Origin of the sequence: Paenibacillus nuruki (assembly GCF_001721045.1) — a bacterium.
Taxonomy (GTDB): domain Bacteria; phylum Bacillota; class Bacilli; order Paenibacillales; family Paenibacillaceae; genus Saccharibacillus; species Saccharibacillus nuruki.
In genome coordinates this window covers 115,344-157,925 of record NZ_MDER01000034.1, presented here as the reverse complement: position 1 = coordinate 157,925, position 42,582 = coordinate 115,344, and the positions used below count along the sequence as shown (strand labels likewise).

General features: G+C 40.2%; 37 protein-coding genes, 2 tRNA genes and 1 other annotated feature (1 of these 40 cut by a window edge). Of the genes, 5 read left to right on the top strand and 34 right to left on the bottom strand.

Going from position 1 to position 42,582, the window contains the following annotated elements; translation table 11 throughout:
* Positions 1-24: 24 nt before the first annotated feature.
* The 6 genes from PTI45_RS09320 to PTI45_RS09295 all read right to left on the bottom strand — a co-directional run bounded on the left by PTI45_RS09320 (position 25) and on the right by PTI45_RS09295 (position 4,497).
* Positions 25-936 carry an RluA family pseudouridine synthase gene (locus PTI45_RS09320; RefSeq protein ID WP_069327298.1) on the bottom strand — a complete coding sequence of 304 codons (912 nt, stop codon included), beginning with the start codon at positions 934-936 and terminating at the stop codon, positions 25-27.
* Positions 937-1,020: 84 nt separating this feature from the next.
* Positions 1,021-1,587: a cob(I)yrinic acid a,c-diamide adenosyltransferase gene (locus PTI45_RS09315; protein WP_069327280.1), complete on the bottom strand. Its 567-nt coding sequence runs from the start codon at positions 1,585-1,587 to the stop codon at positions 1,021-1,023.
* A gap of 31 nt (positions 1,588-1,618) precedes the next feature.
* Positions 1,619-2,164 (bottom strand): hypothetical protein, encoded by a 546-nt coding sequence (locus tag PTI45_RS09310; RefSeq protein WP_083243437.1) that lies wholly within the window; start codon positions 2,162-2,164, stop codon positions 1,619-1,621.
* Positions 2,165-2,334: 170 nt separating this feature from the next.
* Entirely contained in the window at positions 2,335-2,541 is a 207-nt protein-coding gene (locus PTI45_RS09305; protein ID WP_241669322.1) for an aspartyl-phosphate phosphatase Spo0E family protein, read from the bottom strand.
* Between the two features lie 162 nt (positions 2,542-2,703).
* Complete coding sequence (locus tag PTI45_RS09300) at positions 2,704-3,906, bottom strand: aminotransferase class I/II-fold pyridoxal phosphate-dependent enzyme (RefSeq protein WP_069327278.1); 1,203 nt, start codon at positions 3,904-3,906, stop codon at positions 2,704-2,706.
* A gap of 90 nt (positions 3,907-3,996) precedes the next feature.
* On the bottom strand, positions 3,997-4,497 hold the full coding sequence (locus PTI45_RS09295; RefSeq protein WP_069327277.1) for an Lrp/AsnC family transcriptional regulator: 501 nt from the start codon (positions 4,495-4,497) through the stop codon (positions 3,997-3,999).
* A gap of 229 nt (positions 4,498-4,726) precedes the next feature.
* Between PTI45_RS09295 and PTI45_RS09290 the strand changes: the two genes are divergently transcribed.
* Complete coding sequence (locus tag PTI45_RS09290; RefSeq protein WP_069327276.1) at positions 4,727-5,977, top strand: NAD(P)/FAD-dependent oxidoreductase; 1,251 nt, start codon at positions 4,727-4,729, stop codon at positions 5,975-5,977.
* Between the two features lie 75 nt (positions 5,978-6,052).
* Here PTI45_RS09290 and PTI45_RS09285 read toward each other — a convergent pair whose 3' ends face one another.
* The 3 genes from PTI45_RS09285 to PTI45_RS09275 all read right to left on the bottom strand — a co-directional run bounded on the left by PTI45_RS09285 (position 6,053) and on the right by PTI45_RS09275 (position 9,593).
* Complete coding sequence (locus PTI45_RS09285) at positions 6,053-6,673, bottom strand: hypothetical protein (RefSeq protein WP_069327275.1); 621 nt, start codon at positions 6,671-6,673, stop codon at positions 6,053-6,055.
* 41 nt (positions 6,674-6,714) lie between these two features.
* A complete protein-coding gene (locus PTI45_RS09280; protein ID WP_083243439.1) occupies positions 6,715-7,113 on the bottom strand; it encodes a DUF350 domain-containing protein in 399 nt (132 codons plus the stop codon).
* 107 nt (positions 7,114-7,220) lie between these two features.
* Positions 7,221-9,593: an endonuclease MutS2 gene (locus PTI45_RS09275; protein ID WP_069327273.1), complete on the bottom strand. Its 2,373-nt coding sequence runs from the start codon at positions 9,591-9,593 to the stop codon at positions 7,221-7,223.
* A 248-nt stretch (positions 9,594-9,841) separates the two neighbouring features.
* Between PTI45_RS09275 and PTI45_RS09270 the strand changes: the two genes are divergently transcribed.
* Positions 9,842-10,288, top strand: coding sequence for a cytochrome c oxidase subunit II (locus PTI45_RS09270; protein ID WP_245703465.1), 447 nt, complete (start codon positions 9,842-9,844; stop codon positions 10,286-10,288).
* 89 nt (positions 10,289-10,377) lie between these two features.
* Here PTI45_RS09270 and zapA read toward each other — a convergent pair whose 3' ends face one another.
* From zapA to PTI45_RS09235, 9 genes are all read right to left on the bottom strand, one after another.
* On the bottom strand, positions 10,378-14,016 hold the full coding sequence (gene zapA, locus PTI45_RS09265) for a cell division protein ZapA (RefSeq protein WP_069327272.1): 3,639 nt from the start codon (positions 14,014-14,016) through the stop codon (positions 10,378-10,380).
* A 181-nt stretch (positions 14,017-14,197) separates the two neighbouring features.
* Positions 14,198-16,639: a phenylalanine--tRNA ligase subunit beta gene (pheT, locus tag PTI45_RS09260; protein ID WP_069327271.1), complete on the bottom strand. Its 2,442-nt coding sequence runs from the start codon at positions 16,637-16,639 to the stop codon at positions 14,198-14,200.
* A gap of 19 nt (positions 16,640-16,658) precedes the next feature.
* A complete protein-coding gene (gene pheS, locus PTI45_RS09255; RefSeq protein WP_069327295.1) occupies positions 16,659-17,672 on the bottom strand; it encodes a phenylalanine--tRNA ligase subunit alpha in 1,014 nt (337 codons plus the stop codon).
* Between the two features lie 94 nt (positions 17,673-17,766).
* Positions 17,767-18,069, bottom strand: a binding site (T-box leader).
* An 84-nt stretch (positions 18,070-18,153) separates the two neighbouring features.
* A complete protein-coding gene (abc-f, locus tag PTI45_RS09250) occupies positions 18,154-20,157 on the bottom strand; it encodes a ribosomal protection-like ABC-F family protein (protein WP_069327270.1) in 2,004 nt (667 codons plus the stop codon).
* Between the two features lie 457 nt (positions 20,158-20,614).
* The gene (locus PTI45_RS24595; RefSeq protein WP_308640435.1) at positions 20,615-20,737 is read right to left on the bottom strand and encodes a hypothetical protein; all 123 of its coding nucleotides are present in this window, start codon (positions 20,735-20,737) and stop codon (positions 20,615-20,617) included.
* Positions 20,730-20,990 (bottom strand): zeta toxin family protein, encoded by a 261-nt coding sequence (locus tag PTI45_RS09245; protein WP_342672114.1) that lies wholly within the window; start codon positions 20,988-20,990, stop codon positions 20,730-20,732. Before PTI45_RS09245 ends, PTI45_RS24595 begins: the two co-directional genes overlap by 8 nt.
* Entirely contained in the window at positions 20,983-21,159 is a 177-nt protein-coding gene (locus PTI45_RS24110) for a hypothetical protein (protein WP_175425155.1), read from the bottom strand. The genes PTI45_RS09245 and PTI45_RS24110 overlap by 8 nt, the downstream gene beginning before the upstream one ends.
* A 115-nt stretch (positions 21,160-21,274) precedes the next feature.
* Positions 21,275-21,345 (bottom strand) — tRNA-Gly (locus tag PTI45_RS09240).
* Between the two features lie 9 nt (positions 21,346-21,354).
* Positions 21,355-21,431: transfer RNA gene (locus PTI45_RS09235), tRNA-Pro, on the bottom strand.
* Between the two features lie 161 nt (positions 21,432-21,592).
* Between PTI45_RS09235 and PTI45_RS09230 the strand changes: the two genes are divergently transcribed.
* Together PTI45_RS09230 and PTI45_RS09225 are read left to right on the top strand one after the other, a co-directional pair.
* Positions 21,593-21,916, top strand: coding sequence for a YbjQ family protein (locus tag PTI45_RS09230; protein ID WP_069327269.1), 324 nt, complete (start codon positions 21,593-21,595; stop codon positions 21,914-21,916).
* Positions 21,913-22,173: a hypothetical protein gene (locus tag PTI45_RS09225; RefSeq protein ID WP_069327268.1), complete on the top strand. Its 261-nt coding sequence runs from the start codon at positions 21,913-21,915 to the stop codon at positions 22,171-22,173. Before PTI45_RS09230 ends, PTI45_RS09225 begins: the two co-directional genes overlap by 4 nt.
* Positions 22,174-22,282: 109 nt before the next feature.
* Here the strand turns inward: PTI45_RS09225 and PTI45_RS09220 are convergent, their stop codons facing one another.
* From PTI45_RS09220 to leuB, 7 genes are all read right to left on the bottom strand, one after another.
* Complete coding sequence (locus PTI45_RS09220; protein ID WP_069327267.1) at positions 22,283-23,254, bottom strand: aldolase catalytic domain-containing protein; 972 nt, start codon at positions 23,252-23,254, stop codon at positions 22,283-22,285.
* 113 nt (positions 23,255-23,367) lie between these two features.
* Complete coding sequence (locus PTI45_RS09215; protein WP_069327266.1) at positions 23,368-24,702, bottom strand: DUF4129 domain-containing protein; 1,335 nt, start codon at positions 24,700-24,702, stop codon at positions 23,368-23,370.
* Positions 24,699-25,862: a DUF58 domain-containing protein gene (locus PTI45_RS09210; RefSeq protein ID WP_069327265.1), complete on the bottom strand. Its 1,164-nt coding sequence runs from the start codon at positions 25,860-25,862 to the stop codon at positions 24,699-24,701. The genes PTI45_RS09215 and PTI45_RS09210 overlap by 4 nt, the downstream gene beginning before the upstream one ends.
* On the bottom strand, positions 25,863-26,861 hold the full coding sequence (locus tag PTI45_RS09205; RefSeq protein ID WP_069327264.1) for an AAA family ATPase: 999 nt from the start codon (positions 26,859-26,861) through the stop codon (positions 25,863-25,865).
* A gap of 126 nt (positions 26,862-26,987) precedes the next feature.
* Entirely contained in the window at positions 26,988-27,392 is a 405-nt protein-coding gene (locus PTI45_RS09200; RefSeq protein WP_069327263.1) for a hypothetical protein, read from the bottom strand.
* Positions 27,393-27,574: 182 nt separating this feature from the next.
* On the bottom strand, positions 27,575-28,123 hold the full coding sequence (locus PTI45_RS09195; protein WP_069327262.1) for a peroxiredoxin: 549 nt from the start codon (positions 28,121-28,123) through the stop codon (positions 27,575-27,577).
* Between the two features lie 265 nt (positions 28,124-28,388).
* A complete protein-coding gene (leuB, locus tag PTI45_RS09190) occupies positions 28,389-29,483 on the bottom strand; it encodes a 3-isopropylmalate dehydrogenase (protein ID WP_069327261.1) in 1,095 nt (364 codons plus the stop codon).
* A gap of 376 nt (positions 29,484-29,859) precedes the next feature.
* On the opposite strand from leuB, the gene PTI45_RS09185 reads away from it, so the two are divergent.
* Complete coding sequence (locus PTI45_RS09185; protein WP_069327260.1) at positions 29,860-30,840, top strand: aldo/keto reductase; 981 nt, start codon at positions 29,860-29,862, stop codon at positions 30,838-30,840.
* A 297-nt stretch (positions 30,841-31,137) separates the two neighbouring features.
* Here PTI45_RS09185 and PTI45_RS09180 read toward each other — a convergent pair whose 3' ends face one another.
* The 9 genes from PTI45_RS09180 to PTI45_RS09140 all read right to left on the bottom strand — a co-directional run.
* A complete protein-coding gene (locus PTI45_RS09180; protein ID WP_069327259.1) occupies positions 31,138-32,217 on the bottom strand; it encodes a hypothetical protein in 1,080 nt (359 codons plus the stop codon).
* Positions 32,218-32,408: 191 nt separating this feature from the next.
* Complete coding sequence (locus PTI45_RS09175) at positions 32,409-33,953, bottom strand: 2-isopropylmalate synthase (protein WP_069327258.1); 1,545 nt, start codon at positions 33,951-33,953, stop codon at positions 32,409-32,411.
* A 146-nt stretch (positions 33,954-34,099) separates the two neighbouring features.
* Complete coding sequence (gene ilvC, locus PTI45_RS09170; RefSeq protein WP_069327257.1) at positions 34,100-35,092, bottom strand: ketol-acid reductoisomerase; 993 nt, start codon at positions 35,090-35,092, stop codon at positions 34,100-34,102.
* Positions 35,093-35,264: 172 nt separating this feature from the next.
* Positions 35,265-35,753, bottom strand: coding sequence for an acetolactate synthase small subunit (gene ilvN / locus PTI45_RS09165; protein ID WP_069327256.1), 489 nt, complete (start codon positions 35,751-35,753; stop codon positions 35,265-35,267).
* A complete protein-coding gene (gene ilvB, locus PTI45_RS09160) occupies positions 35,750-37,498 on the bottom strand; it encodes a biosynthetic-type acetolactate synthase large subunit (protein ID WP_069327255.1) in 1,749 nt (582 codons plus the stop codon). The genes ilvN and ilvB overlap by 4 nt, the downstream gene beginning before the upstream one ends.
* A gap of 970 nt (positions 37,499-38,468) precedes the next feature.
* Complete coding sequence (locus PTI45_RS09155; protein WP_069327254.1) at positions 38,469-39,431, bottom strand: ABC transporter permease; 963 nt, start codon at positions 39,429-39,431, stop codon at positions 38,469-38,471.
* On the bottom strand, positions 39,431-40,510 hold the full coding sequence (locus PTI45_RS09150) for an ABC transporter permease (protein WP_069327253.1): 1,080 nt from the start codon (positions 40,508-40,510) through the stop codon (positions 39,431-39,433). Before PTI45_RS09150 ends, PTI45_RS09155 begins: the two co-directional genes overlap by 1 nt.
* On the bottom strand, positions 40,503-42,041 hold the full coding sequence (locus tag PTI45_RS09145) for an ABC transporter ATP-binding protein (RefSeq protein WP_069327252.1): 1,539 nt from the start codon (positions 42,039-42,041) through the stop codon (positions 40,503-40,505). Before PTI45_RS09145 ends, PTI45_RS09150 begins: the two co-directional genes overlap by 8 nt.
* Before the next feature lie 203 nt (positions 42,042-42,244).
* Positions 42,245-42,582 carry the 3' portion of a BMP family lipoprotein gene (locus tag PTI45_RS09140; protein ID WP_069327251.1) on the bottom strand. 700 nt of this gene lie beyond the right edge of the window, so only the last 338 of its 1,038 coding nucleotides appear in the window; its start codon lies off the right edge, out of view — the gene reads right to left on this strand; its stop codon occupies positions 42,245-42,247.

Below are 42,582 nucleotides of genomic sequence, written 5' to 3'. Positions count from 1 at the left end.
AATTAAATTTATATATATATTATACTAAATTTCCAGTCCTCGTAATTCTGCATCCAGGTTAGCCAAATCTTCTGGTAAAGGAGCTTGAAAAAGCATCTCTTCGCCTGTAACAGGATGAACAAAACCTAATTCAACCGCATGTAATGCCTGTCTCCCTGCCAGTTGATCAAGTTGCGATATCGATGTAGATACATCTAAGTTCTTGTCTGGTCGTGCATAACCATACAACCGATCTCCTACAAGTGGACAACCAATATGCTTCATATGTACTCGAATCTGATGAGTACGTCCCGTTTCTAATTCCAATTCAACCAAGGCTATATCTCGATCTGCAAAAGATTCTAGCACTTGATACCGAGTGGCTGCGGCATATCCATCTGGAGTGACTACACGCATATAAGGTTCGATCAGATCACGATCTATTGCCCCTTCTATTCTGCCTTGCGATACAGTCGGAATATGATGCACATATGCATGATACCTTTTCTGCACCGAATGATTGATCATTTGCTCGGAAATGTGTTGATGTGCATATGGATTTTTAGCGATAGCCAGCACACCCGATGTATCCTGATCTAAACGATGCACAGGACGAAAACGGAATTTCTCTCCACGTTCTTGCCAGTAATGCACAACACCATTTGCCAGCGTATCGGTATAATGTCCACTGGTAGGATGCACAATTACGCCTGCTTTTTTGTTCACAATCAATAGATGCTGATCTTCATAGATCACATCAATCTGCTGAACTTGTGGCAGAATATCATCGGATTGTTCACGTTCCATCCGAATCTCTAACTTATCGCCAGCCTGCACTTTGGTACTAACATAGACATGCTGACCATTGAGCATCACACCTTGATCCGTCATTTTGAGACGGGATAATAATTTACGTGAAATTCCCATCCGCTTTTGCATAATATTTTTAAGAATCATACCTTCATCTTGCGGTTGTATAATATACAGTATTGGATCGTAATAATCATTCGTTTCGTGTTTAGCATTAATCACAATAATCCCTCAATCACGGCGAAATACTTTTTGACTGCGAATATATTCAATATCTGTTAGGCCTGAACGTACATTGGCGGTACGAGCAATCACAAAAAAATAATCCGACAGTCGATTTAAGTATTTACGCACATTTATATTAATATTTGTTATTGCACCTAAGGTAACCACTCGTCGCTCTGCACGCCGACATACCGTACGGCACACATGTAGTGAAGCGGCTAATGGATGTCCGCCAGGCAAAATAAAGCGCTCTATTGGAGGATTTTCAGTCTCATATTGATCGATCCATTGTTCCAGTTGATCTACTAACTCCGCATGAACTTTATATTTACTTTCGTCTAATGCTACAAAAGCCAGATCAGCTCCACAATCGAACAACTCATGCTGAATCGCTAACAATTGTTCTCGTACATCGGCAAAAGATTCTCCTTCTGCCATTGCCAGTGCTTGACCTACAAAGCTATTGAGTTCATCAATCGTCCCATAAGCTTCGACACGAGCATCGTCTTTACTCACTCTACCACCGATTACTGAAGTCTGTCCTTCATCACCTGTGCGTGTATAAATATTCATTTGTAGCCCTCCCCTCGATGATAAAGCGATATTATTCTGTCATAGCTTTTAAGATTTTGAGAGATTTATTATAATCTGCAAAAACAGGAATCGCTGCATACAGATTATCCGGTGTATATTTGATTTTTTTGAACATACTCATTTGATCGACAGGAATCGAGAATAGATGCTTTTCTTGTTGATCTACATCTTCTTCAGATACGCTACCCATCGTTACACCACGCGAATACTTTTTGGAATCAAAATCTTTATCCAACATTACATGTCCACCATTAACCGAATAAGCTTTCATATCGTTCTCTGGCAAAATAATAATATCATCCTGACGATCCACATATTCTAGCGTTAATTTTTCAGCGGAGTAAATCGGTGTTGTATTCACAGTTACTTTCATCGTGCTACCTAGCTTGGTTTGCAACTCTTGTTTGACTTGTTCTGCTAGCTCTTGCGAGAATCCTTCACTGCCCATAATAAAGACAGTCACTTGATTAGGATCTTTCGGTTGATCTCCACCACAAGCGGTCAGCAGAAATACTATACTCATGCTTAACAGTAATCCTTTTATACACAATTTCACCGAACGTTCCTCCTTCAATTCACTATATCCCATCATACCACAGCTATTTGACGTAAAAAAAGAAGCTCCTCTGTAAGGACCCCCTGTTGATTTAGGCTATACCTAATTATAGTAAGCACTTCTCATATGATGGATTCATCAGTCACTTGCAAAAAGAACTCTAAACGTTATTAACGTTTTTGATGAGAGCGCATATATTCATTAATTTTCAAGTCTAATAACATACTAATCTCAATCACTAACTCCGATGTGAACGATTGTTCTTCCAGAAATAGTTGTTCCATTCGCGTACGAAGTACATAAATTTCATCCTCTAGGGAAAGTATCTGTGAGGACTCTCCTGAGGACGTTGACCATACTTCATTATTCTCAGCAATAATATGTCCGCGATATTCTGGCAAATTATATTCGGCACAATACAAACAATCCCCTCCCTTGAGACATGATTTCCTGCTTCCAAAGACCCATTATATCATAGGATCGAGCAAATGAAAGCAGGAAAATTGTTAATTCAAGGAAAAAAGAAGATTATGTGACAATTATTTTATTTTAGCTACAAAGGAACCTATTCTTTCCAATGCTTCACTTAATTGTGCGACAGATGTAGCATAAGAACAGCGAATAAATCCTTCTCCACCTAGTCCAAAAACAGTGCCCGGAACTGCTGCAACTTTGCCCTCAACCAGAAGCTGTTGCGCGAACTCTTCCGAAGTCAGCCCTGTATTCTGAATACTTGGAAAAGCATAAAAAGCACCTTGAGGTTCATGACATTCTAGACCGATACTCCGGAATCCATCGACAATCAGACGGCGACGACGATTATACGACTCGACCATCTTATCTTTTTCACCTAATCCATTTGTTAAAGCTTCAAGTGCTGCCACTTGTCCCATTACAGGAGCACACATTACTGTGTATTGGTGAATTTTGAGCATCGCTGAAATCAAATCACGATGTCCGCAAGCATAACCCATCCGCCAGCCGGTCATCGCAAAAGCTTTGGAAAATCCACTAACCAAAATCGTCCGTTCTTGCATACCCGGTACAGATGCAAAGCTAACATGCTTGGTGCCATACGTCAGTTCAGCATAAATTTCATCTGAAATTACTATCAGATCATGCTTTTCTACCACTTTAGCGATCGGCAACCAATCTTCATAGGTCATAATCGCACCTGTTGGATTACTTGGATAGCACAAAATCAAAATTTTGGAACGTGGCGTAATCTGTGCTTCAAGTGCTTCCGCTGTTAATTTGAAATTGTCTTTAGCAAAGGTCTCAATACCAACAGGGATACCTCCACCAATCGCTGTAATCGGTGAATAAGAGATATAACAAGGTTCAGGGATTAGAATCTCATCACCCGGTGTAATCAATGCACGAAGAGCTAAATCGATCGCTTCACTACCACCGACAGTAACCAGAATCTCGTCTTTGGGATCGTATGCGGTTTTAAATTCATTTTCCAGATAACCTGAAATAGCTTCACGAAGTTCAGGCATTCCGGCATTAGACGTATAACGTGTATATCCACGCTCTAACGAATAGACGCATGCTTCACGTACATGCCACGGTGTAATAAAATCAGGTTCCCCTACACCTAACGTAATAATATCTTTACTTGCACTCACCAGATCAAAAAACTTCCGAATACCGGAAGGCTTAATATCTTGAACCAATGGAGAAAGGTAAGAAGTCATAGACTTGGATGATCCGGTCTGTTGTTCATTATTCACAATCATGGCAATCCTCTTCCTTCAGCGCTTTATAATCTAAGCGCGATTTCTTCTACTCTTATCTAATATAGATGGGTATAACGATATTGGTTACGTTTATGGAGAAATGATCAGGCGTCGGTCATCTTCATGTTCTTCGAAGATAATGCCATCCTGCTTATATTTTTTAAGTATAAAGTGAGTTTTGGTAGACAATACCGATTCAATAGGAGATAAACGATCTGAAACGAAGCTTGCTACTTCTTTCAAATTGGTTCCTTCGACTTCAACTAGAAGATCATACGCGCCAGACATTAAATAGACCGATTTTACTTGTGGATACAAATAAATGCGTTCTGCTATTCCTTCAAATCCTCTACCACGTTCCGGTGTAATCTGTACTTCGATTAATGCTGTGACTTTCTCATCATCGACTTTACTCCAGTTCACCACAGATGTGTATTTCACAATCACATGCTCATCTTCTAATTCACGAATCGCTTGAGTCACTTCTGCTTCATCGACACCAAGTAAGGTAGAAAGAAGTTGTGGTGTGCGTCTTGCATCTTCTTTTAACAAATCTAATATTTGTAATTTAAGGTCGCTCAATTCTTTCATAACGTAATAGCCTCCAAGTGCGCAAGATTAATCATAAGTATGACATGAATCGCCCATTTCTGCCAACCCTTTGATTTGATCATTGACTGCTGCTGACCTGCTTCTATACTTCTGTCAAACGATTATCTGAGCGAACTGCTTCAAGGGGATAACAATCAGGTTACTTAATCTTATTACTTAGACAGTCAGCATAGGTAGTACATTATTATACCTTGAGGAGCGAAACATTATGGATCTGCACACTAACCGTACCGCATGGGACAAAACTTTACCTGAATCTGAAACTCCGAAATATCAAGCGTTACATGACAATATTTCCTGTGATGTACTTATTATTGGTGGCGGAATGGGTGGAGCTTTATCAGCACGTGAACTTGCACACCGAGGTATCAATGTAGTACTTGTTGAAAAATCAAAAATCGGTCAAGGTAGCTCTGTTGCCAATACCGGTTTACTTCAATATACGAATGATAAAATGATGACTTCCTGTATTAATACATTTGGTGAACAAAATGGTGTACTATTCTACCGCCTGTGCCAACAAGCGATGGAATATCTGATCGATATTGCTCCAACATTACCGATCGATGCCCAATTAATCCCACGCAGTAGTCTATATTATGCAAGTAATCCAGAAGATGTACCTGCGCTCAAAGAAGAGTATGAAAATCTAAAACGTTTTGGATTTGAAGCAGAATACTGGAATGAAGAAGAAATTGCGAAGCGTTTCTCTTTTCAAAAAGCTGGCGGATTGTACACTCATGGTGACGCTGAAGTAAATCCATATCGCTTTATCCATGCATTGATGGCAGATGCGATGAACCATGGAGCACAGTTATATGAAGGTGTTGAAATTACGAATCATGTGGCAGACGATACAGGAGTGACCTGTTATGCAGGCGATATTGCTATTCGTGCTCGTACTGTAATTTATGCAACAGGTTATGCGACCCAAGAAATGAAAAAAGAACGCGGTGCTTTTCTAGAAACCACTTATGCGATTATGACTAATCCTGTAGAAAGCTGGGAAGGTTGGCATGAACAAAGTATGGTCTGGGAAACGACTCGTCCTTACCTTTATATGAGAACCACTGCGGATAATCGGATTGTAGTCGGTGGATTGGATGAGCCTTTTACTGATCCTGAATGGCGTGACGTCCGAATGGTAAAACAATCGCAAAAATTACTGGAAGAAGTACAGACATTATTTCCAAATGTAGGCGAGTTGTCAATCGATTATGCTTGGGCAGCTGTATTTGGTTCCAGCCGTGATGGATTGCCTTATATCGGTGGACATCCAGATTATCCTCACTGTTACTTTGTAGAAGGATATGGTGGTAATGGAACAGTGTATAGCGCTATTGCAGCCCAATTACTAGCGGATACAATCACTGGAATCGAACGTCCTGAATTAGAACTGTTTGGCTTAACACGTACAACCAAGCCTTCTCCTGCAACAGTTGACGATATTGTTGTGTAATTGATAGCAAAAAGCTCTTATCCTCAACCATCATCGGGTCGAGAATAAGAGCTTTTTATATAACATTTGAATGGCTTATTGTTCGTTAAGATTGGTAATTTTATCAATAATCGCTACACGCTCATCTTCGCACAGACTTTGATGAACATGGAAGCAACTTGGACAGACATATACATTGACTTTAAATGTAGAAGGTAAGATCGCAACATTATTAGCTGTTGCAGGCAAAGGAGTAAATCCAGTTCCGCCCATCTCTTGCGTTCCTGCAAGCAACATATATTCCTGACAATGCGGACATTGTGGAATCTCTTCTTGTTGATCGAGCAATTGTTCTACATTTTCTTCATATTGCACCATATTAAAGTTCTCATCACCATACTGCTCAATCGTTTTGAGTGAAGATAGACTTGGTTGTGTAAATAGCTCCGCATCATTTAACAGACTGGTCGCACGTGATGCAAACGATTGTTGCTGTTCTTCTTGCGGAGCAACAGGGGCTACAGGAGCTCTACGAACTTCAGCAGGTGGCTTCTGTCCGCCTTCAACATATTCCTCATCTTCGTCTTCATCTAAAGCAATATTAAGCGTACGATAACCATTTAATTCATTATGACAGTGCGGGCACAATTCTTCCGGTCCAAATTCGGGGTCCCATACAATCTCACTATCGCACCAAGGACATATTGTTGTATCCATGTTGTAATTCCTCTCATCGCTTATATTTCTGTTCAAGCTTATTATAAAATAGTTGCCCCTATCACGTACGATAAGGATATAGAGATAATCATAGAGATTAAGCCAACAGCTTTGTTATCGGCTGCAATCTCTTCATCAATCTTAAATACAGGTGTCAAAAATTCAAATATAAAGTAAGCCGCTAGCAGTAAAAGAAAACCGATCACAGACCATCCAAGACTTTCATAGACTGTACTATGCGCTTCGATCGAAAAACGCATAATATTACAAATCCCAAAAATCTTACCGCCTGTTGCCATCGCGACAGCTAAATTACCGCGTCTTATTTCATCCCAGCACTTATATTTGGCGACCATTTCGAAACACCATAAAAATACGATAAGCTGTAGTACAGCTACCGAGAAAAAACCGATCATCATCCCGACCGGATGTGCAAGCATCGGATCAATATAATCTTTCACGCTACCTCATAGCCCCTTCCGGTACTGAAATCATCTACAGACATTTCTATTCATTACGCATGAATGCTGCAATGGTTTCAGCCGGATTATTTCAATACGGCTACAGTTACGCCGTTACCGCCTTCGTTATATTCACCAGTACGGAAACTTTTGACATGCTTATGACGACGTAAGAAATCTTGAATCCCTGTTCTCAGTACGCCTGTGCCTTTACCATGGATGATATAGATTTGCCCTAGATTAGCCAAAAAAGCTTCATCTAGAAAACGATCCACTTCCATTAATCCTTCTTCTACATTCGCACCCCGTAGGTCTAGCTCAGAACGCATATTATCTTCGCGTGACCGTTTGATCGTTGTTGCTTTCTTCTGAGGCTGTGCATTGATCGTAGCGGCTGACTGCACTAATTCTAGATCACTTAATGCTACTTTCATTTTCAAAATACCCATTTGTACGACAGCTTCTTTGGTACCTGATAATTCTACGATATGTCCACGTTGATTCAGACTATAGACCATAACATCATCGCCAGGACCCAGTGGTTTTACTTTTTTCGCTTCGGTTGAAGACGTTGATTTCTTCTTCGTACGTTGCCCTGGAGTCGCATCATCCAATTGCTTACGAGCTGCAATCAGCTTATGATCTTTCACAGCTGCTCCTTCTTCTTGAGCAAGCTGACGTAAAGAGCGAATCACTTCATCGGCTTCTTTGCGTGCTTTTTCGATAATTTCACGTGCTTCTTCATCGGCTTTTTCCAGACGTTTGTCCCGTTGTTCTTCTAATTTGGCAAGATCACGCTCATAACGACCACGTAATTTCTCCATATCCGATCGTAACGTTGCTGCTGTATTGCGATCTTCTTCTGCACTCAGACGATTGCTTTCGAGAGAAGCGATCATATTTTCAACACGTTGATCTTCTTCGCCCACTTCACCACGAGCCACATCGAGAATCTTTTCAGATAATCCTAAGCGTGAAGCGATAGCAAATGCATTACTACGTCCCGGTACACCAATCAATAAGCGATACGTAGGGCTAAGTGTATTGACATCGAATTCCATACTCGCATTAATCACGCCTTTGCGATCATAAGCATAAGCTTTCAATTCGCTAAAGTGAGTCGTAGCAATCATACGACAACCTTGAGAATGAATATGTTCCAAAATCGCAATCGCCAATGCTGAACCTTCTGCGGGATCGGTTCCTGCTCCCAATTCATCAAATAGCACCAGACTTTTCGGTGTCATATGTTCTAGAATTGAAATAATATTGGTCATGTGACTTGAAAATGTACTCAGATTTTGTTCGATACTTTGTTCATCACCGATATCTGCATAGATTGCGTCAAACACACATAATTGACTGCCTTCATCTGCTGGAATAAATAGACCTGACATCGCCATCAGACTGAGTAATCCGACTGTTTTTAAGGTTACTGTTTTACCACCGGTATTCGGCCCGGTTACAATAATACTGGTATGTTCGTTACCCAGTTCCAGATCCGTAGGCACCACATGAGCAAGCGGAATCAATGGATGACGTGCTTTTTTTAATTTCAAAAATCCACGGTCATTCATCTTCGGCATTGTAGCGTCCATCGAACGAGCTAATTTAGCTTTGGCAAAAATAAAATCAAGGTCTGCCAAAATATCAATATCATAATTCAGCAATTCGACTTGATCGGATACTTGCGCAGTGAGTTTCTGCAAAATCACTTCGATCTCACGTTCTTCACGCAACTTCGCTTCACGTAGCTTATTGTTCATCGCTACAATCGCTTCAGGCTCAATAAATAATGTTGCTCCTGAACCCGACTGATCATGAACGATACCGCCAAAGTGAGCACGATACTCCGCTTTGACCGGAATGACAAAGCGATCGCCACGAATGGTGACTAATTGATCTTGCAACATTTTGGCTACACTTTGAGAACGAATCATACTATCCAGCTTCTCCCGAATACGTACTTCGCCTGAGCGTAGTTCACGACGTACTGCGGCAAGTTCAGGGCTTGCAGAATCCATCACATGAGCAGAATCATCGATACAAGCACGAATCGCTTTTTCCAGTGGACGTTGATCGGAGATCAGTTCTACTAGATCAGCTAGCATCGGTACAGGATTTTCTTCATGTACCATCTCAACATGGCGACGTGCACGTCTACCACCCATGATTGTATTTGCAATGCCTAATAATTCACTTGGATTCAGTGTTCCACCTATACGTGCACGACTAACCGCCGCACTAATATCAACGATTCCACCAAAAGGCGGTGTTCCTTTGAGGCGATCTACTAATGTCGCTTCATCCGTCGTTTGAAGTAATTTTTTAACATGCTCCAAATCCGTATCCGGTTGCAACGCCAGCGCTGTACGTTTACCGATCGAAGTGGCTGCATGTGAAGACAATGTATTCAAAATTTGACCATACTGCATGGTATGGAATATTTTTTCGTTCAACGTAATGACACTCCTCTAACTAACAAATTACTTTATAATATAATGCACTACTTCTTATTATACATCTAGACCAAATATTCACAAAATACTTAAATACCAAATGATACATTAGACTTATCATTTCTTTATTTAGCCATATTTGATTTAAATTTTGACCATATCGGTTACTCTTTATGTAGATCAGAGTTATACTATTTATGAATATTACGAACAACTATCATCATATATCACTATAGGAGGAATAATACATGTATACACCATCTAACCCTAATCACAAAATGAGTCATTATAAAAGAACACTAATCATCGTTAGTATGATGATCGCTGTTATGGTTCTTTTATCTGCTTGTGGTCAAAAAAATGAGTCTGCTACTAATCCACCACAAAGCGGTGTCACCGAGACCGGCGTAGCGCCTGCGGATGGTACAGAACAATTGATGATCAAAGCGACTAATTATGCATTTGATCAAAAAGAATACCATGTTAAAAAAGGGCAACCTGTACAGATCGTTTTTGAAAGTGTACAAGGTAATCACGGCGTGATGATTCCTGCTCTCAATGTCGATCTTGATTCTCAAAATACAACAGCAACCGTCACTCCACAAGAAGCAGGTCAATTCGATATTGCTTGCTCGATTATGTGTGGTTCTGGTCATAGCACAATGGTTGCCAAATTGATCGTAGATGAAGCTTAATCGACTGAACTCATTTTAGTAGCCAAAAAATCCCTTTCTGTTTCACTACACCAGTATACGTAGTGATAAGCAGAAAGGGATTTTGCTATCTAATTCTGATCCTGCTCGATCAATTCCATCCATTCATTGTACTCAATTTCCAAACGATGATGCTGTTCACGAAGCTGTTCAAGTTCACGGATAATACGTTCTTTCTCTTCACGCTGATCTTCCAGTTCAATATGAACCAATCTCAATTGATGTGAAGACACTTCATATTGTTGCAAAATTTCTTGCATTTCTTCAGACTTCTGCGCTTCTACTGTAGACAGTTGTCCTTGCTGTTCAAGCCATTCACGTTCTTGTTGTTCCAACTGTAAAATCTGTTGGGCTTGCTGTTGTTGAACTTGTTCTGTCTCCTGAATACGTTGTTGCCATTCATTTAACTCTTGACGCAACTGATGACTTTGCTGTTCTAAACGCCCGATTTCTTCCAAATATCCTTCTTCATTACGACTCACTGTCCGATAATCTTCTTCCAGTTGAGTATATCGGTTGTTCCATTGATCGATATGGGTATTCGCTTCTTGCAAAATATGCTCTTGTTGCCCGAGCTTATCTTGTAAAGAAACCAATTCTTGATTCAATGTTGCTACTTGAGCTTGTGCATCTTGATGATGTTGCTGTTCTTGTGACCATTGTGCTTGTACTGTATTCAGCTCATCTTCTTGTTCACTAACACGCTCACGCCACATTTCCATCTCTTCTTGAATCGTCGATTTCTGTTGCTGTAATTCTTGCAACTGATGAATACGCTCCGATTGCAATTCTTCCAAGTCCTGATATTGATATTCCAACATCTGACGTTGCTCTTCATTCACACGTAGTTGTTCTTCCAAATTCTCACGCTCGGCTTGAGCCGCTGTTAATTGAGCCTGAAGACGATGAGCCTCCTCTTCTTGTTGAGTAGAAAGGTCACGCCATGTTGTCGCTTCTTCTTCGGCTGTTGTCAGCTGTTGTTGGATACCTTCTAATTGTTGATGCAGTGTCGATTGCTGTGTTTCCAGTTGAGCACGTTGTTCTTCCAGTGCATGCAACTGCTCTTCCAACTGCTCAACCTGCTCACGAACTTGAGACGATTGGGCTTGAGCCTGCTCTACTTCTTGCTCTTGCTGGTTAGACAGTTCACGCCACGTGTCTGCTTCTTCTTGTGCACTGATCAACTCTTGCTGTGTCTGCTGAAGTTGTTGATTCAGAGCGATATGTTGCTCTTCTAACTGTACTCTCTGTTGTTCTACTGTACGCGCTTGTTCTTGAGTGTCTACTAATTCCGATTGAATCCGCTGGGCTTCTTGCTCTTGCTGTCCAGATAGCTCACGCCATGTATCTGCTTCTTCTTGAGCAACAGCTAATGTTTCTTTGATCTCTACTAATTGTTGACTGAGATCGGATTGCTGTTCTTCTAATGTGTGCACTTGCGCTTGCATAGCTTCATATTCTGCTTGTACAGCATCATACTGCTGTTGCAACAATACCCGTTGTTCTTGGCTATTTAATAATTCCATTTGCATTTGAGCTACTTCTTGTTCTTGTTGATCCGATAATTCACGCCAAGTAGTCGCTTCTTCTTGTGCAGTAGTTAATGTAGCTTGTAGTTCAGCTAGTTGTTGCTGTACATTCGATTGCTCTGTTTCCAGTACATGCACTTGATTTTCCAGATCATTACGTTCGGTCTGGATACGATTAGACTGTTGCTGTAATGCTGTATATTGTTCTTGCACCTGAGCTAGTTCGGCTTGAACTTGAGTCACTTCTTGTTCTTGTTGAGCAGATAACTCATGCCAAGTACTAACTTCTTCTTGCGTTACTGTTAATGTTTCTTGGAGTTCTACTAGTTGTTGCTGTAGATCGGACTGCTCTGTTTCCAGTACATGCACTTGATTTTCCAGATCATTACGCTCGGTCTGGATATGATCAGACTGTTGTTGTAATGTTGTATATTGTTCTTGCACTTGAGCTAATTCGGCTTGAACATCAGTCACTTCTTGTTCCTGTTGTCCCGATAATTCACGCCATGTACGCGCTTCTTCTTGTGTCCGTGTTAATGTTTCTTGAAGTGTAAATAATTGTTCATTCAGCTGAGTCTGTTGTTCTTGTAAAGTCTGTGCTTGATTCTGTAGTGATTCATGCTCCGTTCGTAATAATTCACTTGTTGCTTGTAAAGATTCATGTTCTGCATGCACAGTATCGTACTGCTGTTGCAGAGCTGTATATTGCTCTTGTACCTGTGCCAGTTCGGCTTGAACAGTCTGTAATTCTTGTTCTTGTTGTTCAGATAATTCGTGCCATGTAGATACTTCTTCTTGGATCGTTGTATTTTCTTGTCGTAGTTCTGTTAACTGCTGATCCAGTTCTGACTTCTGTTCTTCCAATTCACCCAGTTGTTCTTCGATTACCAAACGCTGCTCTTCGAGTACTACTTGCTGTTCTTGTGCTTCAGATAATTCGGCTTGAATACGTGCAACTTCCTGTTCTTGTTGACCGGACAGTTCACGCCACGTTTCCAATCTTTGCTTGGTTGCAGATACTTCGTTTTTGGCATCTGCTAATTGTTGATGCAAAATAGAGATTTGTTCTTTGGCAGCATTCGCTTGTTCTTCTAACGTATGACGTTGTTCTTGAACTTGAGTTAATTCGGCTTGTACTTTCTGTACTTCTTGCTCTTGTTGTTGCGCCAATTCATACCAGCGATTCGATTCCTCTTTGGATGATTCTATTTCTTGTTGCGCTGTATTCAATTGCTCTTGTACCTGTGTCAATTCTTGTTGAGACGTATTTAGTTGTTGTTCTAATCCTTGTTGTTGCTCTTGCAAAGTAGATAGATTTGTCTGAACAGTCTGCAACTCTTGTTCTTGTTGTACAGACAATTCACGCCATGTCTCTGATTCTTCTTGCGCTTCAGACAATTCTTTAGTGAGTAGCTGTTGCTGTTCTTCTAACGCTTTTAATTCAGTTAATGTGCGGTTATTATTTTCCTCCAGTTCGGCATGATCTTGTTGAATACGATCATGTTGTTGTTGTAAAAGCTGTACTTGCTCTTCTAACTCCATCACTCGCAAACTGGCAACTTCTTCATTTTCAGTCAAAAGGTTAATTTCACTGCGTAAATTTTCTGTTGTTTGTTGCAGATTCTGCTCTAGATCTACATTCGACTTCAATGCTTTTTGAAGTGCTTCTTCTGCTATTTTCCATTTATGCTGTATTTGTTCATTATTTAATTTGTGTTCTTGGTTTTGTTGTTGTAATTGTTTGTTTTGTCCTTCTGTCGACGTCAGCTTTTGCTGAGTCTGTGCCAATTGAGCCGATGTTTCTTTAATACTCTTTTGCAACTGTTCATTAGTACTGACTTGTTGTTTATTTTCCTGTTGCAATTTCTGTATTAATTCCTGTTGTTGCGTTTGTACAGTCTGTAGTTGCTCTAATTCTGTATTTAAACGCTGTTGCTCTGCAATCGCTTGATCAAATTCGGATTGGTTCACTTGAGCATTAATTGATTCTTCTGCCATGTGTACTGCTGCTAATACAGCCAATTTGGCTTTATCTAAATGGGAATGGGCTTGCGATATATCGTTCATATGCTCGTCTACATAACGAGCAATTTGTCTCATATAATCGGCACTCGTGCCAACTAATTTATAAGTTGTTCCATAAATATCCACGTTTACTCTAATGCGTTCGGGTGTCGTCACAATCGTGCCCTCCTTTACTTCTTCTGTTTATTCTAGTTGGATGTAGACAAAAAAGCCACATCGATTGTTATTCGATGCGACCCTTGTCAATTCCTGCTATAGTCCCTAACAAACATGATTCTTTAATAACAGAGTCATTTAAGTAGGGAATCTAAGCAGTATGATTATAGAGCAAAATGTATTATTTACGTAGTTCTGCACCAAATTGTTCAGATAATACAGTCAATACTTGATCATGCACAGCCGTTACTTCTTCATCTGTTAAGGTATGCTCAGCGTGACGATATACGATAGCAATCGCTACACTCTTCTTACCTTCGCCTACACGGTCGCCTGTGTACACATCAAAGACTTGTACCGTTTCTAACAATTCTTTCGCAGTCAAACGAATAGAAGCTAGTAATTCTCCTGCGGCTACTTCTTCCTTGATTACAACAGCAATATCACGTTGTACTGAAGGGTAACGTGGCAATTCGCTGTATACGATTTTCTCATCGGCTTCTTCATACAATGGAGCCAATTGAATCTCTGCGACATACGTATCTTCAAGATCGGATTCGCGCTGAATATCAGGATGAATCTGTCCAATCACACCAATCCATTGTTGCTGACTACCTACTTGTAAATATACAGAGGCAGAGCGTCCTGGATGGAATCCTTGTGGTTGATCTGCTTTGTACGTAATCAGTGATTGTAGTCCTAGATATTGAAGTAGACTTTCGAGTGCACCTTTAAGATCAAAGAAATCGACACGTTCGTTACCTGTATTCCATTGTGCTTGTTGGCGTCTACCTGTAAGTAGCAATCCAAGCAAAGGAACTTCTGTCGGTTGACGAGTCAATTCTTGCTCAGAACTGAAGAACGCACTTCCGATTTCAAATAAAGCTAGATTTTCCTGTTTACGATTGCGGTTAAATGAAGCTGTTTCTAACAACTGCGGAATCAACGTACTCCGTAGCACACTACGATCTTCACTCATCGGCATCGCAAGGGCAACTTGTTGTTGCTCTCCACGTAATTGCGGGAACAGATCATTTTTGGCTGGATGTGTGAACGAATACGTGATCGCTTCTTGATATCCACCATGAGTTAGCAAATGACGCACAGTACGACGCAAGCGTTGAGACTTGGTCAATGCTCCTGGTGTTGTTGTGCCTTCAATCGAAGTCGTTGGAATATTATCATATCCATATAAACGAGCTACTTCTTCGATTAAATCTACATCGCGTACAATATCACCACGACGTGTAGGAACACGTACTTCTAATAAGTCTTGTGCTACATCGCCATAAGGGAATTGAAGACGGGAGAAGATCGTTTTAATTTCAAGTAAAGACAATTCTGTACCTAAATAACGATTTAATTTGCTCAAAGATAACTGAAGTGTTTTCTCTTCTGCTACTTGTACCACTTCTTCTACAATACCTTCGTGAATCAATCCATGACCATAACGAACGATCAATTCAGCTGCACGATTAAGCGCTGGTACTATCGCAGACGGATCGACTTCTTTTTCAAAACGTTGACTCGCTTCTGAACGAAGCCCAAGACGACGTGATGTTTTGCGGATTGTTCCACCATCGAACTTAGCAGATTCTAGCAAAATATTAACAGTAGAGGCTGTCACTTCTGTATCAGCACCACCCATAACGCCAGCAAGGCCTACAGGCTGTCCACCACTTGTAATCAGTAACATACGATCATCTAATTTACGTTCTTGATCATCTAATGTGTTAAGAACTTCGCCTTCACGTGCCATCCGTACTTCAATTGCACCTTGATTTAATTTGTCTGCATCATAAGCATGTAGAGGTTGTCCGTATTCTAACATCACGAAGTTGGTAATATCGACAATATTACTAATCGGACGAATCCCTGCTGCAATCAGACGGTTTTGTAACCATAGTGGAGAAGCTCCAACTGTGATCCCGCTGATATAACGAGCTGAGAAGTGACTACATTGCTCTGTCGCTTCAATGTTTACCGAAATATGATCTGCCGCTGCATCACCAGCTTCTACAAAATTCAATTCTGGCAATTGTACATCACGACCTAGAATAGCGCCTACTTCATAAGCTGCACCTAGCATACTCAAGCAGTCAGAACGATTCGGTGTTAGATCGAAATCAAGTACAGCATCGTCCAAGCCAAGTAATTCTACAATCGGTGTACCGATTTCTGTATGTTCAGGTAGAACCAAAATACCTTCTTGTTGATCTTTAGGAAGCAATTTATCGTTAATACCTAGTTCTTTGGCAGAACAGATCATCCCTTGAGATAATACGCCACGCAACTTGGCTTTTTTGATATCCATACCGCCCGGTAATTTAGCACCTACAAGAGCGACTGGAACTTTTTGTCCAGCATCGATATTTTTAGCACCACATACGATCTGTAAGTCTTCACCTTGTCCGGCATCAATTACACAGACGTTTAATTTGTCTGCATCTGGATGCTTTTCTTTACTTTTCACATAACCAACAACAACGTTTGTAATCCCTTGATTACGGTATTCAACGCTATCGATTTCGATTCCAGAACGTGTAATGCGCTCTGCTAGTTCTTCTGGAGTGACTTGATCCAAAGAAACATATTGAGACAGCCATTGTGTAGATACTTTCACTGCTATTCACTCCTTTATATTAGATACGTGAGAATTGTTTAAGGAAACGCATATCGTTACTGTAGAAATGACGAATATCGTCAATACCGTATTTTAGAATAGCTATCCGTTCTACACCGATACCAAATGCAAATCCACTATATACTTCAGGGTCAAAACCGCCCATTTCTAACACTTTAGGATGAACCATACCGCAACCTAACACTTCGATCCAGATGCGTTCACCATTCTTTTTCACAAAGGTAACGTCAACTTCTACGCTAGGCTCTGTGAAAGGGAAAAAGCTAGGACGCAAACGAATTTCAGTAGACTCTCCGAACATTTCACGAGCAAATTGAAGTAATGTTCCTTTAAGATCACTCATACGAATCCCTTTATCAATCACCAATCCTTCGATTTGGAAAAATTGGAAAGAGTGAGTCGCATCGTCATCATCACGACGATATACAGCACCCGGGCAAATCACTTTCAAAGGTGCTTTTCCTTTAGCCGCTTCCATCGCACGAATCTGCACAGGAGAAGTATGGGTACGCATCAACAATTCATCGGTCAGATAGAAAGAATCTTGCATATCACGAGCAGGATGATTTTTTGGCAAATTCAATGCTTCAAAGTTATAATAATCACTTTCTGCTTGAGGACCTTCAGCTACGCTGTATCCCATGCCCAGGAAAATATCTTCCATTTGTTCGATTACTTTGTTGATCGGATGGATACCGCCTTGTGGCAATCCACGACCAGGCAATGTCACATCGATTTTTTCAGCAGCAAGACGTTCGTTGGTCTCTGCACGTACAAATTCTTCTTGTTTGCGATTGATCACTTCTTCGATCGCTTCACGCACTTCATTAGCCACTTGACCCACAACAGGACGTTCTTCAGCACTAAGCTTACCCATACCACGTAAAACTTCGGTTAAAGCTCCTTTTTTACCAGAGTATTTAACACGTAGATCTGCTAGTTCTTTCGGTGTGGCTACTTTTTCTAATACTTCCAGTGCTTCGGATTTCAAAGCAAGCAAATGTTCTTGCATTTGGACGATTTCGCTCATCGTTGTTAAGCCCCTTTCTTCCTATCACGCAGTGTGTAAACCTTATTAAAACAACAAAAAAAGGCCTTCTCTCCCCTTAAGGGACGAAAAGACCGTGGTACCACCCTTGTTAGAAATTTATAATCTGTATCTCAATATAGAGTCTCCTCTAAATCAATCACATGTAGATTATAAGCTTCTCGCTCGAAACGACGATAACGGATCGTTACACCGGCTATTCCTAATCTATAGATCAGCTTAATCATACAGCTCACTTATATTTCAGAACGCTGCTCCAGAGTGAACTTCAACAGTCTGCTTCTGTAAAAATGCTCTCAATCTAATGGCATTTTCTCCCTGTACGACAGTACTGTTTACTCTTCTCTTTCGTTGCAGATGTCATAGTGAAAATAGATACTCACTATTTTACAAATAACCAGCCTTCCCGTCAACGATTGTTATGCAAAAAGAACTTTCTATTTATTTAAGACTGAGACGAATAGGACGCTAACTCTTTGCGCAACGATTGAATTTCTTGCCAGACTGGATCATTGTTGTTCTGTTCCAAGTTGAGATTCTCAATCGATTGTGTAGCATTAGGCAAATGATCGCTTGATCGAAATATAGAAGGATTCGTCTTTTTCTGATCGGCAAGTCCAGATAATAACTGAGACAGACGCAACTCAAGCATCATACGCTGTTGATTCGCTTCTACCCCACCTGCTTGCACTTCTTGTTGCTGATGTGCCTGAGCAGCTTCATACTCCTCTACAGTGCCTTCAAACCATTGATATGGACGATCACGTTCCAGCTTCAACAGACGAGTCGCTAATCGCCGAACTAACATCCGGTCATGAGAAACCATAATAATCGTTCCTGTATACTGTTCTAACGCAGACTCGATCACTTCTTGGGCAGCGATATCGAGATAGTTGGTCGGCTCGTCTAGAATTAATACATTAGCACCGCCAAAATATAAACGTATTAATGCCACTCTGCACTGTTCTCCCATACTTAAATGACCAATCTGCTTGTACACATCTTCTCCACGGAATAAAAAGCAACCTAGAATCGTCTGTGCTTCTGTTCGTGTCATCGCTGGTAATACCAATAGACTATCCAGCAAAGTCATTTCTAAAGGTAACCCTTCCAGTTCCTGTGAAAAATACCCTATATTTAATGCTGGATGATGCCACAGCTCACCGCTAGAAGGTTGTAATTGTCCGAGGAGTAGCTTGATCAATGTTGTTTTGCCCGAGCCGTTCGGCCCTGTAATCGCTATCCGATTGCCACGTTGTACATTCATATCCAGATGTTGAATTAAATCGTGTTTGCTATAATCACTATGCTGATCTTCTTGATCTGAATGGTTTGAATAACCAAAGCTTACATCGTCCAACCGAATCAACGTATGCCCTTTAAACTCACTAGCTTCTAGTTCAAAATTCATTTTGTCCGTAGCACGCGGTTTTTGCACACTTTCGGTATCTAACCGTTCCAGTGCTTTTTCTTTGGCGTGATAACGTGAAATATTTTTATTCGCTTTGTCTCTATAATAGCTTTTAGCCATTTTTACTTCACTTTGCTTCCCTGCTGCATGATGAGCCTGTTCAAACCACTGTTGATAATTGCGAATCGATTCTTGTAATGCTTTGCGCTGTTGTTCTTGCTTTTTGTACAATGATTCTTGCGCTCGTAACTCACGCTGTTTGTGTTCACGGTAATCACGGTATCCACCTTTATATTTGGTCATTCCTGTAGAAGTTAATTCACAGACAGACGTTGCCATCCGATCTACAAATTCTCGATCATGGGATACAAATAACAGTGTACCTGTATACTGATGTAATCTCTTTTCTAACCATTCCATCGTTTCGGTATCCAGATGATTGGTCGGTTCATCCAAGATCAATAACTGGGTATCCCGTGTTAACACAGAGGCTAGACGTACTCTGGTCTTCTGACCGCCGCTTAACTGAGTATAAGGTACATTCCATAGCTCTGAAGCAATGCCGATCACTGTCAATTGCTTTTCAACTTCAATCTCCCATAGGAATCCGTTGTTTTTTTCATACGTTTCTAACGTACTCCCATATTGTTCTAGCACTTCATTGTAAAGATCAGCTTGTTGTTCAACCGAAAGGTTTTGAAGTTGCTGCTCTAATTCATCTAGTTGCTGACGCAAATCCCATAACTCGGGCTTCCCTTGACGAGCTATTTCTAAAGTAGTCCATCCTTGCCCAATATGCTCTGCATCATCTTGCTGTCTCATCCAATCCCACTGTGTTAACGGTAAAAATCGTTCGATTTTGCCTTCTGTGCATTCAGTATGATTCATCAGCAGTTGGATCAGTGTACTTTTGCCACTTCCATTTTCACCGATAAGAGCTAAACGCTCACCTGCTTCTATTTGTACATTCACTTGTTCAAAAATTCGTTTTCCATTCCAGTCTTTCGCTAAATTGCTTACTTTTACGATGGTTGTCATTGAACATCATCCTCTCTGAAATCATAAAAAACCGCCAGAGCAGATGCCCTCGCGGTTGATAATGCTAACGTCAGATCGTTCATCATCCATATGTAAAATAAGCAAAAGGATATAAGTGTATAGTGCTTCTACTTTACGATTATTCATGTCTCTTGCTAGCCTAAGACATCATTAATCCTCAAAGTAAAACCATCTTCATCCTGAACTGTTTATCATAACAGTTTCCTATTGCTATCCATGGACATACGTATCCCGTTTGCATCAGCCGCTTGAGCTGTCTGCCTGCTTCTATCCTGTGCAGTTCGTAGGGAAATTCGTATGTTTACTTCATTGGACAATAGGACCCTCTCATTTCTTCAGAATGGTCAGCTTAAAAAATATAAGGTGTATCATTACCGCTGACAACGACAGTATAACAAAATTTTGGAGAAAAACCAAATTTAGATATGATTAATATTTAATTTTTCAAGTGTGGTTCGATATCTTTCACCCATTTCGGCATTTCAGCAGAACGATAAACGATCTTATTCTCTATGATTTCTAATACAATCTCACCAGAAGATTCGCTATTATCAATCATAATTAAATGATGAAGTAGTTTCTACTGAAAAATCACGATTATATTCTATGCAATCTCTAGCAAGTTTAATGGCTTCTTTTCCTGCTGACATTCTATACTTTTCTGGATGTTCACTATCTATTTTTCTTGCTAAGGCATCTGGATCTATATTAATACTGATTCCAATTTGATCTACAATCAAATTACGAATTGTACTTTTACCACTACCATTGTTTCCAGCAAAAACGTACATTGTAGGTTTGGAATTATTCATAAGATGATTCTTCATTATGAATTAAGACAATATTTCCATCAATATATTCTTTAACAATATGACCATTTTTATTTTTATATACAATATAAGTATTATTCATTTTGGCATCTAATTTAGCACGATCTCCAGTCATTTTAATTAATTTCGCTAGTTTTGTTATATTGCTCATTTTTTATCATCCTTACTGTGTTTTTATAATGATATTAACACTTATTCATATTATGATACTAATACAACAAAAAAAGCCTTTGCTTATGCAAAGACTTCCTCTTGGTATTTCGGTAAGCGGGTGATGGGAATCGAACCCACGCTATCAGCTTGGAAGGCTGAAGTTCTACCATTGAACTACACCCGCATGAATGGATGGTCGGGATGACACGATTTGAACATGCGACCCCCTGGTCCCAAACCAGGTGCTCTACCAAGCTGAGCTACATCCCGAGGTCACGTTTGGAAAGTCATTAGGCTTTCTTAACGACAAGATATAATATATCATATTCAATTTTATCTTGCAACTTCTTTTATTTATGTATCGTTTCAGATCGCGTTACGTATATAAAAAGTATAGTATACGCTTTATCAATCAGATAGGAGTGATCGAAATGATTATCGTAACGACTGAAAATATTCCCGGTTACCGAGTAACTAACGTTCTTGGCTCGACTTTTGGTGTCGTTGTGCGTGCACGTGGAATAGGTGGCGATATTATGGCTTCTTTTAAAGGATTAGTCGGTGGTGAAATCAAGCAATATACTCAAATGATCGAAGATGGTCGCCGTCAGGCATTAGATCGAATGGTTGAGAGCGCTCATACCATGGGTGGTAATGCAGTGGTGATGATGCGATTCGATAGTGGCGATATCGGTAGTAGTATGAGTGAAATTGTTGCTTATGGTACGGTTGTGACCATTGAGCCGATCACATGAGTTTTTTTAATGTAGGAGCTATCTATTTTACTTTACAAATTGGTGGTTTCCTGGCTCTTCTTTTAATAAGCTGGTACTTTTTTGATAAACGATATAAAGGAAAGCAACGCTCTTCCCAACAACAAGATGATATTTTCAAGCATTCCCACCCTACTTCTGAAGTCTTTGTCGATCCTGCCGATGGTAAAACATATCAAGTCTATTATCATGAACAGACAGGTACACGTTCATATGTTGAAGAATATTCTCAATCTTAAAACATCCTAAATGGATCTTTACTTAGAAAAATATATACAAAAAGAGCAATCTTCCATACTAACTGGAAATTGCTCTTTTGCTATATTGAGTATGCTCTTTTAGCTAGTTTTACTTATTGCCTTTAGAAGAATCAAAGCTTACTTCTGGAGTCGTCAACTTATCGTAGAAATCAACAGAATTATCTTTGTCATCTGAAGCACGAAGTGCCATTGCAGAACGTGGATGCTCATCCAATGATCCTGTGATCATATAAGGAATGATATAACCCCACTCTTCTTTTTCACGCAAAGCAATCATATGCTTGTCGATCATTTCTAAGACTGGACGCAATGTATACTTGGTATTTTTTAAATGAGTCACTAACAACTCAGTCGGACAGTTACCTGCTGCACGTCCCATACCGTATACAGAAGCATCTAGCAATTCAACGCCATGTTCTGCTGCTACAAGAGTGTTAGAGAACGCCATTTGCATATTGTTATGGGTATGTACACCCAGACGTTTGTTAGGCAAGTTGGTTTTGAATTTATCTACCAAGTAAAGCATGTCTTTATAATCTAGACTACCGTAGCTATCTACAATATAAACAACATCAACTACACTTTCGTTGATCAATTCAAATGCTTCTAGCAATTCATTTTCCATTACATTAGACAAAGCCATAATATTGATTGTGGTCTCATATCCGCGATCATGGAACGTTTGTACCAATTGAAGAGCTTTGTCTACATCTTTGATATAACAAGCTACACGGATAAGGTCTAACATACTTTCTTCACGTGGCAAAATATCTTCTTCGGCTACACGACCGATATCTACAAGCGCAGATAATTTAGTTGTTCCTTTTTGAGGAATAACCGTACGCAAGAAATCGTCGTCTAGAAAGCGCCACGGACCTGCTGCTTCTGCACCTTTAAGTAGTTTGGGAGAGTTTTTGTAACCAATCTCCATATATTCTATACCTGCTTCGTTCAGACCTTTATACAAATCTTGTACAAACTCTACGCTGAAATCCCAGTTATTCACCAGACCTCCATCACGAATCGTACAGTCTACAATTTTGCTTGGATTAAGTTTCATTGTTAATCTCCTTTCAGCCTTTTCATTCTCTCCATGATACTGTAAGCATCCTTTAAAAGTAAAGAATTTTCTAACACGCTTTAAAGCTTCACATGAATAAATTCATTAAATATTCAATCTTTTTTCTCCCAGACTTTCAGTTCTTCGGCATCTATAGACTTAGCGCCATAACGAATCTGATTGTACCAACGAATCAATACAGATATACGCTGTTCAGAATCCATCGATGTCTCTTTTTTATTTAAATGAATCATTTTGCGTCCAAGTATAGTCGGTGTATCGCCTTGATGTTGATCTAGACCATGTTTGAGTCCACGACGAATCAATTTTTCATAATGATAACGAACTCGCTCAGCAGGATCGTCCGGTACTTTTCTTTTCAAAGGAATGCGGAAAGGCGATGGTTTGGAGTGAATCTTCTCTGTCTGATCTACATATCCAACAGATGGTTCCTCAGCCGGTAAAGGAATAGCACTTTCGATCCCCAGAATACGCAATAACCATCGCCAGAGTGGTGGGCCATACTTACGAATTAGACGATATATAAATAGCCCTACGCCAATCATAAAAGCGGCTAACGCAGCAATCATAATGATCTGAGCGATTCGTTCAATCCAAGCAGGGTCCAGAATAGATGGGCTTTGCTCAGGTAGATCCATTGGTGGTAACAAAGGTGGCGGGTTCATCGGCTCAATCATTTGACTAGGTATAACTGTTTCATTGGATTGAAAAAGAGAAAGTATCTTCTGCCACAACCAGCTCAGCATCATAGATAATTGTGTACTGCCTCCAATAATAGCAATGACTCCTATTAAGATCCATGTCCAGCGCCGACTTCGACGGATAACCAACTGTAATGCTGCGATTGGAAATCCATCTTCCCATACCGAATAGTTAATCTGGCGTGCACCACACCGCATAAGAATAGCAAATAAATGAATCATACCTGCGATATAAATAGAAAAGTGCGCAGATGACAGATCACCCGATGAACCTGTAATCACATAAAATATCCATGCTACGATCAGCAAGATCAATTGTAATGTTAATGGAAATAACCGATCCCAATCGCCCATCACTAGCATATTGCCACGGAATAATCCGACGACTAATAGACTTATGCTGGCTATCCATATAGATGTCCAACTTACATGATTTAGTATCATCCAACATACCAAGGCTCCTATAATGATCCATACTACAGACCAGCTTATCGTTTTCCATTGAACAGCAAATCGTCTGACAGCGATACGTAATGTAATACCTAGCCCCCCTGCACATAGAAGCCACAATGCCCATAAAACCGGTTGATCGGTATGAAATAAATATCCATCTAGCAGAACAAGAATAGGAAAGCATGCCGCTACTTCTGCCAGCATATAAGTAAGAGGTTGCCAGTAACTAGAGATCGAATAGCCTACTGCTTTGGAAGAATCCTGAGTTGTCATCCGCTCACCTTCCTGCTTGGTTTATCGTATACACTCTGATTCCAGTGGGACTTCTTCAACTGCTCTATATCAGGTACATTCAAAATACTAACTGTTGACCCCGCCTGCTCTAATATCGTAATCGCCTGCTTGATCGGTTGAGATACATGCGGAGTCACAATTAAAATATCCATTTTGTGGATCGGTTCATTTTCCTGACTGGATTGGGGTACAAAAGATTGTAAAAATTCATGAAATGGCTGCCTGCTTTTTAATTGTACTTCTGCCATACATTGAAGTAATGTAGATAATTGTTCACTGCCATAAGCAGGTAGAATCCGGGCATCTTGCTCATCTTCTGTCGCTATAATCGCATTGTGTCCAAATCCTGCTTTCATTCCTTTACCGATGAGATCAGCAGCAATCGTTGCACAACAACTCAACCCGTACTCTGCTACCATCGGTTCTGTTACGACTCTCCACATCTGTTCATTGATTTCAATATTGAATAGAATCATGACTTCTGGATCAGCACTATACCCTTGACGATACACTTGTAACTGACCTGTACGTGCTGTCGCTTTCCAGTGAATCTGATTCATCGGATCACCTGAACTGTATTCTCGCACTCCTGTAATCAAAAAAGGATCTTCATTTGTCCAGCGTCTCACTTCGACTTCTCCTTGCCAGCTTCGATAAGCTTCTGGCATGTCATCTATCGCTGTATAAGCAGGATAGACAGTCATACGGGTCTCAATACGTAGTGGACGATTGGCACGAGCAAGTCCAAATACATCGCCGGCACTCATTAAAGCGCTATCCATATGAAAAACACCACGTTGTCGGCAAGTAATCTGATGTGTGCGTGTAATACGTGTCTGCGCAGATAAGCTAAACAGACTGGTATGATTCTGGTATAGCGTGCCTTCACTGATCGCTGTCTCTGCTTGATGTCCAAATTGGAACCCCGCAGGTAAAATCGATTCTAATCGGAGCCAGGGTACAGGAATACGGCGCTTATTTTGAATAATCTCAATCATCTCAATATCATCGCCCACATGACAGTGACTTCGAGATAATTTGCGTTCATAGTCAATCTGCCGAAGAGATCGTCTGCCTAGGACTAGAGCTTGAAGCAATACAACGACTCCAGCAATCAGAAGTAGCCAGAAAAACTCCATTTACTTCACTCTACTTTCCAGATTAGCTTCAGTCGGTACAACTTCAGTGTCCAAAATCGATTGAATCAATACATGTGCTTTATTTTTATCATTTTGATGTCTATTTTTGAATACGAGACGATGAGACAATACCGGCGAAGCCATTGTCTGAATATCATCAGGCAATACATAATCTCTACCTTGTATAGCCGCATAGGCTTGAGCAGCTCGCAGTAAGGCTTGTGTTGCCCGCGGACTAGCCCCTAGAGCAATCTCTTGATGCTCACGGGTTGCTTCTGCAATACGAACAATATAGCTTAACAGGTCATGGTGAATAGTCACTGCCTGACATTGCTCTCTGGCTTCAATAATTTGCTCACGACTGACTTGTTCGAAAGTAGTCATTTCACCAGATTCTATAGCTACTTCTTTGTTCACTAATGAAGATGATGCTGTTCGACGCAAAATCTCAACACCTTCTTCTGCTGAAGGATAACCCATCGACATTTTCAATATAAATCGATCCATCTGTGCTTCGGGTAATGGAAACGTTCCTTGATTATCGACCGGATTCTGAGTGGCAATCACCATAAAAGGATGTTCTAGTTTCATTGTCTCTCCATCGACACTAATCTGCTGTTCTTCCATACATTCCAGTAGACTGGATTGAGTACGTGGTGTTGCACGATTGATCTCATCCGCCAGTACAATATTGGCAAATAAAGGCCCTGCTCGAAACGTGAATTCGCTTTCTTTTTGATTGAAAAAGTGAATTCCTGTAAGGTCAGAAGGCAACAAATCCGGCGTAAACTGAATCCGCTGAAAATGACAACTCATCGCTGAAGCTAGTGTTTTGGCAAGCATTGTTTTACCTGTGCCTGGAACATCTTCCATCAATACATGACCGGAAGCAAATAAAGCCGTCAGTAGCAATTGAATCTCATGATCTTTCCCTACAATCACTTTACCTACTTGTTGTTGAAGTCGATTCGCTAAATGTTGAACTGTATATGTATCCATCGTCTTGATCTTCCTTTCTCTACTTATCTCGTTTTATCATACCTTGATTTGGATGAAATGCAAAAAAGAGAAGCTTGATATCGCTTCTCCTTTTTAATATATTCAATTATGGCTTACATTTATAACTTACTTGTGTTGAAGACGAGAGCGACGTAGACTCATGACAGCAAGGCGTCTTTTCAGATCACGTTCCCATTGTTCATCATTGATCTTTTTGGCTACAGCAAGCAAATCCAGCCCCATATCGATCTGACTTTGAACCATAGTCATAGGATCATCTTCTTCCATATTCACGCAGTTCTCGAACATGGTCGCTTCATCTTCCATAACATAGTCCTGAAAATCGATCTCAGGTGTGCCGTCTCCATGCGCATACTCAGCCAAAATCTCATATTCACTTTCTACTTTGTAGTGAACTTCAACACGCTCACATACAGGACATACGAGTAGGGGAACATTATGAACCTGGGTTCGAAAATGTTTTAACGTCCCTTTCGTACCTATCATACTGCCGCCACAGCAAAAGCTCATGTTGCTCACCCTCCATACATTATTCTATGATTTTCAACCTTACCCCAATATCATCAAAATAATTGATTGTGAATGATTATTAATCAGCTTGTGTCCATTCTACACTTTTTTGGGAGAAGACAAAACCCCCCCATTCGTAGAATATACGAATGAAGGGGCAAAATAGATTACTTTTTCTTATATTAAGAAGTAACTAAAGTTTTTTGTCCTGGTTTCCAGTTCATAGGGCATAGTCCACCGGATTGTAGAGCTTGCAATACGCGAAGAGTTTCTTCTACGCTACGGCCTACATCGTTATGGTTAACTACTTCATATTTCAATTCGCCTTCTGGATCGATGATGAATAGACCGCGAAGTGCTACGCCTTCTTCTTCGATCAATACGCCATAATCAGAAGCAACTTTTTTCGTAATATCGGAAGCCAATGGGAAGTTCAATTGACCTAGACCATTGTTTTCTGGAGCAGTGCTAATCCAAGCTTTGTGACTGTGAATAGAGTCAGTACTTACACCAACAATTTCAGTATCCAATGCTCTGAATTCTTCTGCTGCATCACTAAGTGCAGTGATTTCTGTAGGGCATACAAAAGTGAAATCTAGTGGATAGAAGAAAAATACCAACCATTTACCTTTGTAATCGGACAATTGAACGCGTCCAAAATCTTTACCGTCACCAGAAACGGTCTCCATGTTAAAATCTGGTGCTTGTTTACCTACTAAACGATCTGCCATAATCCAGTATTCCTCCTTTTATATAAGAAAAGCTAACAAACACTTTTCTTTCCTATCATTATCATAACTCTAAAACGCTATGACAAGAATGTTATCATCGACCCAAATCAAAGTCAAGATTAGAAGAGATACTTTATTATAATAATTCTAAATAAGGATTTTTTCGTACAATTTAATGTCTTCTGGCTCTAGCGAAGAGAGCTTTATTCACACTTTGATCACATTTTGCAACTTCATTCTGCTTATACAAATCATAAAAGGTAGATTATGCTTTTTGCATGGCTGCTACGATCAAATCACCCATTTGTGAAGTGGATAATGCCTTGCTCTTATCAACAGCAATATCAGCTGTACGATGACCTTCATCTAATACTTTAGCTACTGCTGCTTCAATAGCATCTGCTGCTTCTGCATAATTAAAGGTTAGACGGAACATCAACGCTACAGACAAAATAGTTGCAATCGGATTCGCTAATCCTTGTCCTGCGATATCAGGTGCTGATCCGTGTACCGGCTCATACAATCCAAAGCTACCTGCATCTGTGCTATCTCCCATAGACGCAGAAGCTAACATTCCGATCGATCCTGTCAACATAGCTGCTTCATCACTCAAAATATCACCAAACATATTTTCAGTCACGATCACATCAAAACTAGATGGACGACGAAGCAATTGCATCGCACAGTTATCAACCAATACGTGCTCTAGTTCTACATCTGGATAGTCAGGAGCAATCCGGTTAACTGTCTCACGCCATAGACGAGACGTTTCAAGTACATTGGCTTTATCTACAGAAGCTAATTTTTTACGACGTTTTTGAGCAATTTCAAAAGCTTGACGTGTGATCCGTTCAATCTCAGTTACATTATATACACATGTATCTACAGCTTCTTCCCCATGCTCACCTTGTCTTCTTAGCTTCTCTCCAAAATAAATGCCGCCTGTTAATTCACGAACAACCATCAAGTCTGTTCCTTCAAGCACTTCTGGCTTGAGTGTAGATGCTTCTTTCAGACAATCGAATACAACCGCTGGACGTAAGTTAGAAAATAGTCCCAAAGCTTTGCGAATACCTAGAAGACCTGTTTCTGGACGAAGTTCTTTAGAGTTGTTATCCCATTTCGGTCCACCGACAGCTCCAAGCAATACAGCGTCTGCACTTTTACAAATTGCTAGTGTTTCTTCTGGAAGCGGTGTTCCTTTTTCATCTATTGCGATTCCGCCAAATAAAGCATGTTCCGTTTCAAAAGAATATCCGTATAGTTCTTCTGCTTTTTTTAATACTTTTTCAGCTTCTGCTACAACTTCTGGTCCGATACCGTCACCGGCAATTACTGCGATTTTTTTTACGTCTGTCATATTAGAAGTCTCCTTTTATGTTGAGTTCGTTCATTTCACCTATACACAGTTTTATCATACATGTCAGGTCTTAGCCAAGATATACAAACTATGACCTTCATAGGCAAATCCTATAAGCTTCTTTTCATAGATAGATTGATAGATTTTACTACGCATAAATCGATATCAAATGATCTGTAATTAGATGGATAAGCTATCTGACAAACCATTGATATACTCATCTTCACTTCCGTATTATTATATGCTATAGCAACATAGGAATTTGTACCAAATATTGGATAAGGAAATTTGCTGTTCACAGATACAAGGTCTAAAATAATACAAGAGCGCATTTGGTTATGCAGTTCAATATTTTAAAAACAGAGGAGTGCATATTATGGATTATTCATATCTTGGTAAGTCAGGGTTAAAGGTCAGCCGTATTTGTTTGGGCACGATGAATTTTGGACCTGTTACAGATGAGAAAGAATCATTCCGAATTATGGACGCTGCTCTTGATGCAGGCATCAACTTTTTTGATACTGCCAATGTATACGGATTTAAAGTAGGTGTTGGAACAACAGAAGAGATTATCGGACGTTGGTTCAAACAAGGCGGTAATCGTCGTGAGAAAGTGGTGCTAGCTACTAAAGTATATGGCACAATGCATAAAGATTTAGATGGCCCTAATAGCGATGGTGGATTATCAGCTTACAAAATTCGTCGTCATCTTGAAGGTTCTCTCAAACGCTTACAAACCGATCATGTTGAATTGTATCAAATGCACCATATTGATACCAATGTAAGTTGGGATGAATTATGGGGTGCATTCGAAGTCGCTGTTCAACAAGGTAAAATCGGTTATGTCGGTTCAAGTAACTTTGCAGCATGGCATATTGCAATCGCTCAAAAAGCTGCTGAAAACCGTAATTTCTTAGGTTTAATTTCAGAGCAACATAAATATAGTCTATTATGTCGTCAACCTGAATTGGAAGTTCTTCCTGCTGCTCATGCGCTTGGATTAGGCGTTATTCCTTGGAGTCCACTCGATGGCGGATTATTGGGACGTAATGCACTACAAAAAATCGAAGGTTCACGCAGTGGTGGAGATGCCAAAAGAGTGGATCAACATAAAGAACAACTAGAGCAATACGCTGAACTATGTAAAGAACTAGGCGAGCCTCAAGATGTGGTCGCTTTAGCATGGGTTCTTGCTAATCCAGCAGTAACTGCTCCAATTATCGGACCACGTACAGCAGAACAGTTTGAAAGTTCTTTGCGCATTATCGATGTGAAGCTAGATGAAGCTACAATGACTCGTCTGGATGAAATTTTCCCGGGTCCAGGTGGAGCAGCTCCTAAAGCATACGCTTGGTAAATCTTGCTTTTCAACATAAAGTAATTGTTTTTAATATACATGTATGATGATATACAGGCAGTAATAACAACTACTCTCTCAAACTAGATCATCCTAATATGAATGCAATTATTTCTTTTGGATGATTTAGATGATGCAGAAAATCATCATTGTGTAGACAGTTATTCGGTAAATCATTATTTTGATCAAAAAAAAGCTCTTCCTAAGTGTCTGCAAAGACAAAGGAAGAGCTTTTTTGTTATTATTTATACGAATCTATCGGATGACTCTCATACACCATTTTGGACTTGATATATTTTATAATGTTTCTACCAAAATACCTAGCGGTGTAGACGAAGCACCTGCAATCATCAAAGCAAACGTATATTTACTATTTCCGGGAGGAGCATTAACCGTATAGACAGGACATGCTTGTGTGTTGGTACGCATTAAAGGCACACCGTAAGTCTGCCCATCTTTACGAACAGCACCACCATAACTACCACCACGTGGATTTAGTGAAATTTTGATCGTACGTGCTTGTGAAGACGGGTTATTTACAGGAACAGTGACATTGTATACAGCTCCGAATTGAGCACGATTATCAAGAGAAGTAGGTAATTCACTATTAACCGCTGTAAATAGTTGATCCGCAGGCAATGTTCCATCTTTTTTCAACTTGGTAGCCGTTGGATAAATAACACGTGCTGATCCTACTGTATATACAGGTGTGATCGCATTGGTTTCTGAGAAATTCCAACTGCCACGCGGATGCGCTTGTGGTGCAAGCGGTAACGGAGCTGACTTAATTAATGTCAGATCATAGGCTGTATCACGCGAAGCGACTGTACGTACTTCGTAACTGATCTGCCCGCTATCTGTACTTTCAACCGTAAAGTCATACATAAATCCAAGCAATTTACCCGGTGGTACAATAAAGCTTTCGATTAAGCCTGATTGCAACTGTTTAATCAATGGATTTTCAGCAGTACGTTGATCTGCTGTTCCTCCAAGTGTCGCTCTTGAAATACAAGTACCAATATCACTGATCCAATTTACATCATCTCCACCAACTCGATACTCACGAGCAATCGATGTGATTCGAAGAGCGCCATGATTTGCTTTATTTTCAAGCGTAATACCCACTTTAACTGGATCTTTAAGCACATTGTAATGCCATGCAAAAATACGATGTTGTACTGTTTTGTTATTCGTCTGCACAACATCATGCCATAATGTACCATGACGTACAGAAAAATTGGCTTCACTCAATGTCTCAGGATTATCACTTACCATTAAACGGCGAGTGCCTCCCTTGGTTGCAGAAGCAATATCATACTGAATAATTCCGGTGGTATCTACTACTTCGATAGGCAAGTCTTTACCTTGACAAGTCATACTGTATTCCTCCTCTGATTGAATATGATTTGAACTGGGCGACTGACTACATTTCTACTTCTCACTCTACTTCTGCTAAATAAATAACCACACTGTCATTTACAACAGTGTGGTTAAAAGGTCTTTCATTATATAAAGTAAAAAATAACAGTCTTTTTACAACCTAAATCATTATTTTTTGTAAATCTTTTTTAGATCATCGAAATATTATCACGTCTACCGTATGTTTTACGCTTTTCGACAAGACGATTCAAAGAGTCTACATAAGCACGTGCGCTGGCTTCTAGAATATCTGTACTCACGCCACGACCTTGCGCAGTAATACCATCTTGAGTAAGTGCTACATGAACTTCACCCAGTGCGTCTTTACCTTGCGTTACCCCTTTGATCGAGTAATCTGCTAGCTTCACTTCTTCTTGTGAAGCTTTATCAATAGCGTTGTAGATCGAATCCACAGAACCGTTACCGCTAGATTCTTCTTCACGTACTTCACCATCGGATGTCGACAAACGGATCTTCGCTGTTGGAGAACCTTCACTATCAAAGGAAACAAACAACGAATCCAATTGGAACAATTCAGGTGCATCTGCAAGACGTTCTTCTAACAAGGCGAATAAATCATCATCCGAGATTTCTTTTTTCTTATCTGCCAAAATTTTAAATTTAGCAAATGCTTCATTCAATGCTTCTTCTTCCAAGTTATAACCGAGTTCAATCAAATGTTCACGGAATGCATGACGACCTGAGTGTTTACCCATCACTAACTTGGTTGCTTTAAAGCCTATCGTTTCTGGACTCATAATTTCATAGGTTGTTTTCTCTTTCAACATACCATCTTGATGAATACCAGATTCATGGGCAAATGCATTAGCTCCAACAATAGCTTTGTTCCCCGGGACGACCATACCTGTCAATTTGCTCACTAAACGACTTGTACGTGCGATTTCCGAAAGGGTCAAGCTTGTTTTGGCATTAAAGAAATCCTGACGTGTTTCCAGTGCCATCGCTACTTCTTCTAACGATGTATTACCGGCACGTTCACCAATTCCATTAATTGTACCTTCAATCTGATCCGCACCATTCAAAATTGCGGCTAATGCATTCGCTGTTGCCATACCTAGATCATCATGACAGTGAGCGCTCAATTGTACTTTTTCGATATTAGGTACATTTTCTTTCAGATGTTTGAAAATATTACCGTATTCATAAGGTGTCAAAAAGCCGACCGTATCTGGAATATTGACCACGTAAGCGCCTTCTTCGACCGCCATCGTTACCATTTCCACCATAAAGTCATACTCTGTACGTCCTGCATCTTCCAATGAAAATTCCACTTTGTCAAAATACTGACGTGCATAGCGAATAGCTGAACGTGCTGTATCTTTAACCTGTTCTTTTTCCATACGAAGCTTGTACTGACGGTGAATCGGTGAAGTCGCCAAGAACAGATGTAGGCACGGATCTTGCGCACCTTTCAGTGCCTCGCGTACCGCATCGATATCTTGTTCTCTAGCTCGTGACAGACCAATGATACTTGCATTTTTGACTGCACGTGCTACAGCATTAACCGCTGCCAAATCTCCAGGCGATGCTGCCGGGAATCCAGCTTCTATCCGATCGACACCCAACTTTTCGAGTTGATAAGCAATCTCTACTTTCTCGCGAGTATTCAAGTTCACTCCCGGCGATTGTTCTCCATCTCTCAATGTGGTATCAAAAATATAAATTTTGCGCATCATCGCACCTCCTTGTTTTTTTGAAAAAAATACCGGTATGCAGTAAGGCATATATATTCCTATTCCCTACTACATACCGGTCTTTACTCTACCTTTTACTTCAATACAACCGTCATAGACAGTCTAACGTTATAGATTAAAATTCTTTATTTTTTGATCCAGTGCATCATACCGCGAAGTTCTTTACCTACTACTTCTAGTTGGTGCTCGGATTCGTTACGACGAGTCGCTGTCAAGAATGCACGACCGGATTGGTTTTCAAGCATAAAGTCACGAGCGAATTTACCTTGTTGGATATCAGACAATACTTCTTTCATTGCTTTTTTTGTATCTTCAGTAACAATACGAGGACCTGTTACATAGTCACCATATTCTGCTGTGTTACTGATGGAATCACGCATTGTGGACAAGCCACCTTCATACATCAAGTCAACGATCAATTTCAATTCATGCAGACACTCGAAGTATGCCATTTCAGGAGCATAACCCGCTTCTGTCAATGTTTCGAATCCAGCTTTAACCAATGCACTTACGCCACCACATAATACTGCTTGCTCACCGAACAAATCAGTTTCTGTTTCTTCACGGAATGAAGTTTCGATAACGCCTGCACGTGTACAACCGATACCTTTAGCATAAGCTAGACCGATTTCTTTAGCAGAACCTGTAGCATCTTGATGAATAGCGATTAGGCCAGGTACTCCAAATCCTTCTTCATATGTACGACGTACCATGTGTCCTGGAGATTTAGGAGCGATTAGCAATACATCGTTACCTTCTGGAGCTATGATTTGTCCAAAGTGAACATTGAATCCGTGAGCAAATAGTAATGCAGCATCAGGTTTCAAGTTTGCTTCGATGTCGCTTTTGTATACACTTGCTTGTGTTTCATCAGGCATCAAAATTTGTACAAGGTCTGCACGTTTTGTTGCTTCTGCTACAGATAGTACTTCAAAACCATCATTTTTTGCTTTGTCAAAAGATTTACCTTCACGAAGACCAATAACTACAGACAATCCGCTATCACGCAAGTTTTGTGCGTGAGCATGTCCTTGACTTCCGTATCCGATAATTGCGATTGTTTTACCTTTCAATACATTCAATTCTGCATCATTTTCGTAGTAAGTTGTTATAGCCATTTTTTTCTTCCTCCTCTAATGTATGAAGCTGGTTTTCGGTATAGACCGATAGTACATAGTACGCAACCCTCTGACAAGAGCGGGTATTTCAAAAGACAACCCTATCCAAATTATATTTTATCTAGCAGTTATCTTTTCAAATTACCCGCTCTTGCCGGAAAAAATAAATCTTTTATACGTTACCGCGTATCATCGCTGTCGCGCCTGTGCGGGAAAGTTCACGAATACCATAAGGCTTCAGTAATTCAAGCATAGCATCAATTTTATGCGTATCCCCTACAACTTGAACCATAAGGCTATTTGGACCGATATCGACAACAGATGCACGGAACGTTTCAACAACACCCATAATTTCTGGACGTTCTGCTGGCTCTGATTTTACTTTAATCAATGCCAGTTCTCTTGTAACCATTGGTTTTGAGCTAAGGTCAATAACTTTAATAACATCGATAATTTTGTATAGTTGCTTTTCAATCTGTTCTAGTGTTTTCTCGCCGCCTGTAGTCACAATAACCATACGTGACAAGCCCACTTCTTCCGATTGACCTACAGTGATACTTTCGATATTGAATCCCCGACGGCCAAAGAGTCCTGAGACTCTTTGAAGAACGCCGGGCTGATCATTTACTAAAACTGCGATAGTATGCTTCATGATATTCATTCTTCATCCCCCATTAACATTTGATCAATGGTAGATCCCTGAGTAACCATTGGATACACGTTCTCATGTTTGTTGACTACAAACTCAACAACGACAGGACCCGGTGTATCCATAGCTTCTTTCCAAGCTGCTTGTGCTTCTTCTTTATTCGTAGCCCGTAGACCTTTTACGCCATATGCTTCTGCTAATTTCACAAAATCAGGGCTTCCTGCAAGATCGATATGACTGTAACGGTTATCATAGATCAATTCTTGCCACTGACGAACCATACCCAATACCTGATTGTTCAAAATAACAATTTTGACTGGAATATTATTGATCGCGCAAATTGCTAATTCTTGAGAACACATCTGCATACCACCATCACCGTTGATCGAAATAACCAGACGTTCTGGATTAGCCATCTGTGCACCAATTGCTGAAGGGAAACCAAAGCCCATTGTTCCAAGTCCACCGGACGTTACCCATGAACGAGGTTGGTTAAAGCGATAATACTGTGCAGACCACATTTGATGCTGTCCTACATCGGTTGTTACGATCGCTTCACCATTCGTTGTATCATTTAACATTTCTACAACCCATTGCGGCTTCAACACTTCTTCTGAATCATCATAGCGGAAAGGTTTGTCTTTTTTCCAACCTGCTACTTTTGCACGCCATTCATCTGCTTTTGCTGCATGAGGTACATTAACATTGAGCATTTCCAATACAGTTTTCACATCGCCTACGATAGGAATATCAACGGCTACGTTTTTACCGATTTCAGCTGGATCAATATCGATATGAACAATTTTGGCATGTGGTGCAAATCCATCTAATTTACCTGTTACTCGATCATCGAAGCGTGCTCCGATATTAATCAGTAAGTCAGATTGTTGAATTGCATTATTAGCAGTATAAGTTCCGTGCATCCCGGGCATTCCGATCCATAGATCATTACCACTCGGGAATCCACCTAGACCTAGCAAAGTTGTAGTAATCGGGATACCTGTGGCTGTAATGAACTTGAACAATTCTTCATGACCACCAGAGTAGACAACTCCACCACCTGCAAGAACCAATGGACGCTCTGCTTCAGTAATCGCTTGATGCAATTTATCCAATTGTAATTTGTTAGGCGTAACTCTTGGATTATAACCACGCATAGCTACCGGTTCTGTATGTGGCTTGAATAATGCTTTTGCTGCCGATACATCTTTAGGGATATCGATCAATACTGGACCTTTACGACCTGTATTGGCAATATGGAAAGCTTCATGAATCACTCTTGGCAAGTCTTCTACATCACGTACAAGATAACTATGCTTAGTGATTGGCATTGTAATCCCTGTAATATCTGCTTCTTGGAAAGCATCCGTACCGATCAATGTAGTAGCTACGTTACCGGTAATCACAACCAATGGTGTTGAATCCATATACGCTGTTGCAATACCTGTTACCAGATTCGTTGCTCCTGGACCCGAAGTAGCGATACACACGCCAACTTTACCACTAGCACGAGCATAACCATCTGCTGCATGAATAGCACCTTGTTCATGACGTGTTAGTAAATGTTTGAAATCTTCAAATCCATGCATAGCATCATAAATATATAATACAGCTCCACCAGGATAGCCAAAGACACAATCTACACCTTCAAGTAGTAAGCTGCGAAGTAACATTTCCGAACCTGTAATCACTTCCGGTTTCATCCATTTCTCACGTAATTCTTCTGTTGACTGCACATTAGGTATTTTCGTGCTCATTAGTCATCCTCCTCCCAAAAATTCACATCAATCTTACATTGGCAAATGAACGATATCCCTTATTCTGCTTGGGATGAACAGTACAGATTTTCTGTTATAACTGGAAGAAAGACATCAAAAAAGCCTTTCGCCGCCTCAAACAGAAAAATCTGTTATTGAGGGACGAAAGGCTAAGCTTCCGTGGTACCACCCATATTTGCGCACAGCTTCACAGCATAAGTACGCCTCATAAAGTAAAGTAGATTAAGACTTTACTTGTCGTCTGTAACGTAGACCTTACGATTTTCCCTAATAATCATATGGGTAAGATACAAATCAATACGATTTATAACTATTGCATATGCCTTTCAGGAAAACAGCTCCGAGGTGAGCTCGTATATAAGGGATTCTGATGAAGCTTACACCAAATGCTTCACTCTCTGGACAAAAGAGCCCTTAAAACTTCGTCCTCTTCATTGCCGATACATAGTATTCAATGATTACTGCCGCTTACGCTTGTCAGCGACTCAAATGATTTAGGAATATTATATGATTCATTTTCGATAGAGTCAACACTTCTTTTTTGTCATTCTTTACAATCTGATTTTGACATATCATTTGTTACATACTTAAGAAAAGTAATTATAGCAAGCTTTATAGCATTTTCACAAAACCTATTATACCTAGTAACTAACTATGTATTATGTCACTTAAGAACAAACGTATTAAATAGTGTAAAAGAAATATTTGTCTAATAAGCACTAAAAGTTGGAAAAAATGCTGTTTAGCTTGCTTGAGAGTTAGAATGCCTATGTATCTCCTTTTTCTTTTTCTGCTCCTTCAATCGCTCACAATGATCTATATAAAATTCAATCTTTTATTTTAAATATCTTTTATTGCATACAAGATAGAGATAAAAAAAGCCGAAGTTCGGAAAAATCCAAACTTCGACTTGATTCAATTATCTAAAGATAACCGTTTAATGATCTTATTAACGTTTACTTGGATCATACGGCTGTCCGAGTGCAGAAGGTGCACTTGAACGTCCTACTGCTGCAACCAATACAATAATCGTTAATACGTATGGCAACATGTAGATTACTTCTTGCGGAATGCTCTGTGTCCAGGCAAATAGCTGTACATAGTTACGCACCGCTTGAGCAAGACCAAAGAATACAGCCGCTCCAAATGCTCCCCATGGATTCCATTTACCAAAGATCATCGCTGCAATCGCAATATAACCCTGCCCTGAAATCGTATTATGTGAAAATGTGCCTGTGGTTGTGAGTGTAATTGTTGCTCCACCAATCCCAGCAAGCGCTCCACTCAGCATAACTCCGATATAACGTAACCGATTGACTTTGATCCCTACAGTATCTGCTGCACTTGGATGTTCCCCAACAGAACGTAGACGTAGACCAAATGGTGTTTTGTACAAAACAAAGTAAGTCACAATCACAGCAACTACTGCTAAATAAGTAGTAGGGTACGCATGGAAAAATACATCACCAATCAATGGAATCGTAGATAGATAAGGAATATTCACTTTATCAAATCCAGAGATCAATCCCGTTTCACCCGCACCGTCAAATAACAATTTAACCATGTACAATGTACTACCTGCCGCTAAAAAGTTAATAACGATACCACTGATAACCTGATCAGCTTTGAATGTGATCGAAGCAACCGCATGGATAAGAGAAACTAAAATTCCAAATACCATCGCTGCCAACACACCGACACAAGCAGCACCGAAGCCGCTTAATCCTGCATCTTGAGCATAAAAACCTGCTACCCCCGCTGCAAATGCACCAAAAATCATCAAACCTTCTAACCCTAGATTGGTTACCCCAGATTTCTCTGAAAAGATACCGCCTAAAGATGTAAAGATAAGTGCTGTAGCAAAGACTAGCGTCGTATTAATAAGCTGTCCAATAATAGTCAACACGTCCATTACAACACCTTCTCTTTCTTACGTTTTGCATAAAAAGGTTTTAAGACCCAACGTACAATGCCTTGTGCTGCAATAAAGAAAATAATCGCTCCGATAACAATACGAACAATCTCTGGTGGAACATCAGCGCTAAAGCTCATACCTGCTGAACCATATGTTAAAGTACCAAACAAAATTGAACCTAGAATAATACCAAATGGATTATTCAAACCAATAAGAGCAACTGCAATTCCATCAAATCCAGTACCTGGCGAACTTGCCATAACCGATTGATATTGGAATACGCCTAATACTTCAAAAGAACCTGCAAGACCTGCAAACATACCACTGATAAACATCGCTTTTACAATATTACGATTCACGTTCATCCCTGCATATTTGGAAGCATCCTGGTTGAAACCAACAGCACGAAGTTCGTACCCTTGTTTCGTTTTCCACATAAATACATAGAAGAATACAGCAGCAGCCAAAGCAATGGCTGTTCCCCAGTGTACACGAGCATTACCCATCATTTCAGATAACCACATGATCGCAATCGATGCACTTGGTTGAATATCTTCAGAACGGTTTTGCCCTTGTAACAACATAAAGTGATTAATCACAAAGTTGGCTAGATACAGACCGATCCAGTTCAACATAATACATGAGATAACTTCGTTTACTCCCCGAACCGCTTTGAGGAAACCAGCAATAGCCGCCCATAGCCCTCCGAAGATAGCTCCTGCGATAATCGCAAGCGGTGCATGAATATAAGCAGGAAGACCGTGTAATTGAACAGCAACCACTGTAGCAGCTGTCATTCCAATCAGAAACTGTCCTTCTCCACCGATATTAAATAGCCCTGCGCGTGCTGCAAAAGCAAAAGCCATACCTGTCATAATCAAAGGGGTCATTTCACGAATAGCTTCACCGAAATCATACGGATCACCGTATACACGAGTCAGCAATGCAGAATAAGCATCAATTGGATTGTATCCACCAATCAACATCACAATCGCACCCAAAATAAGTCCCATAATAATCGCTACAATTGGTAATACAAACGAATCTTTGGTTATAGCTTTGAGAATATTATTCATGTGCTGCACCTCTCTTCGCGGTGCTTCCTGCCATCATCAAGCCTAATTCCTGATCATTGGTTTTCTCTGGTAGCACTTCGCCTACAATTTGTCCTTCATAAATAACAGCGATGCGATCAGATACATTAATAATTTCATCCAATTCAAAAGAGATCAACAATACAGCTTTACCTTGATCACGTTGTGCAATCAATTGTTGTTGAACAAATTCAATCGCACCTACGTCCAGACCACGAGTAGGCTGAGCAGCAATCATTAATGTAGGATTTTTATCAATTTCACGCGCAATAATAGCTTTCTGCTGATTACCACCGGATAGTGAACGTGCATGAGTAGCAATACTTGGTGTACGCACATCAAAGCGTTCAACTAAACGTGTAGCATGCTTATCAATCGCATCAAAGTTCAAAAATCCGCCTTTGTTAAATGGAGGCTTATAGTACGTTTCCAGTACCATATTCTCACTTACAGAGAAATCGAGTACCAGACCATGTTTGTGACGATCTTCTGGAATATGAGATACGCCTGATTCTGTAATTTTACGAGGAGACATATTCGTAATGTCTTGACCTAGTAATTTTACCGTACCACCATCCACATGTCTTAGACCGGTAAGTGCTTCAATCAGTTCACTTTGACCATTACCATCTACTCCAGCAATCCCTAGAATTTCTCCAGCTCTTACTTGTAGATTCAAGCCTTGTAATACCGCAGTACCTTCTTTGTTGTTAGAAACGATATTTGCCATTTCCAATACTACAGATCCAGGTTCAGCTGGCTTTTTGTCGACTTTGAACGTAACATTACGACCGACCATTTTCTCAGCTAATTCTTGTGGAGTCGTTTCTGACTTTTTGACAGTATCGACTACTTTACCACGACGAATAATGGTTACATTGTCGGCAATTTGCATAATTTCTTTAAGCTTATGTGTAATCAGAATAATTGATTTGCCTTCAGCCACAAGACGCTTCATAATCTCCATTAATTCTGAAATTTCTTGAGGGGTCAAAACGGCTGTGGGTTCATCGAAAATCAAAATTTCTGCACCACGATATAATGTTTTCAGTATTTCTACCCGTTGCTGCATACCTACTGAAATATCATGGATTTTGGCATTTGGATTAACTTGCAGACCATATTGTTCGGAAAGCTGGCGAATCTCTTCGGTCGCTTTTTTATAATTGATTCGGGTTCCTTTTTTCGGTTCTGAACCCAGAATGATATTCTCAGTAACTGTAAATGGTTGAACGAGTTTGAAGTGCTGATGCACCATACCAATCCCGAGCTCGATGGCTCTATTAGGACTGTCAATGATCACAGGTTCTCCATTAACTTCGATACTACCTTCTTCAGGCTGATATAAACCAAATACAATATTCATCAATGTTGATTTACCTGCACCATTTTCACCTAGCAGAGCATGAATTTCTCCCTTGTGCAGCTTAAAACTAATAGAATCATTGGCAATAATACCAGGAAAGACTTTTGTTATTTGTTTCAACTCTACCACAGGGGTTGCTGCACCCATGAGATCACCCTTATAAGCGTATTGATTGGCATAGACGTATGATTAACAGTCTATTACCGAAAGCTAAAAACATCGTATTTTCCCAAACGACAATCAACATTATACTGAGCCATCCGGCTGTAAACGTGACAACAAGGCTAGTATCTGTTAACCAGCCTTGTTGTTTGTTATTTATTTAAGAACATTCCATCATGAAAAAGAAATTACTCGCTAGGAACAGTCAATTCGCCGCTAACAATTTTAGCTTTGTATTCATCAGCCAATTTGATTACATCAGCAGGAACGTTTTTGGAAGAAGTATCTGCTAAGCCTACGCCATCCTCTTTAAGTCCCAATACTTCTGTACCACCAGCAAATGTACCGTCTACGACTTCTTTAGATACTTTCTCTACAGCAACGTCTACACGTTTAACCATAGAAGTCAAAGTCACTTTATCACCAAATTCTAGTGATTGGTCTTTATCTACACCGATAACCCATGCTGTTTGACCAGAGTTAGAACGGGAAGCTGCTTCATTAAATACGCCTGTACCTGTACCAC

Coding starts and splice junctions, on each gene's coding strand:
- pheS (WP_069327295.1), bottom strand. CDS start 17,672: ATGCAAGAACATTTGCTTGCTTTGAAATCCGAAGCACTGGAAGTATTA.
- ilvC (WP_069327257.1), bottom strand. CDS start 35,092: ATGGCTATAACAACTTACTACGAAAATGATGCAGAATTGAATGTATTG.
- PTI45_RS09220 (WP_069327267.1), bottom strand. CDS start 23,254: ATGAAACTTAATCCAAGCAAAATTGTAGACTGTACGATTCGTGATGGA.
- PTI45_RS09150 (WP_069327253.1), bottom strand. CDS start 40,510: ATGAATAATATTCTCAAAGCTATAACCAAAGATTCGTTTGTATTACCA.
- PTI45_RS09270 (WP_245703465.1), top strand. CDS start 9,842: ATGTATACACCATCTAACCCTAATCACAAAATGAGTCATTATAAAAGA.
- leuB (WP_069327261.1), bottom strand. CDS start 29,483: ATGACAGACGTAAAAAAAATCGCAGTAATTGCCGGTGACGGTATCGGA.
- PTI45_RS24110 (WP_175425155.1), bottom strand. CDS start 21,159: ATGAGCAATATAACAAAACTAGCGAAATTAATTAAAATGACTGGAGAT.
- PTI45_RS09225 (WP_069327268.1), top strand. CDS start 21,913: ATGAGTTTTTTTAATGTAGGAGCTATCTATTTTACTTTACAAATTGGT.
- PTI45_RS09180 (WP_069327259.1), bottom strand. CDS start 32,217: ATGACTTGTCAAGGTAAAGACTTGCCTATCGAAGTAGTAGATACCACC.
- PTI45_RS09155 (WP_069327254.1), bottom strand. CDS start 39,431: ATGGACGTGTTGACTATTATTGGACAGCTTATTAATACGACGCTAGTC.
- abc-f (WP_069327270.1), bottom strand. CDS start 20,157: ATGACAACCATCGTAAAAGTAAGCAATTTAGCGAAAGACTGGAATGGA.
- PTI45_RS09230 (WP_069327269.1), top strand. CDS start 21,593: ATGATTATCGTAACGACTGAAAATATTCCCGGTTACCGAGTAACTAAC.
- PTI45_RS09285 (WP_069327275.1), bottom strand. CDS start 6,673: ATGGATACAACAATATGTCCTTGGTGCGATAGTGAGATTGTATGGGAC.
- PTI45_RS09145 (WP_069327252.1), bottom strand. CDS start 42,041: ATGGGTGCAGCAACCCCTGTGGTAGAGTTGAAACAAATAACAAAAGTC.
- PTI45_RS09295 (WP_069327277.1), bottom strand. CDS start 4,497: ATGAAAGAATTGAGCGACCTTAAATTACAAATATTAGATTTGTTAAAA.
- PTI45_RS09205 (WP_069327264.1), bottom strand. CDS start 26,861: ATGGATACATATACAGTTCAACATTTAGCGAATCGACTTCAACAACAA.
- ilvB (WP_069327255.1), bottom strand. CDS start 37,498: ATGAGCACGAAAATACCTAATGTGCAGTCAACAGAAGAATTACGTGAG.
- PTI45_RS09175 (WP_069327258.1), bottom strand. CDS start 33,953: ATGCGCAAAATTTATATTTTTGATACCACATTGAGAGATGGAGAACAA.
- PTI45_RS09215 (WP_069327266.1), bottom strand. CDS start 24,702: ATGACAACTCAGGATTCTTCCAAAGCAGTAGGCTATTCGATCTCTAGT.
- PTI45_RS09210 (WP_069327265.1), bottom strand. CDS start 25,862: ATGGAGTTTTTCTGGCTACTTCTGATTGCTGGAGTCGTTGTATTGCTT.
- PTI45_RS09315 (WP_069327280.1), bottom strand. CDS start 1,587: ATGAATATTTATACACGCACAGGTGATGAAGGACAGACTTCAGTAATC.
- PTI45_RS09200 (WP_069327263.1), bottom strand. CDS start 27,392: ATGAGCTTTTGCTGTGGCGGCAGTATGATAGGTACGAAAGGGACGTTA.
- PTI45_RS09185 (WP_069327260.1), top strand. CDS start 29,860: ATGGATTATTCATATCTTGGTAAGTCAGGGTTAAAGGTCAGCCGTATT.
- ilvN (WP_069327256.1), bottom strand. CDS start 35,753: ATGAATATCATGAAGCATACTATCGCAGTTTTAGTAAATGATCAGCCC.
- PTI45_RS09300 (WP_069327278.1), bottom strand. CDS start 3,906: ATGATTGTGAATAATGAACAACAGACCGGATCATCCAAGTCTATGACT.
- PTI45_RS09195 (WP_069327262.1), bottom strand. CDS start 28,123: ATGGCAGATCGTTTAGTAGGTAAACAAGCACCAGATTTTAACATGGAG.
- PTI45_RS09245 (WP_342672114.1), bottom strand. CDS start 20,990: ATGAATAATTCCAAACCTACAATGTACGTTTTTGCTGGAAACAATGGT.
- PTI45_RS24595 (WP_308640435.1), bottom strand. CDS start 20,737: ATGATTGATAATAGCGAATCTTCTGGTGAGATTGTATTAGAAATCATA.
- PTI45_RS09320 (WP_069327298.1), bottom strand. CDS start 936: ATGATTCTTAAAAATATTATGCAAAAGCGGATGGGAATTTCACGTAAA.
- PTI45_RS09290 (WP_069327276.1), top strand. CDS start 4,727: ATGGATCTGCACACTAACCGTACCGCATGGGACAAAACTTTACCTGAA.
- PTI45_RS09280 (WP_083243439.1), bottom strand. CDS start 7,113: ATGCTTGCACATCCGGTCGGGATGATGATCGGTTTTTTCTCGGTAGCT.